Consider the following 55,237-nt stretch of genomic DNA (forward strand, 5'->3'; position numbering starts at 1 on the left):
TGCCCGTAGCGAGTACGGGCACGCGGGCGGCGGCACCGGGACCAGACCGTGGGCCGGCTTCCGGGCGCCGGGGGCCTGGCCGCGGGGCGCCGCTCACCGGACGTCCCGCCTTCCCCACCCCCATAGAGTCCACCGGCACCCGAAAACGATTACCGCCCTCCTCTAATGTGACGGTACGCACACCGACCACCGTCCCTGGGACGTCCTGCTGATCGGCGGCGCCTCCGGCCTCGGCAAGAGTCGCGCCGCCGAGCGCCTGGCCGCCGAGCACGGCGCGTTCACGGTCGAGTTCGACGACGTCGTCGCCGCCCTGCAGGCCGCCACCACCCCCGCCACCCACCCCGCCCTGCACCACTTCGCCCCCTACCGCGACCCGGAGCGGGAACTGGGCGCCGACCGCGTCCTGGAACTGCAGATCGCCACCGCCCACGCCCTGGACGAGGCCCTGCTCGGCGTCGTGCGCAACCGCCTGAGCGTGGACGTGCCGGCCGTCGTCGAGGGCGACTACCTCACCCCCGCGGCCGCCGTACGGGCTGCCGCCGAGGCCGCCGCCCTCGGCCGGCGCCTGCGCGCCGTCTTCCTCCACGAGGGCGACCCGCGGCGCATCACCGCCAACTACGCCCACCGCGAACCCGACGCCGGGCCCCAGGACGCCCGCGCCGACGTCAGCGCCCGCTACTCCCACTGGCTCGCCGAACGGGCCCGCGCCGCCGGGCTGCCGGTGGTCGAGTGCCGCCCCTACGACACCCTGCCCGCGCGACTGGCCGCCGCCTTGGCCTGAACCCGCGGCAGCCTCCCCTTACTACCCTCCGGCGGGGGCGTCCTCGATGTCCGAGATCAGCTTGGTGCTCAGGTCGCTCTGCACCGCCAGCCGGGTGTGCCCGGCGTCGGGGCCGGTGCCCCAGGTGAGCGTGACCGTGGTGAACAGGTGCCCGGCACCCGAGTCGTGGTAGCGCACCTCCCAGGCCGTGGGCACGTCCTGGGCGCGCAGCACGCCGTCGGCGTGGTTGGCCTCCTCCCACGCCGCCAGGCGCTGGCGGAAGTCCTCGGTGAGGTAGTGGGCGCGCAGCCCGTCCGACAGGTCGTCGGTGCCGTCGGAGACGGCGTCGATGTAGGCGCCGTAGAAGTCGGCCACCCGGTCGACCGCCGAGTCCGGGCTGCCGCCGCGCACCGCGTCCCCTGGCTGGGTCATGATGGTCCCCTCCGTTTCGTACAGGCCCGCGCGCCGTCGAGACGCCGCCCGGGCCGGTCGGTCCGTCCACCGGTCCCAACGACCGCCGGGCGCCGGAGGTTTCGGGTACGAAGTCCCAACGGGCTTGACGGGCGCACGGGTTGGACGGGAGGCAGGCGTTGCTGATCGTGGTGGGCGGCGGGCCGGGCAGCGGCAAGACGACGCTGGCACACGCCCTGGCCCGGGCCGTCGGCTGCCCGGCGGTCGTCCGCGACGAACTCAAGGAGGGCCTGCTGCACGCGGGCACCCGTACGCCCGAACCCGACCTGGCGGTGCGCGACGCGTTCTTCGACGTACTGGGCGTGCTGGTGGACGCCGGCATCAGCGTGGTCGCCGAGGCCGCCTACCAGGACCGCCTCTGGCGTACCGGCCTGGCCCCGCTCGCCACCCGCACCGACCTGCGCATCGTGCACTGCCGGGTCGCCCCCGCCCTGGCCCGCCGCCGCATCGCCGAACGCCTGGCCACCGGCGGCCACCGCGCCGCCCACGCCGACCACGCCCTGCTCGCCGCCCCGGCCGGCCCGGGCAACCTGATCGACGACTTCACCCCACTGTCCCTGCCCGTACCCCACCTGCACGTGGACACCACCCACGGCTACCACCCACCACTCCCGGACATCACCGCCTTCGCCCGCCCCTGAACCCCAGCGCCTGAGCGCCAGGCGGCGGGTGGGAGCGTCCACGGGGTGTGCTCGGAGGCCGCGCTGCGGCCGACGGCCAGGTGGGCGGCACCGGTGGGGCCCGGTCGAAGCGCACGCCGTGGCCGGCCCGGGGGAGGCGGTCGCGCATGGCGGGCGATCCTGCTACGGACAAACCGTCCTAACGATCAGTCAGTTACGGCGCCAGGGCATGGTGAGCGCGGCGGTACGGTCGCTCCACCGCTCGGCCGTCCAGCCCTCGACGCCGTAGCGCGCGCCCCAGTTCGTGCCGTCCCAGTCGTGCCCGGGCGTCCACGGCGGGCGTGGTGGCTGCCATCCCCCGGGGGTGGGGGTGACCAGCAGTTCGTCCTGGTGGGCGTAGCCGCCGGTGTGGACGGTGGTGACGAACTGGGCGAAGCCGCCTTCGTGGACGTCCAGTGCGCCGTCGAGGCCGCCGCAGTCGAAGACCGCCACCGGCCACCGGTCCGGGTCGGGGCCGGTGGTCAGCCAGCAGCAGTGGGCGTGGTTGCTGTTGACGGCCCAGGAGAGCAGGCCGCCCGGGTCAGGGAAGACCGGGGTGTGGTCCTGGTCCCAGAACTCGTCCTCGCCGTGGACGAGTTCGCGCAGCTCCCCGTCGCTCCGGGTGCGCCAGTCGGCGAAGCCGTCGGGTGCGCCGTCGGGGCGGGTGCGGACCGGGGTGGTGAGGCCCCACTCGCCGTTGAGGTTCACCGCCCCGTAGAGATCGATGAACGCCCGCTAGTCGGAGGGCAGTTGGACGCCGAGTTCGGCGGGGGCGAGTTCCCAGGGGACCTGCGCGGGGGTGTAGGCGGGCTCGCCCATGATCGCCCGCAGCCGCTCGAACGCCGCTCCTGCCATGTGTCCCGCCCCGTCATCCCGCATCCGCTGCCCCGACTACCCGGCCTGCCCGGACGGCTCGTACTGTAGGCGAACCGTCCGACGGCCGGGCGAGCGGGGCGGGCGTCAGCGGGCTGTGGCGTCCTGGCGCAGGCGCTTCTTGTCGGGCTTGCCGACGGAGGTGAGCGGGATGGCGTCGACCAGGTGGAGGGCTTCGGGGGCGTAGAGGCGGCCCTTGTTGGCGGTGACGAAGGCGCGGATGTCGTCCAGATCGGGCTGTTGTCCGGGGGTGGGGACGACGGCAGCGTGGACGTGTTCGGCCTGCTGGTCGTCGCGGACGCCGTAGACGGCGCACTGGGCGATGGCCGGGTGGGTGAGGAGGAGTTCCTCGACCTCGGTGGGGTAGACGTGGCCGCCGACGACGATGATCAGGTCCTTGAGGCGGTCGGCGAGGTAGAGGTAGCCGTCGGCATCGAGGTAGCCGATGTCGCCGGTGTCCAGCCAACCCTCCCGCAGGACCTGGGCGGTGAGCTCGGGCCGTTTCCAGTAGCCGGCCATCAGGGTGGCGGATCGGACGTGGATCTCGCCCTGCTCGCCGGCGGGCAGCACGGTGCCGTCGGCGGCACGGATCTGCACCTGGACGCCCGGCAGGGGGCGGCCCACCGACAACTGGCCGCCGAGGCCGGTGCGGTCGTGCTCGTGCGGGCCCAGGACGGCGATGTTCTGCGCCTCGGACATGCCGTAGCCGCTGACCAGGACGGGCCCGAACGCCTTGAGGGCCTCGCGGACGCGGGCCGGGGAGGCCGCGCAGCCACCGTAGGAGAGGCGGCGCAGGCCGGACAGGTCGGTGCGGGCCAGGGCCGGGTGGTCGAGCAGCCGGTACAGCAGCGGGGGCAGGACGAACAGGTCGGTGATGCGTTCGCGCTCGATCGCGGCGAGGACCTCGCCGGGCTCGAAGCCGCGCTGCAGGACGACGGAGCCGCCGTGGTGCAGGGTCAGGTCGGCGAGGACGCCCGCGAGGTGGGCGAGGGGGGTGGCGGCGAGCAGCCGGGGCCTCTCGTCGGTGGGGCGGGCGTCGGAGAAGGCGGGGAAGTCGAAGGCACTGCGGTAGGGGCCGTGGAGGCTGAGGATGCCCTTGGGGATGCCGGTGGTGCCGCCGGTGTGGCGGATGCCGAGGTCGTCGCCGGGGCCGAGGGCCACGGCCGGGTCGGTGGCGGGGTGGACGGCGGAGGCGGCGATGGCGTCCTCCCCGATGCTCCCGGTGGTGTCGGGACCGGGGCCGAGGGTGAGGACCGTCGGGACGTCGATCAGCGGCAGCAACTCCGCAGCGCCCGCGTACCGTTCGGCGTCGACGAGGAGAACGGTCGTGTCCACGCTGGCCACGATCTCGGCCAGCACGGGGGCGCTCATCCCGTCGTACAGGTTGACCACCCGGGCCCCGGCCAGGCCGGCCGCGTAGCGGGCGGCGAGGGCCTCGGGGGTGTTGCCGGTGAGCAGGGTGACGGTGCTGCCGCGACCGGCACCGCGGGCGAGGAGCTCGTGGGCGAGGCGGTAGGCGGTGGCGGCGAAGTCGCCGGCGGTGATCGCGTCGCCGTCGGCGGAGGTGATGGCGAGCCGTTCGGGGTGCGAGGCGAGGGAGCGCAGGATCAGGGCGGGCGCGCTGACGAACTCCCGGGCGCTGTCAGCCGCTTGTGCTGCGGAAGGGGCAACCATGGTCCCCACCCTAGCCCCGGCACCGCCGTGCTCCGGCGCGGGCGCGAAAACCGGGGTGCGGGCGGCACTGGCCCCCGGCACACTGGGCCGATGATCACCGACCACTGGCCGTTGAAGGGCCTGCGCGTCACCACGCCGCGTCTGGAGCTGCGCCTTCCCGGCGAGGACGAGCTGTCCGAGGTCGCCGACCTCGCCGCGCGCGGGGTCCACGCGCCCGGCCAGCGCCCGTTCCTCACCCCGTGGGGCGAGCTGGCGCCCGCCGAACGGGCCCGGCACGTCCTGCAGATGCACTGGCGGCGGATGGGGCGCTGGACGGCGCAGCACTGGGCGCTGGACCTGGTGGCCTTCCACGAGGGGCGGCCGGTGGGCGTGCAGGACGTGCGGGCCCAGGAGTTCACGGTGCGGCGCGAGATCACCTCCGGTTCGTGGGTGGGCCTGGAGCACCAGGGCCGTGGACTGGGCACCGAGATGCGCGCGGCGATGCTCCACCTGGCGTTCGCCGAGCTGGGCGCCCGCTCGGCGACGTCGGTGTCCTTCACCGACAACCACTCCTCCCTCGCGGTCTCCCGCAAGCTCGGCTACCGCGACGACGGCATCACCCTCGACGTCCTCGACGGCCGGGTGGTGGAGTCCCAGCGCCTGCGCCTGTCCCGCGACCACTGGCAGGGCCCGCCCGTCCCCGTCACCGTCACCGGCCTCACCCCCACCTGCCGCACCCTCTTCGGCGCCGACACCCCGCCCTCCTGACCCCCTGCCCCATCCCCCGGGGCCGGAAAGCCCCGTGCACCAGAAGTCGGCCCGGCCGACTTCCCACGCGCTCCGGCCCCACGGGGAAACACCCGTCCCCGAGCCAGCCGACGACAACGGCAATCCCCCGCACAGGAAGTCGACGCCACCGACCTTGGCGCAGGGGCCACTGCCGAGAAGCCCCACAACGCGATGGGGCGCGGCCCTTGTCAACGCTCTCTGAACTTGATCCCCGGTGTGGATTGTCAGCGAGCGCCCTGGCTGTCGGCAGGGCTGCCAGCCGAGACACGTGCGTCGAAGCCACCAACCTTCCCTGCAAGGGCTACCGCCGAGGCCCCCTGCACGAGAAGTCGGCTCGGCCGACTTCCTGTGCGCAGGTGCGCAGGTGCGCAGGTGCGCAGGTGCGCCGGGTCGTGCGGGCCCGTGCGGGCTGAGGGGTGCCCGGGGTCAGGGGGTGGGGAGGGCGGTGAGGGCGGGGGCGAGGGGGTGGAGGGTGTGGAGCACGTGGATGCCTTCGGCGACCGGGGTGGTGGTGGCGGCGCGGTCGAGCCAGAAGGCGTGGAGGCCGGCGGCGTGGGCACCTTCGGCGTCGACGGTGTAGTTGTCGCCGACGTAGGCGACTTCGTGCGGGGGTAGGCCCAGGGCGGTGCAGGCGGCGTGGAAGATGCTGGGGGCGGGTTTGGCCTCGCCGTGCTGGTCGGAGCAGACGATGACGTCGCCGACGTGCTCCAGCAGGCCGATGGCGCGCAGTTTGCGGCGCTGGTGGTCGGTGTCGGAGTTGGAGACGATGCCCAGGCGGTAGCGGGGGGCGAGGCGGCGCAGGGTGGGTTCGGCGTCGGGGAAGGCGCGCCAGGCGGCGTCGCGGTGGGCGGCGTAGCCGGCGAACCAGGCGGCGGCCTGGTCGTCGGTGAGGTGTTCGGCGCCGTCCTGGCCGAGGTGGGCGAGGAAGCGGCGGGTGCGTTCGCACTGCTGGCCGCGCAGGGTGAGTTCCCGGGCGAGGTAGCGGGCGTAGCTGTGCTCCATGACGGCGCGCCACAGGTCCAGGGCGGCCCGGGGGCTGGGGAACCGCTCCAGCAGGCCGACGTCGCGCAGGTGGGCGAGGATGCCCACCTCCTCCGAGTGGGTGTAGTCGAACAAGGTGTCGTCGATGTCGAAGAGCACGCCCCTGATCGGCATGGACCGTCCCCCTTTTCCGTGTGTCCGCGGTGCGTCCTGCACCCTACGCGGCTGGTGGGGGTGTTGAGGCGCCGAGGGTGCTGTCGGGCCGGTGCGGTGCGGGCGTGATCGGCTCCACTCCCGCGGGGCGGCTACGTCGCGGCGTCCGATCGCCGTCGTCACCACGGACGGGATTGGGGCCGGACCCTGGGCAGGCCCCAGGGTTGGATGGCTTCGCTGATCAGGTCTGCCAGGAACTGCACCAGCCCGCCGTTGTAGTGCCACCAGGCGCCGCTGCGCGAGGCGACCGTGACCGTCCACTCCTGCGGGCCCGCCGGGCTGGTGCTCCACAGGAACACGTCGCCCTGGTTCGAACCGCCCCACGGGAGGAAGCCGCCCGGGCTCGGGTACGGGCGCAGCGGGATGACGGGGTCGCTGTCCTCGCACCACTCCGCCGCGGTCTCCAGATCGTCCTGGAGCCACTGCGGCCACTCCCGCTCGCGGCCGGCCGTCGGGTGGTGGACGGAGAGGAATTCGCCGAGTACGAACGGGGGGTAGAGCTCGCAGAGGCGCTGGTAGTCGGCGGGTACCGGGGAGCCCAGCGCGGCCTCGAGGACCGGCCAGTCGAAGGTCGCGGGCACCGCGAGGCGCAGTGCGTCGAAGCCGGGTACCGCGCGTTCGAGTTCCGCGATCGCCTCGTCAGGGTCGAGCAGGCGACGGTGCGGTGTCTGGGTAGCGATGAGATCCTCCACCGGACCAGGCTGTCACGACGGCGGCGTCGGCCTGTTCCCGGCTGGCCCGGCGGCCGCGGGGACGGGGCGCCCCTCAGGCGCCGGCAGCCGCCACCGCCGCCGGCCGCGGGGCGGAGGCGAGGAGGGCGTCGAGCAGCCCGGGGAAGCGGGCGTCGAGGTCGGTGCGGCGCAGGCTGACGAAGCGGTTGCGGCCGGCGACGCGGGTGCTGGTGACGCCGGCTTCGCGCAGGACGCGCATGTGGTGGGAGACGGTCGACTTGTGGAGGTGGTCCAGGCCCAGGTCGCGGGGGCCGCAGGAGTGTTCGGCGCCGTCGGCGTAGCTGAGCAGCAGGCGCATGCGCACGGGGTCGCCGAGGGCGTGCAGGACCGTGACGAGGTCGATGTCGGCGGTGGGGGGCTGGGGCAGCCGCTCGTCGTCGGTCATGGATAGGGCTCCGGTCCTCGGGGTCCCGCGCGAGGCGCGGGCGACAGCAGGAATGGTTTGACAATTATCCACCAATCCCCGATTGTTTGGCGAGCGTCAAACCGTTGCATGTTCGTCCAACAATTGACCCGGGGGGCTCTCCGTGCCCGTACGCCTGCTCCTGCTCGCCCTCGGCACCTTCGCCATGGGCACCGACTCGATGGTGGTCGCCGGCATCCTCGGACCCATCGCCACCGACCTGCACGTGTCGGTGGGCGCCGCCGGCCAGCTCGTCACCGTCTTCGCACTCGGCTACGCCGTGCTGGCCCCGCCACTGGCCGCCGCCACCGCCCGCTGGCCGCGCCGGCGCCTGCTGCTGGCCGCGCTCGCCCTGTTCAGCGCCGCCAACGCCCTCAGCGCCCTCGCCCCCACCTACCCCCTGCTGCTGGCCACCCGGGTGCTCGCCGCCGCCGGCGCCGCCCTCTACACCCCCACCGCCAACGCCGTGGCCACCACCCTGGTCGCCCCCGAGCGGCGCGGCCGGGCCCTGGCCACCGTGCTGGGCGGCATGACGGTGGCCACCGCGCTGGGCGTGCCGCTGGGCACCTGGGTGGGACGCACCGACTGGCGCCTGACCATGTGGCTGGTCACCGCGCTCGGCCTGGCCGCACTCGCCGGACTCGCGCTGCTGCTGCGCGACCTGCCCGCGCCCACCGCCGCCCCCACCCTCACCGCCCGCCTGGCCCCCCTCGCCTCACGCCGCGTCCTCGGCGCCGCCGCCACCACCCTCACCTTCTTCCTCGCCTTCCAGAGCGTCTACATCTACCTCGCCACCGCCGTGCACGGCGCCACCGGCGGCGACGCCGACAAGCTCAGCCTCGTCCTGCTCACCGCCGGCGTGCTCTCGGTCGCCGGCAGCTGGCTGGGCGGACGCCTGGTCGACCGCGCCGGGGTGCGGGCCGTCCTGCTGACCGGCTCCGCCGTCGCCGCCTGCGCCTTCACCGCCCTGCCCTGGCTGGGGCGCAGCATGCCCGGAGCACTCGCCTACGCGGCCGTCGTCCCCCTGGCCGGATGGGCCGTCTCCGTCGCCCTGCCCCACCGGCTGGCCTCGATCGACCCCGCGAACGCGCCCCTGCTGATCTCCCTCAACAGCAGCGCCCTCTACCTCGGCACGGCCGCCGGAGGCCTCGCCGGATCGGCCGCCATCACGGTCCTGGGCACCCGCTGGTTCCCGCTGGCCGCGGCCGCACTCGCCCTCGTGGCCTGCGCCACCGCCGCGGCCACCACCCGCGACCAACGCTCCCCCGCCAAGGCCACCGCCACGGCACCCACCCCCGCCCGCAGCTGAACCACCGCACCGGCCCCCGAACCACTCGCGGGCCCGGACTGGCGGACGGCCGGGCGGGCGGGCGCCCGGGCGCGCCGTCAGGGAAGCAGGCGGGCGCGGACGGCGTCGTCGCAAAGCGCGCCGGCCAGACCGGCGGCGTAGGCGGCGGAGGCGTCGACCCCGAGGCCGGCCGCCACTTCGTGTTCACGGTTGAGGTCGGTGCCGAACATGGCCGGGTCGTCGGTGTTGATCGAGCACAGCGCGCCCGCTTCGCGCAGCCGCGGCAGCGGGTGCTCGGAGAGGTCGCGGACGACACCGGTCCGTACGTTGGAGGTCGGGCACACGTCGAGCACCACGCTCCGGTCGACGATCTCGGCCAGCAGCTGCGGGTCCTCCACGGCCCGGATGCCGTGCCGCAGTCTGACCGCACCGAGGTCGAGGGCCTCCCGGACCGACTCCGGGCCGGCGGTCTCCCCCGCGTGCGGCACGAACGCGAGCCCGCCGTCCTGGGCGATCCGCACGGCCTTGCCGTAGGGCGCGAGCGGACCTCGCCGCTCGTCGCCGCCGATGCCCAGGCCGACCACGCCGCGGTCCCGGTAGCGGACCGCGACCCGTGCGCACTCCTCGGCCAGTTCCACGGGGCACCCGCGGTAGAGGTCCGGGGTCAGCCGCACGGTCACGCCGAAGCGCTCCTCGGCCTCGACGGCGCCTTCGCAGTAGCCCGTGAAGATCTCGTCCCAGCCGATCCCGTCCGCCTCCACGCGTTCCGCGGGGGAGAAGATGCCCTCCAGGTAGACCGCGCCCTGGCCGGCTGCCTGCCTGCCGTACGTAGTCGACGACCACCTGGCGGAAGTCGTCGGCGGTGCGCAGGCAGTTGGTCGTCATCACCCACACCTCGATGAAGTGACGGAAATCGGTGAACCGGTAGAGCTCGGCCAGGCCTTCGACCGTGTCGACGGGAAGTGACTCGTGGTTGCGCCGGGCGATCTCCAGCAGCGTCCGCGGCTGGATCGACCCCTCCAGGTGCACATGCAGTTCGATCTTCTTCGTCGTCATGTGCGGGAGCATTCCACAGATCGGACAGGCAGCCGCCCGGCGGCTGGCCGCGTACGGAGGCGGCCGCCGGACGCGGTCCCGGCTCTGAGCGCCGGGACCGCGTACGGGACCGTGTCCGGGACCGCCGCCGGAACCGACGGCCGAAGCCGGGCGGCTCAGCCGCCGAGGACCTCGCCGACCAGGGCGCGGGCCTCCTCCTGCACCCGGCCCAGGTGCTCGGTGCCCAGGAACGACTCGGCGTAGATCTTGTACACGTCCTCCGTGCCCGACGGGCGGGCCGCGAACCAGGCGTTGTCCGTGCACACCTTGAGACCGCCGATGGCCGCCCCGTTGCCCGGCGCGTGGGAGAGCACCGCGGTGATCTTCTCCCCCGCCAGCTCACCCGCCGTGACCTGCTCCGGCGCCAGGCGCGCCAGACGCGCCTTCTGCTCGCGATCCGCCGGGGCGTCGACGCGGGCGTAGGCCGGAGCACCGTGACGCTCCGTCAGTTCGCGGTAGTACGCGCTGGGGGTGGCGCCGGTGACCGCGGTGATCTCGGCGGCGAGCAGGGCCAGCAGGATGCCGTCCTTGTCGGTGGTCCACACCCCGCCGTCACGGCGCAGGAACGAGGCGCCCGCGCTCTCCTCGCCGCCGAAGGCGATCGAACCCTCCAGCAGGCCGTCGACGAACCACTTGAAGCCGACCGGGACCTCCGTCAGCGCACGGCCCAGATCGGCGGCGACCCGGTCCAGCATCGAGGAGGACACCAGGGTCTTGCCGACCGCCGCGTCCCGGGGCCAGTCGGCCCGGTGGCGGTACAGGTAGTCGACCGCCACCGCCAGGTAGTGGTTGGGGTTCATCAGCCCCCCGTCGGGCGTGACGATCCCGTGCCGGTCGGCGTCGGCGTCGTTGCCGGTGGCGATCGCGTACTCGTCCTTGCGGCCGATCAGGGACGCCATCGCCGCCGGCGAGGAGCAGTCCATGCGGATCTTCCCGTCCCAGTCCAGCGTCATGAAGCGCCAGGTGGGATCCGTCACCGGGTTGACGACGGTCAGGTCCAGACGGTGCACCTCCGCGATGCGCCCCCAGTAGGCCACCGACGCCCCGCCCAGCGGGTCCGCGCCGATCCGCAGCCCCGACGCCCGCACCGCGTCCAGGTCCAGCACCGACGGAAGGTCCTCCACGTAGGAGCCCAGGAAGTCGTACCGCTCCGTGGTGGCCGCGGCCAGCGCCCGCGCGTACGGGACCCTCTTCACCCCTCGCAGACCCTCGCGGATCAGCTCGTTCGCCCGGTCCTGGATCAACCCGGTGGCCTGCGACCCCGCCGGCCCCCCACTGGGCGGGTTGTACTTGAAGCCGCCGTCGCGCGGCGGATTGTGCGACGGCGTCACCACGATCCCGTCCGCCAACGCCCGCGGACTGCGCCGGTTGTGCGCCAGGATCGCGTGCGAGACCGCCGGCGTGGGCGTGTACCCGTCGGCGTCGTCGATGAGCACCCGCACACCGTTGGCCGCCAACACCTCCAACGCCGTCGCCTTGGCCGGCTCGGACAGCGCGTGGGTGTCCGCGCCGAGGAACAGCGGGCCCGCGACGCCCTGTTCGGCCCGGTACTCGCAGATCGCCTGCGTGGTCGCGGCGATGTGGTCCTCGTTGAACGCCACGTCCAACGAGGAGCCGCGGTGCCCCGACGTCCCGAACGCGACCCGCTGCGCCACCTCCTGCGGATCGGGGCGCAGCGCGTAGTACGCCGTCACCAACCGCGCCACATCCACCAGGTCCTCGGGCTGCGCCGGCTGCCCGGCCCGTGCGTGTCCCATCCGTCCACTCCCGCCGATTCCACGAACACTCGCGTTACGTCCTCGCCCCGCGCTCACCGATCGTAGCCACAAGACGACCGTGCCCCGAACCGTACGGGCGGGTCCGGGGCACGGGGGGCGGGATTCCGCGCAGGGCGCGGGTGGGCTACGGAGGAGCGCGGAGGAGTCCGGAGGAACGAGGAGGGAGTCCGGGAGCGGTTCGGGAGGGATTCGGGAGCGGTTCGGAAGGGGGCCAGGAGGGGTTCAGGAGGCGGGCAGTTGCTGGCGGTACGCCTCCAGCGCCGGGGCGGTGACGGTGGCCAGGAACTCCGTCACCCGGTACTCGGTCAGGCCCAGCCGGACGAACGGGTCGGTGGCCACCAGCGCCTCGATCGCGGCCCGGTCCTCGCCCACCGCGAGGATCACCCCGCCGTCGCGCGGCACCTTGCGGCCCGAGGCCAGGAAGGTGCCGGCCGCGTAGTGGCCGTTCAGCCACGCCACGTGCGCGGGCAGGGCTTCGTCGATCCGCTCCAGCTCGGCGGTGGTGTACGTCAGCTCCAGTACGAACATGCCGTCAGGCTAGCGGCGCGGGCCGACCGGCGGTGCGGCGGGGCGGAGAGCCGGGGTTCTGGGACACCGGGGCACTGGAGCACCGGGGTTCAGCGGGAGGCCCACCAGGTCGAGGGCGCGGCGACGGTGTAGCCCAGCGACTCGTACAGCGGGCGGCCCAGCCTCGAGGCGGTGAGGGTGGCCGGCACCTGGGCGAGGTCGGCGAGCGAGGCGGTCATGACGGCCCGGCCCACACCGCGCGAGCGGAAGGCGGGCGCGGTGGCGACCCAGTAGTGGCTGGCGAGGCCCTCGTCCACGACCCGGACGCAGGCGCCCGCGGCGGCCCCCTGGTGCGAGGCGAGGAAGACGTCCACGCCCGGGCGGCCGATCAGCGCCGCCGGGAACAGCTCACCGGGGCGGTAGGGCTCGAAGGCGGCCAGCTCGAACCCCTCGATCACGACCCGCTCGGCCGCCCGGAGGTCCTCGCCACCGCTCACCCGCACCACGTCCAGCCCCGATCCGCCCGCAGGGGCAGGGGCAGCGGCGGGCAGGCGCAGCATCACGGGCATCTGCCAGTTGCGCAGGCCCAGGTGGCTCAGGTCGGTGGCGCTGAACGGGTCCTCGGCGTTGACCGGTCCGGGGGCCCGGCGCACCAGTTCGGCCAGCTCGGCCAGTTCGCCCTGGTCGAGGTCGTTCTCCTGAACGAGGATCCGCAGGCCGGCGCGCTCGTCACCGTCGACGGCGAGGAAGCCGCGGCGCCGGATCACCTCGTGGCCGCGGGAGTCGCCGGTCGCGGCCCAGAAGGCAGCCGAATTACGGGCCTGACGCAGCGGCGCCTCGGCGAGGGTGAGGGATACGGGCTGGTCGGTCGCGGCGGTTCCGGTTGTCATGCTGCCTACCGTAGTACCGAATTGACCGGCCACACAGGGCCAATCAGGCATCGACCCACTGGGCCACCTCGGGATTCGGGGATGGTGCGCGGGAATGGGGTGGGCGAGGGCGGATTCGAACCGCCACAGCCGAAGCGGGGGCTTTACAGGCCCTTGGGCTCTCCAGTGCCCAGCTCGCCCGGGGTCGCGTCCGCACCCGACCCGCAGCGCGGGCAGCGGGGGGCGCCCGTGAGAGGGGACGCCCGTGGGGAGGGGACGCTCAGCGCGCCGGGCGATAGCCGAACGCGCGTGGGCGGGGGCGATATCGAGCGCCACTGCTGGCCATGGCCCGTTCCCCTTTCCCTGCGCTGCGTCGGTGTGTTCCGCGATCAGCGTGCCGCATGCGCTCCTGCGGGCGCAACAGGTTTTCCGGGCCCGGCCCCGGGAGGGTGCCGACCTCAATCCTGCCAGCTCAGGCCAGGGATCGGTAGGACTCAGCACACCCTTCTTGTGCCTTGCCGCCGCCCCCGCGCACCCCGCACACTCGTGCAACACCCCACTCCCCCGACGGCCTTCGCGCCGCCGCCCGCACTCTCCCGGGCGGCCGGCGCGCACGCCGCCGTACCCGGACACGGCCGGGCACGGCCGGAAACGGGCCGGAAACGGTCGCGGCGGCCCGAGGGGGCGGGGTGCGAACGAGAGCAACGACGAAGGGGGACAAGCAACATGAACGTCCACGCGGACCTGGTACTGAAAGCCCGAATCACACTGCTGAGCCACAACGAGCGGATCCTGGAGGGCGAGGAAGGCCTGCGGGTCTACCGGCCCCTGTTCGCCGTCAACCCCCACGTGTACGCCTACAAGCTCGCCTACGTCCTGCGCACACTCGCCGAGACCAGCCCCCGCGCGGCAGCCCGGCCCGGCGCCCGGGAGGCGCTGCTGGAGGAAGCACACGCCGCGAGCGCGCACATCCCCGCCGACGCCCCCGCCCACCAGCGCCGCATGTGGGAGCACACCGTGCCGCAGCTCCAGGAGTTCGAGCGCCGGCTCGGGCAGGCGAACGCCCGATGAAGGGCGCGGACGAGAACCGGACGCCGCACCCGACGCCGCATCCGGACCTGGTACTGCGGGCGCGGATACAGCTCCTGCTCCACGACCAGTGGCTGGAGGGTGAGAAGGGCCTGCGGGTCTACCGGACGCTCTTCGCCGTCAACCCCCGCGCCTACGCCTACCACCTCACCCGGGTCCTGCTCGACCTCAGCAGCAACCGCCGCCTGGCCAACCTGCCCCAGGCGCGACGCGCACTCCTCAACGAAGCCGTCGACGCCGCCTCGCACATCCCCACCGACGCGCCCTGGTACCAAACCAGGTACGAGCAGTTCGCGCACGGTGCACTCACGCGCCTCGACCAGGAAGGATGAACGCCGTAGCCGGAAGACCGCACCGGACCACCCAGGGGTGCCCGTCCCGGCTCAGGTGTAGAGAGCGGCCGCCCGACGGGCCGCCTCGGCCACGCGGGCGCGCAGTTCGGGAGGGCCGAGGACCTCGGCCTCCGGGCCCAGGCGCAGGAGTTCGAGGTAGCCGATCTCCTGGTCCTCCACCGGCAGGGTCACGGTGACCCAGCCCTCAGCGTCCGGCGGGCCGGCGGTGGCGAGGGCGTCGGCGGCGGCGGTGGCCTCCAGCAGGGCGGCCAGGTTGGCCACGGCCCACGGGCTGAGCCGCACCAGCGCCCGTTCGCGCAGCATGGTCCGGGTGAACGCGCGGGCGGCCTCGTCCCAGTAGGCAGCCAGGTCGAAGTCCGGGTCGCGGTCGAAGCGTTCCTGGCCGGCCTCGGCGGTTTCGAAACGGTCGACCCGGTAGGAGCCGATGCGCCCCGAGGGGCTGCGGGCCGCGACGTACCACTGCCCGGCCTTGAGGACCAGGCCGTACGGTTCCAGCCGCCGCTGCCGGGTGCCGCCGCGCGCGGCGTAGCGGGCGTGCAGCACCCGGTCCTCCCATACCGCGCGGGAGACCTCGGCGAGTAGCGGCGGGGTCCCGGCCTCGCGGAACCAGGCCGGGGCGTCCAGGTGGAAGCGCTGGGCGGCGGCCGCGGGGGCGTCGCCCAGGGCGGCGGCGACCTTGAGCCGGGCCGCCAGGGCCTGCCCGGCCAGGCCCATGTCGCGCAGCGGGCCGGGCAGACCGGCCAGGTGCAGGACGGCGGCTTCGGTACGCTCCAGACCGGTCAGGCGGGTGCGGTAGCCGTCGACCAGCCGGTAGCCGCCGCCCCGCCCCCGCTCGGCGTACACCGGCACCCCGGCCTCGGCCAGGGCGGCGACGTCGCGCTGCACGGTGCGTTCGGAGACCTCCAGCTCGGCCGCGAGGTCGGCGGCGGTCATGGTGCGCCGGTGCTGCAGGAGCAGCAGCAGCGCGATCGCCCGGCTCGCCCGCACCCCGGTCCTCCCCGTCCGTCCGCCCCTGGTGTCCGTCACCCCATTGTCACCGCCCGCGCTGCACCCAACGCATCCCGACGTACGAGCCGGCGGCGCTGGGCACGGTCAGGCGCGCTCGGCCCGCTCGGCCCGCTCCACCGTCGCGAGGAGTTCGGCCGGATCGGAGGCGAAGGCGGCCATCCAGTGCGGACGCAGCCGGTAGTAGACGACGTCGTGCTCCCAGTCGAAGACGTCACGGCCGTAGAAGTCCTGGAAGTAGGCGAGGAGTTCGGGCCAGTCGGCGGCCGGCTCGCCATCCTGGGGGTTGAGGGTCTCCACGGTGCCGTGGGTGAACACGCCCAGCTCCTCCCCGCGCAGATGGGCCGCGCTGACGGCGGGCCGGGCAGCCAGGTGACGGGCCTTGGCGGCGGTGCGCGCGGTGCCGAAGTACCACCTGCCGCGCAGGAAGTGGCCGTCCACCCCGCTGATCCGCGGCTCGCCCTTCGCGGTGACGGTGGACAGCGCGAGCGTGCACATCCCGGTGAGCACCCGGGTCAGCTGGACGGCGGTGAGGGTGCGCTCGCTGCTGATGATCGAGCGCAGATGGGCGGTGGAGCGGGCGAGCGAGGCGTCCAGGACGTCCTGGAGGCGGGCGAGGTCGTCGGGCGTCTCGAGCATGGGATCCCTTGTCCGTGGTACGTGGCCCCGGCCGACGCCGTCACCGCGCCGACCGGTCCCCCACTCTCGCGGCGAAACCCGACACCTCCTGTCGTCTTTCCCCGCTGTCTCCGGACAGTACGCCGGCGTCGCCCTTACCGCCCCGCGTTCCGCTCCCGCGTCCTGCGCTGCATGTCGTCCAGAATGGCCAAGGTCTCGGGGTGAATCGGGGCCTTGCTCTCACCCTCATCGACGTCCTGCGGATTCTGCCGCGCCTGCGGAAGAATCTCGTCGTACCGAGGGTGACCGGGCTCGAACTTGTGCCACCCGTCGTAGAAGTACCCCTCCACGGTCCTTCCGCCGTACTTCAACCAGATGGTGACGCCGTCGGCGTCGAGCATCGGTCGGTCGGTGACCTCGTAGGGCTCGGAATGCTCGCTCAAAGTACTCCTCGGAGAAGGGAAGGGAGAGGAACTCGTGCGCCGGGGCGGGCGCCTCAGCGGGCCAGGCGGGCCAGGAGGGTGGAGGCGGCGGCGATGCCGGCTGCGGTGGCGGCGGCCAGGACGGCGAAGTCCAGGGGGAGGTGGGAGGGGGTGCCGATGAGGAGGCCGCGGAGGGCGTCGACCTGGTAGCTGAGCGGGTTGGCCTTGCTGACGGCCTGCAGCCAGCCGGGCATCAGGTCGACCGGGTAGAGGGCGTTGGAGCCGAAGAACAGCGGCATGGTGATGGCCTGGCCGATGCCCATCAAGCGGTCGCGGGTGAGGACGATCCCGGCGATGGCCATCGAGAGGCAGGAGAAGAACGCCGAGCCGAGCAGCACCGCGACGACCACGCCGAGCAGGCGCAGCGGGTTCCAGGTCATGGCGACGCCGAGGGCGGCGGCGATCAGGACCACGACGACGGCTTGCAGGACGGCTTTGACGCCGGCGGCGAAGGCCTTGCCGGTGACCAGGGCGGCGCGCGGGGTGGGGGTGACCAGGAGTTTGGTGAGGACGCCGGAGTCCCGCTCCCAGATGATCATGATGCCGTAGAAGATCGCGATGAACATCGCGGACTGGGCGATGATGCCCGGGGCCAGGTAATCGAGGTAGGGGATGCCGCCGGTGGGGATGGCCTTGAGGCGGGTGAAGGTCTCGCCGAAGATCAGCAGCCAGAGTGCCGGCTGGACGGCGCGGGTGTAGAGCTCGGTGCGGTCGTGGCGCAGCTTCTGGAGTTCCACCGCGCACATCGCGCCGACCCGGGCGGGCACCAGGCGCCAGCCGGTGCGGGCGCGCGGGGGCACCAGCAGCAGGCTCAGGTCCGGGACACCGGCGGGGGTGGGGGGCTCAGCCGACGCGGCTGGCGGTGCGGCGGGTGCGGCGGACATCGCCGAAGTCTCCTTCCGTGGCGTCGGCCAGGTCACGGCCGGCGAAGTGGCGGAACACGTCGTCGAGGGTGGGTTCGTCGCCGCCGGGGAGGGCGTCGCGGATGCTCTCCTTGAGCTCGGCGGGGGTGCCCAGGGCCCGGATGCGGCCGCGGTCCATCAGGGCGATGCGGTCGCAGTGGCGCTCGGCCTCGTCCATGTAGTGGGTGGTGACCAGGACGGTCATGCCGGTGGCCCGGCGCACCGCGTCCACGCGCTCCCACACGCCGGTGCGGGCGATCGGGTCCAGGCCGATGGTGGGCTCGTCCAGGACGAGCAGGCGCGGGGCGCTGACCAGGGCCTGGGCGAGTTCGAGGCGGCGCACCATGCCACCGGAGTAGGTACCGGCCATCCGGTCGGCGGCGTCGGTGAGGTCGACGGCGGCCAGCGCCTGGGCGACGCGGCGGGCCCGCTCCGTCCGGGGGACGTCGAAGACCCGGGCGAACAGGGCGACGTTCTCCCGCCCGGTCAGCCCCGCGTCGGCGGACAACTGCTGCGGCACGTAGCCGAGCAGGCGCCGTACCTCCATGGGGCGGCGGGCGGCATCGTGGCCGAAGACGCGCACCATGCCGGGGCCCGCGGGCAGCAGGGTGGTGATCGCGCGGGTGGTGGTGGTCTTGCCCGCACCGTTGGGGCCGAGGAGGCCGAAGACCTCACCGGTCCGTACGGTCAGGTCGATGCCGTCCACCGCGCGGGTGGTCTTGCCACGGCCGTGGGTGAAGCTGTACTCCAGGCCACGGCACACCACGGCCTCCGCCGCTCCTGGCGTTCCCGGTACTCCCGGTGTTTCTGGTGTTTCTGGTGTTTCTGGCGTTTCTGGCGTTTCTGGGGTTCCTGCTGGTTCCGGTTCGGTCATCGCGGGTCCTCCTCGGGCAGGTCGCGCAGCCCCTGGGTGAGGGAGCGCAGCGCGGGCAGGGCAGCGGCCAGCGCGGCCCGTTCGGGGCCGGGCAGGCCCGCGACCAGCTCGCCGGTCAGTGCCCGGCGCCGCTCGCGCCAGGCCTCGATGCGCTGGTGGGCGGCCTCGGTGGCGTACAGCAGGGCGGCCCGGCGGTCGGCGGGGTCCACCTCGCGGCGCAGCATGCCCTGGGCGACGAGCTGGTTGACGAGGGTGGAGACCGAGTTGCCGGCCAGGCACAGTTCCTCGGCGGCGGCGGAGACCCGCAGGCCTGGGGTGTCCATCACCAGGTGCAGCAGTTCGACCTGGGCTCCGCGCAGGCGGGGCTGGTCCAGACCCTGGCGCAGGCGGCGGCGCAGCATCCGCTGGATGCCGGTGAGGAGGGCGGAGAACTCGTCGGCGAGGGCGCCGTCGGGCGGGTGGGCGGGTCCTGTCTCCATACTCCGATTTTAGCTCTCAGTGAGAGGTATCTGTCGAGAGGGCGGACGGGGGCGGACGGAGGCGGACGCAGGGGCGCGGTGAGGTGCGGGCGGCGGGCGGCGGGCGACAGGCGACAGGCGACAGGCGCAGCAAAAGGCCCCGCACCGGCGCTTGCTCGCCGGTACGGGGCCTGCGTGCGGGGCCTACGTGGGCCCGCCTGGTCAGATCGCGCGGACCTGCTCGGCCTGCGGGCCCTTCTGGCCCTGCGTGACCTCGAACTCGACCGGCTGGTTCTCCTCCAGGTTGCGGTAGCCGCTGCCCTGAATCGCGGAGAAGTGGACGAACACGTCCGGGCCGCCGTCGTCCTGGGCGATGAACCCGTAGCCCTTCTCCCCGTTGAACCACTTCACAGTACCCGTGGCCATGCCGATCTCCCTTCGGGACGAAGGGGTGCGCGCTGCTGCGCACCCCTCACGGTGGTCGCGTCCAGGAACAGTGCGTTCAGCAGTACCGCGGACAGCGAATTTCAATGATCATGCTACCGACCGGTCGCCGTCCACATCCGGCTTTCGCCCAGATCCGGCCACTTCCAACCCGCCCACCCCGGCCAGGCGTTCGCGCATCGGCACCGCAGCACCGGGCGCCGGGCCGGCCCGCCCCCGCCTCCACCTGCCTGCACCCGCCCGCTCCTTGCTCAGGATTCGCTCAGATACCGGACCATCCCGGACGTTCCGTGCAAGGATCTTCACAGTTCCCGGAAGGGGCCGCCGCCATCGGCCGGGCCCGACCCGGGACCGGAACAAGGGGGAACGAGAACATGGGCACCGTCGTCCTGCTCCTCGCCGCACTGGTCGCCACCATCATCGGCACCACCGTCTTCCTGATCCGCCGGGAGAGGGCCCGCGGCACACACTCCGACGACGCGGGGCTGCTGGTCGAGTTGGAACGCACCCGCCAGGCCACCCACCTGCGCAGCACCTACTCCAGCCGCGCCGTCCACCACGGCACAGGCATGGCCTCGGACGACCTCCACAAGTACTACTCCTAGCCCGGTCCCGACCGGCCGGCCCCAGGCACGCCCGGGCGGAACGTGCGCATCCGGTGCTCGACCTGTGGTGCGGAGGTGTTGCAGCGGGCGTGGCGGGGTCCCGTCCCGTAGTAGCGTCTGCCATGAAGTCGCGCACGGTGCGCGGTGGTTGACGGGGGTTCGAATCGGGACGGGGGCCAGGCGTGGGAAGAGGTGGTGGGTGTGGGACGGGCACGCGTGACGGCGCGAGTGATCGTGCACCCCGGCGTGGAGGACGTCAACGTCCAGCAGGTGTTGGAGGCCCTCGCCGACCCGGCGAGGCGCAAAGTGGTGCACACCCTCGCCCACTCGGGCGCTGATCTGAGCTGCGGCTCCTTCGACCTACCCGTCGGACGCTCCACCTCCAGCCACCACTTCTCCGTCCTGCGCGCGGCCGGAGTGGTACGGCAGTACTACGTCGGCACCACCAAGATGAACACCCTCCGCACCGAGGAACTCGAACAACGCTTCCCCGGCCTCCTCACCGCAGTCATCGCGGCCGCCGACACCGAAGCCCACGACATTCCCTGACATCCCCTGACCTCCGGCCTCCGGCCCCGGCACACTCGGGCCGGGGGCCGGAGGTCAGCGCGGGCCGAGCTCAGCCGGACGCCTCCGGGTCGAACAACTTCCAGTGCCCCTCGGAGACGACCTCGATACCGCCGTCCGCCACCTTGACGGCGGTCTGCGGATCGATGGCGTACGCCCGGCCGTCGATCCCGGCGGCCCACCGCTCCGCCTCGGCCATGCTGAACTCCGGACCGCTGTCGAGGTGCGGAAAGATCGAGAAATCCACGACCCCCAACGCACTGTCCCCACCGGTGGGCGGCGTCCAGCCGACGAAGTACTCCCCGACACGCGGAGTCAGGGCCATGCTCCCTGCACTGAGCCCCACATACACCGTGTCGCGCAGCGAGGGGAGGAGATCTGCCAGTCCGGACTCCCGCATCCAGTGGCACAGGTACAGCGCGTCGCCGCCGTTGACGAGGAGGGCGTCCGCCTCGCGAACCCAGGAAACCCAGCGTTCCGGGTCGATGCCGGGCAGGGCGGTGAGCTCCAGTACGCCCACCGACTTCCACCCCAACTCGGTCATGGGATTGGGGGACTGCCCGCTGATGAAACGCCATGGCCCGTGCGGATCCCCGTACGGGCCCCCGTATCCGGCGGTGGGGATGCAGAGGGCGTCCGCCTCGGCGATCGGTTTGCCCAGGAGGTCGACCAGGGCCGCGCGAATGCTCGCGTTCCTGACCCCGGAGTCGGTGAGGAGAAGCTTCATCATGCCACTCTAGAAAAGTAGTTCGGCCGAGGAGGAGCCGGGGTCGGGAGCGTGGCGGCGCCCCCGGCGGTGAGCTCGCTGATGCCGAGGACTCCCCGAATTCCCCTTTTCCAGGTGCGTAATTGGCGATTGACAAAGTGATGGAATTCAGTCACAGGGACATGTCTGCGCCGTACAAGTCAAGACTTACCTTCGAGGAAATCCGACCGTATGGTATGGCTCGAATCGAAGGAGCTCCCTGTTGCCGAAGTTGTCGAAGACGATGAATGACCCCACCACGCTCGCAGTTGACGCGGAGCGGGATTATGTGTCCTCCCTGTACGAGTTCCTCGCCGGGCGCCTTTCCGAGGCGCGGGCGCAGCGGGCGCGTGTGCTGAATGCCCCGGCGGACAGCGCCGGTGAGGCGTACGAGCGGGACATCGCCGCCGAGCGGCTGGCCAAGGAGATCGGCCGGCTGGAGGGCGCCGAAAGGGGGCTGGTCTTCGGGCGGATCGACTGGGCGGACGGCACGGCCCTGCGCATCGGGCGGATCGGGCTGCACACGGAGGAGGACGAGCTGCCCCTGCTCGTGGACTGGCGCGCGAACGCGGCGCGGCCCTTCTACGAGGCGACGCCGGTCCACCCGATGGGCCTGCGGCGACGCCGGCACCTGCGTCTGGAGGAGCGCACGGTCGTCTCGGTGAACGACGAACTGCTGGACGGGAGCACCCCGACCGACGAGGACGTCGTGGGCGACGGCCCGTTGACGGAGGCCCTGTCGGCACGGCGTACGGGCCGGATGCACGCGGCCGTCGCGACGCTGCAGGCCGAGCAGGACGAGATCGTCCGTTCCGCCCACCGCGGGGTGACCGTGGTGCAGGGCGGGCCCGGCACCGGCAAGACGGTGGTCGCCCTGCACCGGGCGGCCTATGTCCTGTACGCGTTCCCGCGGGCCGCGGAGGAGGGTGTCCTGGTGCTGGGCCCGAACGCCCGGTTCCTCGACTACATCTCCCAGGTCCTTCCCTCCCTCGGCGAGAACGACGTCGTCCTGGCGACCTGCCGGGAGCTGGCCGGGGTGCCCACGGACGCGGTGGACCGGTTCGACACCGCGCGCATCAAGGGCGGCACCGACCTCGCCGACGCCCTGGCCGGCCTGCTGCGCGCCCGCCAGGCCCCCGCCGGCGACTTCACGGTGCGGGTCGGACGGGAGGTGGTCCACCTGTCCGCCGAGGAGGTCGCCACGGCGCGCGACGCCGCCGTCGCGGCCGTACCGGGGCACAACCCCGCGCGCCGGGTGTTCACGGAGCTCCTGGTCGACGCCGTCACCGACGCGATGCAACGGGACATGGGTGACCTCCTGGAGCAGATCGACGCCGATGCCGCCGCGATGACGGGCCTGGACCTCGACAAGTTCACGGGGGCGGGCCGGAACCGTGCCGAGGGTGCGGCCGAGCCCGGTCCGGCCCACGAACTGGACCTGGACGCCGTCCGGGCCGATCTCCTCGACGACGCCGGTGTGGACCGGGCGGTCGAGGTGCTGTGGCCGCGGCTGGTCCCCGGTGACCTCGTGAACGCGCTCCTGACGGACGCCGACGCGCTCGCCGAGCACCTGCCCCACCTCACCGCGCCCGAGCGGTCCCTCCTGCTGCGCGACCCGGACGGCCCGTGGACCGACGCCGATGTGCCGTTGCTGGACGAGGCCGCGAGCCTGGTCGACGGCCCGCCCGAGCGGACGTACGGGCACGTCGTCGTCGACGAGGCGCAGGAACTGACCGCCATGCAGTGGCGGATGATCGTCCGCCGCTGCCCGGCACGGGCGATGACGCTGGTGGGCGACTTCGCCCAGGCGGGCCCGGTCGCGACGGCGCGCGACTGGAAGGAGGCGCTGAGCCCCCACGTCGGACCGCGGTTCAAGCTGCACGATCTGACCGTCAGTTACCGCACCACCCAGGAGATCCTGGAGAGCGTCCGGGACCTGCTGGCCCGGATCGCCCCGGACCAGCGGCCCACCCGCTCACTGCGCAGCGGTGCGCTCCCCCGCACCGTGACCGCGCCGCCGGACGAGCTGGTCACCGCCGTCGTCCAGGAGCTCCGCGCCCAGGGCGCCGCGCACCCGGGCGAGCTCCTGGGAGTGGTCTGCGCGGACGCCAGGGTGGGCGAGCTGACGGCCCGGGGAGTCGCCGACCACGCGCGGATCGTGCCGGCGTCCGAGGCACGCGGCCTGGAGTTCGACGGGGTCGTCGTGCTGCACCCCGAGGAGATCGTCACGGCCCGCCCCGGCGGGGAGCGGGACTTGTACGTGGCCCTGACCCGGGCCACCAAGCGCCTCTGCACGGTCACCGTCCGGCCCGCCTGACGGCTACGCCCCCGTTGCCGCCGCGGGCTCGGCGGCCGCCCTAACCCTGGCGGGCCGGGGTGGGCAGGTCGCGGAGTCGGCGGATCGGGGAGGGCAGGAGCCAGAGGACGGAGGTGAGGGCTCCGATGGCGGCCACCCACAGGGTGGGGCGCAGGCCGATGGTGGCGGCGAGGGCACCGCCGACGAGGGAGCCGAGGGGCCGGGTACCGAAGTTGACGCAGCGGTAGGCGCCGAAGACGCGGGAGCGCAGGTTGTCCGGGATGATCGCGGCGAAGATGGAGGCCCCGGCGACGTCCAGCCACATCACTCCGAGACCGGCGCCGAACTCGGCCGCGAAGAGAAGCGCGAGGACGACGGGGGTGGTCCCGTGCGCGGCGGGGATCAGCAGCAGGGAGGCGGGGTAGAGGGCGGTGCCGAGGATGAAGGTCGGCCCGACGCCTATGCGCCTGGTGACGGCGGTGGCGCAGAGGGCCCCCAGGAGTCCGCCGACGGCCCCGGCACCCAGCACCGCGCCGAGCAGGCCGGGGTCGAGGCGCAGCACGGTGGTGGCGTACAGCACGAGCAGGGCGGTCAGCATGAAGGTGAAGAAGTTGGCGGTGGCGGTGGCGGCGAGCGAGGCGCGCATCATCGGCGAACCGAGCATGAACCGTGCGCCTTCGGCGAGTTGGCCCCGGGCCTTGCGTTCCGCCGGGGGTTCGACGGGGGCGATGCGGGACAGGGCGAAGGCCGAGGCGGCGTAGGAGAGCGCGTCGGCCAGCAGGGCGAGCGGGGCGGAGAGGACCTGCACCAGCACTCCGCCGATGCTCGGCCCGGCCACCTGGGCCATGGCGCGGCTGCCGCTGACCAGCGAGTGCCCCTCGACGTACCGGTCGGGCGGGACGAGGGCGTTGAACAGCGGTGCGTCGCAGACGTCGAAGAGGACCGAGAGGGTCCCGGCCGTCAGGGCCACCGCGTACAGCTGGGCGAGCGTGAGCGCGTCGAAGGCGTAGGCCAATGGGATGGTGGCGACCAGGGCGAACCGGCCGAGGTCGGCGGCGATCATGACCCGGCGGCGGTGGCTGCGGCGGTCGGCCCAGACGCCCGCGTGGAGCGCGAAGAGCAGGTTGGGCAGCCAGGTCGCGGCGGCGAGGTAGCCCATCTGGAGGGCGTCGGCGTGCACGGCGAGGACCGCGACGAGCGGTATCGCGAGGGAGGAGATCTGGTCGCCGAGGCCGGAGATCGTCTGACCGGTCCAGTAGCGGCGGAAGGCCGGTTCCCGGAGCAGGCCCGGCAACCAGCGCATCCGCGTCCCGGCCGGAGTCCGGTCCGGCGCCGACCGGTCGGGGGCGGGCCGGTCAGGGGCGGGCCGGTCGGGGGCGGGTGTGTCGGGGGCGGGCGCGGTCACGGGGTCGGCTCCTGGTCGCTCCGGCCGTCGGCGCGGGTGGGGAAGGCCAGTTGCAGCACGGTGACCGGCCGGGAGCCCTCGGGGCGCTTGCCCGCGTCGTCGAGCCGTTCCAGGTAGGGCCGCATCACGTCCTGGATCCGCCCGCCCAACTCCTCCAGCTCGGCTGCCGTCAGGTAGAGGAGGGTGTCGCCGAACTGCGCGGCCTGCCGCCACTCGGCCGGTTCCTGGGACTGCCCCTGGACCCAGTGTGTGGTGAGCTCGAAGTAGCGCTCGGCGATGGCCAGTTGGAGCGCCTCCGTGGCGGCGGCCGCCGCCGGGTCCGCGATGGCGCCGGAGTCCCAGCTGGTGAACATGGCGGTGGCCTGCCACGGCTTCTCCCGCCCCCGCCCGCCTCCGGCCTCCTCCACCAGGCCGTACTTCGCCAGCTGGCGCAGGTGGAAGGAGCAGCTCGCGACGCTCTCGCCGGTGGCTTCGGCGGCCTGGGTGGCCGTCATCGGGCCGTCCCGGCGCAGCAGGCCGACCAGCACCAGCCGGGTCGGGTGGGCGTAGGCGCGCAGGGCGCGGGGGTCGGTGAGGCGGATGGAACGCGGTGAGCTCTCCTCGGGCATGCATGTAAAGCTATCTTTAGAAAGAACTCTTTACAAGGGCCGGGGCCGGAGGCTGCACGCCCCCGGCCCCAGGCCCTGACCCTCGTCCCCGCCCCCCGACGGCTGCTACGGCTGCTACGGTTACGGCCGCCAGATCACCGCCGCGCGCGTCGAACCGGTCGACGCCGAGGAGCCGATCCGGACCCCGACGGCCAGGCCGGCGTTGTTGACGGCCACGGGGTAGGAGTAGCCCTCCGGCGCCACGTTCAGTTCCGTCAGGGCCCCGTCGGCGCCCCAGCGGAGGGCGTGGCGCTCCTGCGCCTGCGGCACCTTCGTCCCGGTGTACCCGACGGAGACGCCGGCGTCGTTGACGGCGACGGCCGTCGTGTACTCGTACTCGGCGCCGATCGTCGTGGCGGTGCCGGCCGGGCTCCAGCTCGTGGCGGTGTAGTCGATGCCGTCCGCCCCGCCCTGCTTGCCGACGACGGTGCCGCCGGCGTTGAGGGCCGTCGCCGTGGAGTGCCAACCCAGGTCCGTGACGGTGCCGTCGGTGTTCCAGGTCATGGAGCGCCACTGGTCGTTCGCGGCGCCGGTCGGCGTGCCCTTCCCGAGCACGGTGCCGGCGTCGTTGATCTGGACGACCCAGACACCGCGGTAGGCCGAGGCCGGGTCGAGCGCGGTGGGGGCGCCGTCCGGGCTCCACTTCACGGGGTGGGCGACGCCGGAGGCCGAGTAGGACAGACCGGCCACCGCGCCCGAGGCGTTGACCGAGACGGCGGTGCTGTTGACGTCACCGCTCAGCGGGGCGAGCGGGACGGCCCGGCCGTCCGGGCCCCACTTCACCGCGTGGGAGGCCGCGCCGGCCGCGGAGTGCCCGACCGCCGTACCGGTGCGGCTCATCGCGTAGATGTAGCCCCAACCGCCGGCGTCCGCGGGCAGCAGCGGCAGTGCGGAGACCGTGCCGTCGGGGGCCCAGCGCACCGTGCGGTTCCCCGAGTAGCCGACGGCGGCACCGTCGGCGGCGACGGCCACGGCGCGGCCGCTCGGGTCCCCGGGCAGCAGGGGGAGTGTCGTGGCACTGAGGTCCGCGTTCCAACGGACCGGAAGGTCCTGGTTCTGCGGATCGGTGACGTAGCCGACGATCACCCCGTTGTCGTTGACAGCGGCGGGATCGCTCCCGACGGCGCCGGGCGGCAGGGGCAGGTCGACGGCCACGCCGGCCGCCGGATCGGTGTCGGCCGTCGCGCTGCCGGCCGTACCCAGCGCGAGGGCGCCGACGGTGGCCAGGGCGACGGTGGTGGCGGCTGCGGACCGCAGGGCTCGGATGCCGATGCTCATGACGTGCGTTCCTCGTCTCGTGGACTTCCGCGGAATGGCACTGTGCTGATGCTGTGTCATGTTTCGCATGGAGAGTTCCCGTGCGCCACACCGTTCGGCGCACGGGAACTTCACCCAGTCTTCACGATTCGCGGCACGGGCGCAGCGGAATCCGGAGCCCGGGGTCCGGGGTCCTGAGCCCGGCCCCCGGGGTCCGGGGTCCCGAGGGCGGCGCCCGGCTACTGCGGGGTCACGTAGGCGCCGGAGATGCCGCCGTCGACGAGGAAGGTGTTGGCGGTCATGAACGAGGAGTCGTCGGAGGCGAGGAAGGCCACCGCGGCGGCGATCTCCTCGGGCTCGGCGAAGCGGCCCAACGGGATGTGCACCAGGCGGCGGGCCGCGCGCTCCGGGTCCTTGGCGAAGAGCTCCTGGAGCAGCGGGGTGTTCACCGGGCCGGGGCACAGGGCGTTGACCCGGATGCCCTCGCGGGCGAACTGCACGCCCAGCTCGCGCGACATCGCCAGCACGCCGCCCTTGGAGGCGCTGTAGGAGATCTGCGAGGTGGCCGCGCCCATCACGGCGACGAACGACGCCGTGTTGATGATCGAGCCCTTGCCCTGGCGCTGCATGTGCGGGATCGCGTACTTGCAGCACAGGTAGACGCTGGTGAGGTTGACCTCCTGGACGCGCTTCCAGGCCTCCAGGCCGGTGGTGAGGATGGAGTCGTCGTCCGGCGGGGAGATGCCCGCGTTGTTGAAGGTGATGTCGAGGCGGCCGTACTCGTCGACGGTCCGCTGGAAGAGGTCGCGCACCGCGGCCTCGTCGGTGACGTCGGCCTGGATGAACAGGCCACCGACCTCGTTCGCGGCCTTGGCGCCGGTCTCGGCGTCGAGGTCGACGCAGACCACCTTCGCGCCCTCGGCGGCGAAGCGGCGGGCGGTCGCCAGGCCGATGCCGCTGCCGGCGCCGGTGATCACGGCCACGCGGCCGTCGAGTCGCTGGGTCATGGTGATCATTCCTCCGTGGAGATGAAGACGTTCTTGGTCTGGGTGAAGGCGTCGAGGGCGTCCGGGCCGAGCTCGCGGCCGAGGCCGGACTGCTTGAAGCCGCCGAACGGCGTGGTGTAGCGCACCGAGGAGTGCGAGTTGACGGAGAGGTTGCCGGCCTCGACGCCGCGCGAGACGCGCAGCGCGCGGCCGAGGTCCCTGGTCCAGATGGAGCCGGACAGGCCGTACTCGGTGGCGTTGGCGATCCGCAGCGCGTCCTCCTCGTCGCGGAACGGGACGACGGCGACGACCGGGCCGAAGATCTCCTCGGTGAAGGCACGGTCGTCGTGCCGCACGGGCGCGAGGACGGTCGGCGGGTACCAGAAGCCGGGCCCGTCGGGGGCGCTGCCGCGGAAGGCGACGGCCGAGGCGTCCGGGACGTACGAGGCGACCCGCTCGCGGTGGGCGGCCGAGATCAGCGGACCCATCTCGGTCTTCTCGTCGGCCGGGTCGCCGACCCGCACACCGCGCACGGCCGGCTCCAGGAGCGCCATGAAGTCGTCGAAGGCGGAGGCCTCGACGAGGATCCGGGAGCGGGCGCAGCAGTCCTGGCCGGCGTTGTCGAAGACGGCGTAGGGCGCGGTCGCGGCGGCCTTGGCGAGGTCGGCGTCGGCGAAGACGATGTTGGCGCTCTTGCCGCCGAGTTCGAGGGTGACGGGCTTCACCTGGGCGGCGCAGCCCGCCATGATCTCCTTGCCGACCCCGGTCGAGCCGGTGAAGACGACCTTGCGCACGTCGGGGTGGGTGACGAAGCGCCCGCCGACGACCGGTCCGCGGCCGGGCAGGACCTGGAGCACGCCCTCGGGGATCCCGGCCGCCAGGGCGAGTTCGGCCAGGCGCAGCGCGGTGAGCGGGGTGAGCTCGGCCGGTTTGACGATGACGGTGTTGCCGGCGGCGAGCGCCGGGGCGAGGGCCCAGGCGGCGATCGGCATCGGGAAGTTCCAGGGCACGATGACCCCGACGACGCCGATCGGTTCCTGGAAGGTGACGTCGATGCCGCCGGCGACGGGGATCTGCCGGCCGAACAGCCGCTCGGGGGCGGCGGCGTAGTACTCGATGACGTCCCGCGCGTTGCCCGCCTCCCAGCGGGCGTTGCCGATGGTGTGGCCGGCGTTGGCGACCTCCAGGGCGGCGAGGTGCTCGCGGTCGGCGTCGACGGCGGCGGCGAAGGCGCGCAGCAGCCGGGCGCGGTCGGCGGGGGCCACCCGGCGCCAGGTGTCGAAGGCGGCGCGGGCGCGGGCGACGGCGGCGTCGGTCTCGGCGAGGCCGGCCAGTTCGACGGTGGTGATCACCTCCTCGGTGGCGGGGTTGACGACCTCGAAGAGGTCCGGTTCGGTCATCGGGCGGTCTCCCTCTGGCTGGTGCCTCGGCCGGCGGGCGGGCTGCCGGTCCGGCCGGCGGTCCGACCGGTGGTCCGGTCGGCTGTCCGGCTGGCGTTGATGAAGGTGTGGAACAGGCGCAGGTCGTCGGGGTCGGTCTCCGGGTGCCACTGGACGCCCAGGGCGAAGCGGTGGCCGGTCAGTTCGAGCGCCTCGACCGTTCCATCGGCACTGTGCGCGGTGACCTGGAGCCCGCTGCCGATCCGGTCGACGGCCTGGTGGTGGTAGCAGGAGACCTCGGTGGCGGGCCCCAGCACGGCGGCGAGCCGACTGCCGTCGACGACGTCGACCCGGTGGCGGACGAAGCGGGCGGGGACGCGCTGGTGGCTGTCGTCGGGCAGGTGCTGGACGAGGGTGCCGCCGAGTTCGACGTTGAGCAGCTGCATGCCGCGGCAGACCCCGAGCACCGGCAGGTCCCGGGCGAGGGCGGCGCGCAGCAGCCGGGTCTCCCAGTCGTCGCGGGCGTGGTGGGGCGCGCCGGTGCGCGGATCGGGGGCCGCCGCGTAGCGGGCCGGGTCGACGTCCGGTCCACCGGCGAGGACGAGTCCGTCGAGGGCGTCGAGCAGGTGGCCGGCCCCGCCGGGCTGGGGCGGCAGCAGCACCGGGATGCCGCCCGCGCGGACGACGCTGTCGACGTACGTCTGGGGAACGAGCGAGGCGCGCTGGTTCCAGACCGACCAGGCGGCGGCGTCCTGGTAGCTGCTGATGCCGATGAGGGGCGGTCGGCGGTCCTCGTGGGTCACAGCCGCTCGAATCCGCGGCGCCGCTCCCAGTCGGTCACCGCCCTTTGGTAGGAGGCGAGTTCGGTCCGCCCGGCGTGGGTGTAGTGCCGGACGACGTCCTTCCCGAAGGCCTCGGTGGCGACGGCGCTGCGCTCGAAGGCGTCGACCGCGTCGCGCAGGGTGGCGGGCACCCGGGGCGCGTCGGAGGCGTAGGCGTTGCCGGTGAACTCCGGCTGGAGTTCGAGCTGTTGCTCGACGCCGTGCAGTCCGGCGGCGATCAGGGCCGCGACCGCGAGGTAGGGGTTGACGTCCCCGCCGGGGACGCGGTTCTCGAAGCGCAGCGACTGCCCGTGCCCGACCACGCGCAGGGCGCAGGTGCGGTTGTCGCGGCCCCAGGCGATGGCGGTGGGCGCGAAGCTGCCGGGAACGTAGCGCTTGTAGGAGTTGACGGTGGGGGCGAACAGCAGGGCGAAGTCGGCGAGACAGGCGAGCTGGCCGGCGAGGAAGTGCTCCATGGTGCGGGAGAAGCCGTACGGGCGGTCGCCGGCGAACACCGGGGCGCCCTGCTCGTCGCGCAGGCTCAGGTGGATGTGGCAGGAGTTGCCCTCGCGTTCGTCGTACTTCGCCATGAACGTGAGGCTGCAGCCCTCCTGGGCGGCGATCTCCTTGGCGCCGGTCTTGTAGACGGCGTGGTTGTCGCAGGTGGTGAGGGCGTCGGCGTACTTGAAGGCGATCTCGTGCTGGCCGAGGTTGCACTCGCCCTTGGCGGACTCGACGGTGAGGCCGGCGCCGGCCATGCCGTTGCGCAGGCGGCGCAGGAGCGGCTCGATGCGCCCGGTGCCGAGGATCGAGTAGTCGACGTTGTACTGGTTGGCCGGGGTGAGCCGGGTGTAGTCCTTGTCCCAGGCCTGTTCGTAGCTGTCCCGGAAGACGATGAACTCCAGCTCGGTGGCGGCCTGGGCCTGCCAGCCGTAGCCGGCCAGGCGGTCGAGCTGGCGCTGGAGGACCTGGCGCGGGGAGACGGCGACCGGGGTACCGTCGTGCTGGACGACGTCGCACTGGACCATGACGGTGGCCGGGTGCCAGGGGACGGACCGCAGGGTGGCGAGGTCGGGGCGCAGCGTCAGGTCGCCGTAGCCGTTCTCCCAGGAGGAGACCTCGTAGCCGTCGACGGTGTTCATGTCGACGTCGACGGCCAGCAGGTAGCCGCAGCCCTCCGCGGCGCCGGTCACGACGTCGTCGAGGAAGTACTGGGCGGCGACGCGCTTGCCCTGGAGGCGGCCCTGCATGTCGGTCATGGCGAGCACGACGGTGTCGACGGACCCGTCGGCGACGAGGGTGCGCAGCTCGTCGAGGGTGAGCCGGGGGGTGGTCATCGGGTCTCCTGTTCGGTGTCCCGGGTGTCGGGGGCGGACGGGGTGCCGTGGACGTGCGGTGTGTCGAGGACGTGCTTGGTGCCGAGGCCGGACAGCGCGGACGATGTGCCGAGATCGGACATCGCGGACGGCGCAGCGCCGACGTGCGGCCCGGTGAACCAGTTCCGGGCGGAGGCGAGCCACCAGATGCCCGCGAAGCCGACCACGACGGCCACGGCGACCGGGGTGTAGTTGAAGCTGTCGACGGTGATCGGGCTGGCGGTGGGCAGCATGAACAGGACGGTGATCACCGCCGTCCAGACGACGGCGACGACGCCGATCGGCCGGCTCCAGCGGCCCAGGTGCCAGGGGCCGCGCGGGAAGTCCTCGCCCTGGCGCAGCCGCAGGTACACCGGGATGACGTAGGAGATGTAGAGGCCGATCACGGAGATCGAGGTCACGGCCGTGTAGGCGGTGTTGTTCCAGAGCGCGGGCAGTCCGAGCAGCAGGGCGCCGCCGGTGGCCAGCCAGACCGCGTTGGTCGGGGTCTGGGTGCGCGGGGAGATGCGGTGCCAGAGCCGGGAGCCGGGCAGCGCGCCGTCGCGGGAGAAGGCGTAGATCATGCGGGAGTTGGCGGTGACGGAGGCCATGCCGCAGAAGAACTGGGCGCCGATGACGATGAGCAGCAGGAACTGGGCGCCGCCGGAGCCGATCGCGTCGATGAAGATCTGCGCGGGCGGGACCTGGGTGTCGCTGTTGAGCGCGCCGTCGTAGTCGCGGATCGCGAAGGTGATGCCGAGCAGCAGGATCCAGCCCGCCACCAGGGAGACGGTGATCGCGTTGACGATGCCGCGCGGCCCGGAGCGGGCGGCGTCCTGGGTCTCCTCGGTCATGTGCGCGGAGGCGTCGTAGCCGGTGAGGGTGTACTGGGCCATCAGCAGGCCGAGCATCGCGACGTAGAACTGGTTGTGGAAGCCGGTCCGGTTGACGAACTCGGTGAGCACGAAGGAGGCGGAGGCGTGCCGCTCGGGGAGCAGCGCGAGCGCGCCGACGATGATCGCGACGCCGACCAGGTGCCACCACACGGAGACGCTGTTGAGGACGGCGACCAGGCGCACCCCGAAGGTGTTGAGCAGGCCGTGCGCCAGCAGGATGACCGCGAAGATCTCCATGGTGTGCGCGGGGGTGGCCGCGACGCCGAAGCGCAGTTCGAGGAACGCGTTGGTGAAGAAGGCGGCGCCGTAGTCGACGCTGGCGGTCACCGCGACCTGGCCGAGGAAGTTGAACCAGCCGGTGAACCAGCTCCAGGCCGGGCCGCTGCCACGGCTGCGGGTCAGCTTCGCGGACCAGTAGTAGAGCCCGCCGGCCGTCGGGTAGCTGGAGCAGATCTCGGCCATCGCGAGTCCGACGCAGAGCGTCAGCAGGCCGACCACCGGCCAGCCCCAGATGATCAGGGCCGGGCCGCCGGTCTTCATCCCCGTCCCGTAGAGGGTCAGGCAGCCGGACAGCACCGAGACGATGGAGAAGGAGACGGCGAAGTTGGAGAAGCCCGACATCGAGCGGGCCAGCTCCTGGGTGTAGCCCAGCTCGCGGAGGCGTTGTTCGTCGGCGGAGACCGGGGATCCCTCGGCGGAAGCGAGGGATTCGCCAGCGGAAACGGGGGAGGAATCCACCGGAAACACGGCGGGGCCAGGGTGGTCGGGTGAGCGTGCGTCGGTCATGGGCACCCCTGGGGGTTGAGGGTGTGCCGGGGTGCGCGCGGCCACGGCGGCGTGGCGCACCCGCCCCGGCGGGTTCGACGGTCGGACGGCTCTTCAATGGTCTAAAGTCAGACCATTGGGTGGGTGAGCAGCATCGTTCCGGCTGGACGGTGGCCGCGTCAAGGGCGGGACGGGAACGAGTGCGGGAGATCCGATCGCAGGTACGATTCCGGCGTGGACGTGGACGTAACACGTGAGCAGGCACGGCTCGACTGGGAGGCCGGGGCGATCTTCCGCCCGATCCGGACCGGCAACGCCTTCGAGGAGACCGTCGAACGACTGCTCCAGGCGATCAAGCTCGGCGTCTTCCGCCCCGGCGACCGGCTTCCCGCCGAACGCGACCTCGCCGCCCGGCTCGGCGTCAGCCGCGAGACCCTGCGCGAGGCCCTCCGCACGCTCCAGCAGGCCGACTGCGTCGAACCCCGCCGCGGCCGCTACGGCGGCACCTTCGTCACCTACCGGATGCCCGAACCGGACGTCGCCGACCTGCGCCGCGCCGCCCGCGACCTCGGCGGCGCCCTGGAGGACGCCCTGACCTACCGGCAGGTCCTGGAGGTCGGCGCCGCCGAGGCCGCCGCCCGGCGCCCCCTCTCCCCCGAACAGCGCGCCCACCTGGAGGACCGGCTCACCGAGCTGGACGCGGCCCCCGCCGAGCAGTACCGCCAGCTGGACTCCCGCTTCCACCTCGCCATCGGCGAACTCACCGGCTCCCCCGCCCTCGCCGCGGCCATCGCCGAGGCCAGGATGCGCCTCAACGACCTGCTCAACGCCATCCCCATGCTGGACCGCAACATCGAGCACGCCGCCGAACAGCACCGGGCCATGGTCCACGCCATCCTCACCGGCGACGGCCCCGCCGCCCGCCGCGCCACCGAGGAACACCTCGCCGCAACGGCCTCCCTCCTCCGCGCCTTCCTGGCCTGACACCACCCCCGGACCGATCGGCCGCCCGGACCGGTCCCTATCATGTGATCATGATGCTTGGGGTGGGTGTGCGCGGCGTGAAGGCCGCGTCGGTGGTCGGGACTTCGGTGCTGCTGGTGGGGGCGCTGGCAGGCTGCGGAGACGGATCCCGCTCCCCCGCAGGCGCTTCGGCGGCGAGCAGCAGTTCTGCCAGTGCGGCGCCCGGCTCGCTGCGGCTGACCGCCCCCGATTCCCTCCCCGGCGGCTACCGGGCGAAGGGCCCCGCCGACGTCCGGGAGAGCGATCCGGCGAGCCCGCAACCGCAGCCGACCGGCTACAAGAGCTTCGACGGAGCCCTGGTCGCCAGGTACACGACCGACACCGGTGGAGTCATGATGATCGGCGGCGCCTGGGGCACCGTCTCGGACCCGGGTGCCGTGGTGGCGTCGGCGGTCGCCGCGACCCAGGGCCCGCGGGGCAACTGGTCGGTCCCGCAGTCCGACGTCGACGCCCTGGACCCGCACGACCCGCACGGCCGACTCACCTGCGGAGCGTGGACGGAGTCGCTGCTGACCACACCCATGTGCTTCTGGGCCGACCACAGCACCGCCGGCTCCGTGAGCTTCACACCCTCGCCCCAGGGCAGCCCGGCCACCCTCGACCAGACCACCGCCGCCGAACACACCCGCCGCATCCGCGACGCGATGACGGCCCCGACGGGTGTCGGTGCTGATCATTAGGCTTCCGCCATGACCAGCGATCCCGGATTCACCTGCTCGTACTGCGACGCGCACCACGCAGAGCTGCCGATGAACTACTCGGCAACGGCTCCCTACGTCTGGGACCCGAGCTTCGACGGGGCCCCGGACTGCCTGCTCTCGTCGGACCAGTGCGTCATCAAGGCACAGCACTACTTCGTCAAGGGCCTGATCGAGATACCGGTCATCGGCGGCAACGACGTGTTCTCCTGGGGCGTCTGGGTCTCCCTGAGCCGCGAGAACTTCTCCCGCGCCGCAGACCTCTGGGACTCACCGGGGCGTGAGTCCGAGAAGCCGTACTTCGGCTGGCTGACCACCGAGCTTCCCGTCTACGCGTCCAGCACCGTCAACCTCAAGACCCACCTCCACACGAGGCCGATCGGTCAGCGCCCCCTCATCGAGCTCGAACCCACCGACCACCCCCTTGCCGTCGAGCAGCGGACCGGAATCACCCTGGCCCGCGTCCGCGAGATCGCCGAGGCCGTTCTGCACCCGGCCGACGACAACTCGTGACTCCACCAGGCAGCGGAGAGCCCGTGAAGCGGCTCTCGGCAGTGCCCGAGCGCGAGTACTTCGCACGCATCGGCCACAATGGCTCGTCGACGAGAACGGGACGGTCCGAAGCGGCCGGTCATTCGGTCAGTCGGTCGGCGAGGTTGGAATGGGCGGGGCTCCACGGTTGGGGCTTGCGCCGGGAGGGGGCTGGTAATGGGCATCATGAACAAGGCGGCCAGGACCGCGTGGTGGGAGGGCCTGCCGGCCGGTATCCGGGAGGAGATCGACGGGTACGTCCTCCAGGACTCCCTGCTCGGGGCGGTGCGTGTGATCACCAGCGTCGGCCTCGTGTCCCACGACATCGGGCTCGGTACCGCCCAACTGATCGCCGACGACCGGGCCCTCCACTACGGGGACCGGATCGCCCGCACCCCCGAGAGCCCGCTGGACCTGGAGTCGCTGGCGTACCGGGCGGCCGGGTGCGTCGGCCGTGTCGTGGTGGTCGAGGCGGTCTGGGACGGTGACACCGTCCACGACTGGTTCGTGCGGTTGCTGGCCGTCACCGCTGATCCCGCAGAGGATGTGCACCTGGCCACCGTCTACTGGTCGACGGCCGAGCGGTACCTGGGTGGGGAGGAGGGCCACCACCCGCGTCACCTGGCGGCGGTGGCCGCCGAGCGGGCCGGCCGCGCCCTTGCCGCCCACCTGTCGGTGCCCTTCCACTTCGCCAGTCCGGACACGCCTGATGACGAGGCGCCGCGCTGGCGGCCCTGAACCACGGTGAGGGTGGACACGTACCGACCCCGGGGTCGGTACGGCCCGGAGCGGCCTCAGCCGGCGGCGCCCGCCCGGCCGTCGCGCGCGAGCTCGACCCCGTAGCGCGAGGCGGCCTCCGCGAGGAGGTGGGTCATCCGGCGCGGCGGGATTCCGACGTGGTCGGCGACGGCTCGGTCGGCAGCGGTGAGGTCGCCGCCGAGGAGTTCGCAGGTGATCACCAGGGTGTTGTCCGGGAGCATGTGGCGGCGGGCCATCCGTTGCTGGACCTCCTCCATGCCCTCGCTCGCCAGTACGTCCCGCAGTTCCTCGATCAGCGGGGCCAGCCACCGGGCGCGCAGTGCGTACTCGCCGCGGTCGGCGAAGGTCGGGTGGAGCGCGGCGAGCAGGTGGGCCGGGTACTCCTCGACGGGTTCGGTGAACTGCGGGTGGTCCTTGGCGAATTCGCCCCAGTCGACCTCCAGTCCGCTGATCTGCTCCGGGAGGACCGGCCAGCGCGACCAGGACTCGTCGGACTGGGTGAAGACCTGCCGCAGCAGCGCGTAAGGAACCTCGGCGGTGCGGGAGAGCAGGATCGCGTCGTAGAGGTCCTTGCCCTGGGGGTGGCTGTCGGACACCAGCCACAGGAGCTTCCAGGCCAGGGAGAGCTCCGGCGTCGCGCCGAGCAGCGGTCCGGTGACGCCCGGGAGCCGGTAGGACTGCGGCGCGACGGGCAGGTGCTCGGTGAAGACGAAGTCGAGCTGGACGCTCCCGCCCGGGACGCCCGGCGCCGACCACGGCAGGACGAGCCTGCGCCCGGGGATCCGGCTGTACGTCCAGATCTCGTCGCTGAGCGCCTGGTCCGCGTGCAGCCGCACCTCGCCCGAGAGGCGTTCGGCGGCGGTGGCGAGTTCGCCGAGCATGCGCTCGGTGCGCTCGTCCTCCAGTTGCCACTCCACCGGGCGGACCACGAAGTCCAGGTGCCCGGCTCACGGGCCTGTTCGCCGTACCAGGCCCGCAGCAGGACGCTTCCGCGCAGCACCAGATGTTCGGCCCACGGCGAGCCGGCGACGGCGGACAGCACGGTGTCGAGCGCCTCGCGCCGCGCGGTGAGCCAGCGTTCGGCGAGCCCGGGGTCGGTGAACGCGGGCTCGCTGGGCCGGAGGGCGCGGGCGTACCCGGCGAGCGCGGGGTCGAAGACCGGCTGCTGGGTCACCGTCTCGTCGTCGATCGGGCGGAGGCTCCTGGGCAGGTCCCGGTCCTCCCGGACGTCCTCCGACGGCGGCTGCTTGGGCAGCAGGACGCCCTGCCAGGGGCCGTACCGCAGGTCCTCCCATGCCACGGGCGAATCGGGTCGGGGCTGGGACTGGGGCTGGTCCTCGGTCATATCGGCTCTCCTGCTCCGTACGGCCGGGCGCTGTGCCCGGGCTCGGTGATCCATCCCGCGTCCAGGCTCTCGTCACTGTCGACGACGACGAACTCGCGCTCCACCGAGGCCACTTCGCGGCCGTCGGCGGCCAGGTCCCGCAGCAGCGCGTCCAGCCGACGGCCCGCGGTGTCCAGGCCGACCAGGCGGCACCGCTGGGTCACGAACCACTCGCGCCGGCCGTCCTCGCGCGTCCGGCGCGGGTTGCGCGACAGGTGCGCGCCGTGCCGGACGGCCAGTGCGGTGAGCTCGGCGAACCGGGCCGGGTCCGCGGCAGCGGGCTGAGCCTGGGCCTCGGCCGGGAGCAACAGCTTGACGTGGTGCTCGAAGTAGCGGCCGGCCCCGTGCGACGCGGCATCCTCGTCCGAGGCCGGGACGCCCTCCGCCCACGGCGTGGCCTCGATCTTCGCCCGCAGCACGGCGAATCCGGCCCGCTCGACCCGGCCCCGGGCCCGGGCGGTCAGGACGGCGACCTCCTCCAGCGTGCCGTCGGCGCGCAGGGTGAGCATCGGCTGCGAGGGCGACGTACCGCGCTCCAGCAGGATGTGGGTGAACTTCAGTCCGTGACCGTCGGCCCACGCGGCCAGTGCGTCGGCCGCACCGGGCCCGACGGTCAGGTGCACCTCGAAGCCTCCCCGGACGGTGGGGGGAGCGGGCCGGGCGGGCCGGTCGTCAAGGCGCTGGTCAGGGTGGATGGCGAGCATGGGGATCATCCTGCCAAGCGCCTCTGACAACGGCCCGCGCTGGTCACGGGCGGCGAGTCCGGGGACGGCCTCCGTGGCCGTCGTCGGCGTCGGCCGGGCGGGTCACGCCCAGGGTGGGCCGCCCGTGCCCTCCGCCCAGCGGGCGAGGGAGCGGCGGTCGACGGCGCGGATGCCGACCTGTGCGCAGAACGCGGCGGCGGCCTTGGTGAACGAGCTGGTCGTCACCACGGCGGCCAGGTCGCAGCGGTGCACGTCGCGGTAGGTGCCGTTGACGCGCTGGACGTCCTGCGAGCCGACGAACGTCCGCGGCCCGTAGCGCTTGGCCTGGATCAGGATCCGCTGTCCGGTCGGGGTGGTGGCCAGCACGTCCGCCGCGAGGTCCCCGGCTCCGCCGACCACCGAGACCTTGGTGCAGCCGTCCCGTCGGCACAGGTCCGCCAGCGCGTGCTCGAACGCCTTCGGGCTCATCGCCAGGAACGGTCCGATGTGCCGCAGTTGCGCCGCACGCGTGTCCAGCTCCCGCTGCCGCGCCCGGACGCGCGTGCGCAGCACGGCGACGCCCGCCCCCGCGCCCGCGAGGACCAGCACGGCCACCAGCAGCAGGTGCTGGGCCAGCCAGTGCACCGCCACCGAGAGCAGCACGAGGACGATCACGGCCGCCACGCCCAGCAGCACCGCGTTGTCCCGCGCCTGCCGCAGCCGACGGGCCCGGCGCGCAGCGGTCGACCGGCGTCGCCGGACAGGTCCACGGGCCACGGCACTCCCCCTTTGCGCCACAGTGTTCGTGCGAGCGTAGGGTCCACCGGCACCCGGCCGCCTGCGATCTCGGTGAATTCCACCGGCCGCGGTGCCGAGTTGACCGGATCCGGGCGGCCGCCGACCGGAGAGCTGTGCGTTCCGGGCCATGTGGCAGAGCGGCAGCGGCAGCGACAGCGGGTAGTCACGGATCGGCAACTGCCGACGCCCGAACGCGCCCGGAGGGCTATGCTCCGCGTTGCTGACGATGCATCACAAAGCCCGAGGGGGCCGCAATGACGTCGGATCAGGACTCACCAGCCGGCCCCGGGGGGCCGACCCGCTTCGTCACCTTCTTCACCACACTGCCGGGGATCATCACCGCGGCCGCGGCTCTGGTGACGGCGATCGGCGGGGCCTTCTACGGTGGCACCCAAGCCGCCACGCCGAGCCCGACGGTGACGGTGACGCAGACCGAGTGGAGGTCACCTTCTCCCGCTCCCCCGACGGCCCCGGTGCCTCCGGTGCCCTCGGTCTCCGACACCGCCACCGTGTCACCCGTGTCCCCCGGGCCGACCGGCGCCGCCGGGGCACTGCGCGGGTCGTACAGCTTCCAGCTCCCCGCGCTCTACTACGCACCGCTGGGGCCCCAGAAGCCCACGCAGCCCGACATCGTCGGCGCCACCAACTCCAGCGGGGACATCTCGTGGAAGGCGGACCAGGGAGGGCAGCAGATCGAAGCCGGCACGTCGGAGAGGATGCTCGCCCTGCCGAACGGGAGCACGCCGACCTACCAGGCCTGCTCCACGGGGACCCAGTTCATCACCGGTGCGCCCAGCACGCCCGGGTCCGTCTTCTGCATCCTCGAGCGGCCGGGACTGATCGCGGGCGTACAGGTGACGTCTGTCAACGAGAATTCGCCGACCTACGTCACCCTCCAGGTGAGCGTGTGGCAGGGGCCCTGATCCGGCGCGTCGTGTCCGCGTTGGAGCCCCGGCGCCGGGGCCTGCGCGTCCACCGCATCGGGACCGCCGACCAGTAGCCGTGGCGGTAGCGGTCGCGGTAGCGGTGGACGCGCAGGCGGGTGGGGGTTGCTACTTCTGCCAGCCGATGGTCTCGGGCAGCGGGCTGTAGAAGATGGTGGCGCCGACGTTGGCGAGGCCCTTCTTGATGCCGTAGGTGGAGGGGCCGCTGTAGAGCGGCAGGAAGGCGTACTGCTGGAGGGCCTTCTGCTCCACCTTGTTGACGGCCTCGATCTGCTGCCCGAGGTCGGCGATCTGGCCGGTGGCGCGGATCTCCTGGTCGAGCTCGGGGGTGCCGGCGCCGGTGATGTTGGAGTCGCGGTCGGAGCAGTAGAAGTCGCACAGGTTGCGGGCGCCGAAGGGGTCGGTCGAGCGGTTGCCGGAGATGAACAGGTCGAAGCGGCGCTCGCTGAGCACCTTGGAGAAGTCGTTCGAGGAGACCTTGTTGATGTCCAGCTTCACGCCGACGGACTTGAGCATCGCGGTGAGCGCGGAGGCGGTGGCCTTCTCGATCGGGTCGTCGCCGAGCAGGGTGTAGCCGAGTGCGAGCTGCTTGCCGTCCTTGGTGCGGATGCCGTCGGGACCGGGCGTCCAGCCGGCCGCGTCCAGAGTCTTCCGGGCCTCGTCCGGGGCGTACTTCAACACGGCGGCGACGTTGTCCTGGTAGCCCTGCTGGAAGCTGTAGAGCACGGCGGAGCCGGGCAGCGGCTCGGTGTAGTCCAGGCCCTGGAACTGGATCTTCGCTATCTGCGGGCGGTCGATGCTCTCCTGCACCGCCTTGCGGACCTGGAGGTCGCCGAGGAGCGGGGACTTGGTGTTGAGGTACAGCGAGTACTCGAAGGGGCTGCCGCCGCTGCGGATCTCGGCGTCCTTGACGGCCTTCACCTGCTTGAGGTTCTCCGCGTCCACGGCGGAGGTGTAGTCGAGTTCGCCGTTCTTGAAGGCGTTGATCGAGGCGCCGCTCTCCAGGTTGACGTAGACCCGCTTGTCCAGCTTGCCCTTCCTGCCCCACCAGTTGGGGTTGCGCACGAAGGTGATGTTGCCGGAGTGGGCGTCCCAGGTGCCGACGGTGTACGGTCCGGTGCCCCACTCGGGGTGGGCCGTCTTGACGTACGCCTTGTTGAAGTTGTCGACGGTGGCGGCCTCGGGGTGCAGGAAGGTGGTGAACAGCGCCGACCAGGAGGGGTTGACGCCCTTGAAGGCGATGACCGCCTGCTTGTCGTCCGCGCCCCGGGTGACGGAGGTGATGCGGTCGTAGCCGTCGGTGGAGTTGGCCGCGTAGTCCTTGTTCGAGCCGTTGTTGGCCTTCCAGGTGGCCTCGATGGCCCGCCAGTCGATGGGGGTCCCGTCGTTGAACACGGCCTTGGGGTTGAGGGTGATGACGACCTTCTGGTCGCCGCCCTCGACGGAGACCTTCACGTCGCTGTAGTAGTCCGGGTTGTACTGGACCTCGCCGGTGGGCGAGTAGGTGATGGCGTCGGCGTTGTACCAGGACCAGATCCGCACGGAGTTCAGGGTCCCGTTGACGTTGAAGGGGTTGCCCTGCTCGTCGAAGGTGCCCGCGGTGGTGTAGGTGCCGCCGTCCTTGACGTTGTCGTACGGCTGCGGGTTGTAGTCGGTGACCGAGGACGCGACCTTGGCGGCGTTCTTGGCGTTCTGCCCGGCGCCTCCCGCGGAGGAGGAACCGCCGGAGGAGGACGAGGAGGAGCACGCGGTGGCCGCGACCGTGACGGCCGCGACGAGCGCGAGGGGCAGAGCGAGCTTCCGACGCATGGGATGTCCTTGTGGGAATCGGTGGGATCGGTGGGATCGGCGAACAGGGGAAGGGGCAGGGTGCTGCCGGGGCGGGGTCAGACCGCGTGGCAGGCGTACTGGTGGTCGGAGCCGTCCGGGGCGACGGCGGTCGCCGGCCGCTCGGTGCGGCAGCGGGTCCGTACGGCCTCGTCGGCCTCCCGGTACAGCGGGCAGCGGTCGACGAACACGCAGCCCTCCGGGAGGCGGGTGGCACTGGGCTGCTCGCCCGCGAGGACGATGCGCTCGCGGTGGCGCTCGCGTGCCGGGTCGGGCACCGGGATCGCCGACAGCAGGGCCTTGGTGTACGGGTGCCGGGGCCGGGCGAAGATCTCCTCGGTGGCGCCGGACTCGACGATGTGTCCGAGGTACATCACCGCGATGCGGTCGGAGACGTAGCGCACCACGGCCAGGTCGTGGGCCACCAGCAGGTAGGCCAGGCCCAGTTCGCGCTTGAGCCGGGCGAGCAGGTTGATGATCTCGGCCTGCACGGAGACGTCCAGCGCGGACAGCGGCTCGTCCAGGGCCAGCAGCTTCGGCTCCCGGGCCAGGGCACGGGCGATGCCGACGCGCTGGCGCTGGCCGCCGGACAGGGCGGCGGGGAAGCGGTCGCCCATGGCGCGGTCCAGGCCCACCACGTCCAGCAGCCGGGTGACCCGGGAGCGGACGGCCGCCCGGTCGGCGCCGGCGGCCTGGAGCGGTTCGGCCAGCAGGTCGAAGACGGTCAGGCGGGGGTCGAGGGCGTCCGTCGGGTCCTGGAGGACGATCTGGACGTCGCGCCGCAGCTCGCGTACCTGGGCCGCAGAGTGGAGGGTGGCGACGTCGGTGCCGGCCACCTCGATACGGCCGCCCTCGGGGGCGCGCAGCCGCAGCACCTCGCGCAGGGTGGTGGTCTTGCCGCTGCCGGACTCCCCCACCAGGCCCAGGGTCTCGCCCGCGCGCACCTCGAAGCTGACGTGGTTGATGGCGTGCAGGGTGCCCACCCGGCGCTTGAGGAGGGCGCCCTTGGTGACGGGGAACGTCTTGACCAGGTCCTCCACGCGCAGGACCACCTCGCCGACGGTCCGCTCCCCGGCGCCGGCCCGCGGTACGGGGGCGGCCTCCCCGGCCGGGTCGAGGGTTCCGTCGGCGATCTCCTGCGCGCGGTGGCAGGCGACGCGGCTGTGCTGCGGCCCGCTCAGAGCGGTCGGGCTCGCGGTGGTCGGGCCAGGGGCGGTCGAGTCAGGGCCCGGGGCCGTCAAGTCCACTGCGGTCAGGACCGGTTCGGTGGTCCGGCACACGTCCTGGGCCACCGCGCAGCGGGGCGCGAAGGGACAGCCGCCGGGCAGGCCGACCAGGGACGGCGGCTCCCCGCCGACCGGGATCAGGGGCCGTTCGACGCCGCTGTCCACGGTGGGGACGCTGGCCAGCAGGCGGGCGGTGTACGGCATCGTGGGGCGGCGGAAGAGCTCGTCGACGCTCGCGTGCTCGACGATCCGCCCCGCGTACATGACGGCGACCTCGTCGGCGTGGCCCGCCACCACGCCCAGGTCGTGGGTGATCAGGACGAGGCCGGCGCCGGTCTCGCGCTGGGCCAGGCGCAGCACGTCCAGGATCTGGGCCTGGACGGTGACGTCGAGGGCCGTGGTGGGTTCGTCGGCGACGAGGACCGAGGGCTTGTTGGCGATGGCCAGGGCGATGACGACGCGTTGGCGCATGCCGCCGGAGAACTCGTGCGGGAAGGACTTGGCGCGTTCGCGCGGGTCGGGGATGCCGACCAGGTCGAGCAGTTCCACCGCCTGCTCCCACGCGTCCTGCTTCGAGAGGTCCCGGTGCACGCGCAGGGCCTGGGAGAGCAGTCGGCCGACGCTGTAGATGGGCGTGAGCGCGGACATCGGGTCCTGGAAGACCATGCCGATGTCCTTGCCGCGCACCCGGGAGAGGGCCTTGTCGTCCATCGCCGCGAGGTCGCGGCCGCCCAGCAGGATCCGGCCGCCGAGGCGCGCGGTGGGCGGCAGCAGGCCCATGACGGCGAGGGCGGTGGCGGACTTGCCCGAGCCGGACTCGCCGACGATGCCCAGGGTGCGCCCGGGCAGCAGGTCGAAGTCGATGCCGCGCACGGCCTCCACCGGGCCGGCCTCGGAGGGGAAGGAGACCCGCAGGTCGCGTACGGAGAGGACGGGGGCGGGCACGGGGGCGGTACGGCGGTCGGGTACGGGGCCGGGTGTTGGATCGGCCGTCGGGGCGGCCGCGGGAGCCGCTGCGGGCCCGGTACGGCGGGCGGGTGCGAAGGTCATCGTCGGGCTCCTGCCGCGCCGGTGGTGGACGTGGGGTCGAGGGCGTCGCGCAGGCCGTCGCCGACGAAGGTCATCGAGACGGTGAGCAGGACGGTCAGCCCGGCGGGGAAGGCGAAGAGCCAGGGGGCGCTGGTGATGGTGCCCGCGCCGTCGGCGAGCATCGTGCCCAGCGACACGTCCGGGGTCTGCACGCCGAAGCCGAGGAACGACAGGGCGGTCTCGCTGAGCACGGTGGAGACCACGCCCAGGGTGAGGTTGACGATGAGCAGGGAGCCCAGGTTCGGGATGATGTGGCGCAGCACGATGCGCAGGGGGCGCACGCCCATGTACTCGGCGGCGCGCACGTAGTCGCGCTCGCGCAGGGACGTCGACACCGACCAGACCACGCGCGCGGTGGACATCCAGCCGAACACCGTCAGGACCAGGATGAGGACCCGCCAGTCGCCCGCCAGCCGGTGCGAGACCAGGGCGAGGACGAGGAAGGAGGGCACGATCAGCAGGAAGTGGATGACGGCGAGGGTGGCCTTCTCCACCCGGCCCCCGAGGTAGGCCGCGCCCGCGCCGACCACCGCGGCGATGGCGACGGTCAGCGCGGACACGCTCACCGCGATCACCAGCGAGCGCTGGAGGCCGTGCACGACGGCGGCGTAGACGTCGTTGCCGCCCTGGTTGGTGCCGAACCAGTGCTCGGCGCCGGGGGCCTGGGTCAGTGCCGAGAAGTCGGCGTCGGCGTAGCCGTACGGGGTGAGGAGGTCGCCGAGCGCGCTGAACAGCACGAGCAGCAGGAAGATCACCACGCCGGCGACGGCGGTCCGGTTGCGCAGGAAGCGCCGCAGGTAGAGGCGGCGACGGCCCAGGTAGCGCCCGTCGTGCCCGTCGTGCACGTCGGGCCTGCCGGTGGCGGGTGCGGCTGCCGTGGCGAGCGCGCCCTCGGAGGTCGCGTCGGGGCTCATGGAGGAGCTCACGGAGGTGCCCATCTCAGTTCACCCGCACTCTCGGGTCGAGGAGGACGGTGGCGATGTCCGCGAGGATCGCGCCGACCGCCGTCAGGGCGGCGGCGAAGGCGGCGGTCGCCACCGTGCCGTGGACGTCGTTCTTGCTGATGGTCTGGATGAAGTACTGGCCCATGCCGTTCCAGCCGAAGATCGTCTCCGTGAGGACCGCGCCGGTGAAGACCGCCGGGATGCTGAACGCCACGGACTGGGCGGTGGGGATCAGCGCGGTGCGCAGGGCGTGCCGGCGGATCGCCTGGGCGCGGGTGAGCCCGGTGGCCCGGGCGGTGCGCACGAAGTCGGAGCCGATGACGTCCAGCAGCAGGGAGCGCTGGGTGAGGTGGTAGCCCACGTACCCCGTCAGGGTGAGCGTCAGCGTCGGCAGGATCAGGTGCAGCAGCCGGTCACCGAGCGTCGCCCAGAACCCTTCCACGTCGGGCGAGTTCTCCCCCGCGACGTACAGGAAGTGCCAGCCGGCCTGCTCGTTCAACCGGATGGCCAGCAGCACCAGCGCGAGGGCGGCGATGGACACCGGGACGTTGAACAGCGCCATGGACACGGCCTGGGCCGCCCGGTCCCGCCAGCCGTACTGGCGCGAGGCGGTGTGGACCGCGAGCGCGACACCGACGACGACCGACAGCACGGTCGCGCCGATCACCAACTCGGCGCTGACCAGGGAGCGGTAGCCGATCTCCCCGTTCACCTCGACCCCGACCGGGGAACGGCCCCAATCGAAGTGCACGACCACGCCGGTCAGCCAGTCCCACCAGCGGTGGAGCAGCGGTTCGTGCGGGTCGAGGTTGTACGGGGCCAGGGCCCGGGACAGCTGCTCCTCGGTGCGGACCGGGCGCAGCTCCTTGAAGTTCGAGCGCGGGTCGAGGAACCAACTGGCCAGGAAGTAGGTGGCGTTGGTGGCCACGGCGATCACCAGGAGCCAGCCCGCCGCCCTGCGGGTCACGTACCGGAGCACGGAGCGCACCTCCCCACCAGGTGCGGCGGAAGCGCCTGGGGGACGTCGGGTCTGAGGGAGGTGCGCATGGCGGCAGAACTTCCTGGAGCTGGGAGTCGGACGGAGTCGGACGGCACGGTCGTGCGGATCCGAGTCTGTGTACGACTGGTGTCGTAGCGCCAGTGACCAGGGGACATGGACATGAGAACGAAACACCCCCGCAGCAGAGGGGCATCGAGCCCCATCGTCCGTTCACATTCGCGGGGGTCGGGGGGCTGGGGGGGCTGGGGGGCTGGGGGGCTCGGGTGCCCACCCGGATCAGGCGGTGGCGACGATGGCCCGGGTGACGGCCGTGACGGTCGGGGTCGGGCGGCCGGGGAGTCGGGCCACCAGGATCCGGCGGATCTCGGGCGGGGCGCCTTCGACGCGCAGCAGGCTCACCCCGGACGGCAGCAGCGGCGCGAGCCGGGCGGGCACCGTCGTCACCCCGAAGCCGCCGGCGACCAGGTGGAGCTTCGTCAGCCAGTCGCGCGCGGAGTGGACGATGCGCGGCCGGCCGGGCAGGCCGGGCCAGACGCCGAGCAGCGGCTCGGAGCCGGACGCGGGGGTGGCGATCCACCGGACGTCGAGCAGTTCGTCGACGTGCACCGCGGTGCGGCCGGCGAACCCTCCGGTCGAAGGCGCCGCCAAGAGCAGTTCGGTGTCCGCGACGGTCTCCACGTGCAGGCGCGGCGACTCGCCGTCCACAGGGCGGTGGGGCGGGCGGGAGGTCAGCACGGCGAGGTCGATCGAACCCGCGCGCAGAGCCCGGACCAGGGTGGGCGTGGCGCCCTCGGTGGTCGTGACCGTGATCTGCGGGTCGGTTGCCGCGAGGCGGGCGAGCGCAGGGGGCAGGAGGCCCGCGCCCGCGCTCAGGAACAGTCCGAGCCGCAGCACTTCGGCCTGCGGGGCGGTGCCGGTGAGGTCGCGCTCGGCCGCGGTCAGGCTGTCCAGGATCGTACGGGCGTGGCGCAGCAGGGTCAGGCCGGCAGGAGTGAGCCGCACTCCGTCGGGGCGGCGTTCGAACAGGGCGGTGCCCGCGCTCCGTTCGAGGGAGGCGGCCTGGCGTGAGACCGCCGACTGGGTGTAGCCGAGCCGGGCGGCGGCTGCGGTGAAGCTGCCGGACTCCGCGATCTGTCGCAGGACCCGCAGGCCGGTACTGGAGACGTCCATGCCGCATACGCATACCACACATGCCCGATCGTCGCTTCCCGCATGCCCCTCGGGCTCCTAGGGTCGATCACGACGAGCACGGACGGAGACGTCCGGAGACGTCCGGAGACGTCCGGAGACGGATGAACACGACCATGGACGAACACGGAGGCTCACACGTGCGAGCAGCAGTCCTGACGCGGTTCGGTGCCCCGCTCACGGTGCGGGAGGTGCCCGACCCCGAGGCCCGCGGCGGCGAGGTGGTGGTCCGGGTGCTCGCCGCCTCCGTGGCCCCGTACGCGGCCGAGGTGTTCGGCGGCGAGCGGAAGTACCCCCTCGTGCCGCCCGTCGTGCCCGGCATCGGCGGCGTGGCACGGGTCGTCCAGGTGGGCCCGGACGCCACCCGGCTGCGGGTCGGCGACCTGGTGTGGTGCGACTGCACGGTGCGCTCCCGGGACGACGCCCTGACGCCCGACATCACGCTCCAGGGCTGGAGCTCGCGCGGCGAGGGCGGCGCCCGGCTCGCCCGGTACCTGCACGACGGGTCCTTCGCCGAGCTCATGCGGGTCCCGACGGAGAACGTCTACCCGTTGCCCCCGGCGGCCGGGGACGACCCGGCCCGGTGGGCCGCGCTCGGCGTGCACGTCATCCCGTACGGCGGGCTGCTGGCCGGCGGGCTCGCGGCCGGTGAGACGCTGCTCGTCAGCGGGGCGACCGGCAACCTCGGCAGCAGCGCGGTCGCACTCGCGCTGGCGATGGGGGCGGGCCGGGTGGTCGCCCCCGGCCGCAACCGGGCCGCGCTCGACCTCCTCGCCGACCGGTTCGGCCCCCGGGTGCGCCCCGTCCCGCTCACCGGGGACGAGGCCGACGACCGCACGGCGATGGTCGCGGCGGGCGACGGCCCGATCGACATGGTGCTCGACCTGCTACCGCCGAGCGCCCCCAGCTCGGTCGCGCGCACGGCGGCCATGACCGTGCGCGAGTACGGGCGCGTGGTCCTCATGGGCGGCGTCGGCATGCTCGGTGGCGACGACCTCGCACTCCCCTACCCGTGGCTCATGCGCAACTCGGTCACCGTACGCGGCCAGTGGATGTACCCGCGCACGGCGAACGTCGGCATCATCCGGCTGCTCGCCTCGGGCGCCCTGGACCTCGCCCCCGAACGGGTCCGGCCGTTCGGCCTCGACGCGGTCAACGAGGCCGTCGCGTACGCCGCCTCGCACGGCGGCCCGTTCGACCGCACCGTCCTCATCCCGTCGCCCCGCTGAGGGGTGTCGTGGGCCGGTGGCGACGGCGCGGGGGGCGGTCCGAAGTCGGCGGGACCGCCCCCGCGCCGTCAGCGTCCGTCCGCCCTCCGCCCTCCGCCCGCTCAGGCGGCGCCGAGCAGGGACGCCAGGGCGCCGGCCGTCTCGGGGTGCCGGCCGAGGAGCGCCGAGCCCGCCGGGGTCGGCGGCGCCGTCCAGGACCCGTCGCAGCCCAGGAGGGCGGCGAGCGCGTCGCAACCGGCGGGGTGCGCTGCGAGCAGGGCGGAGCCCCGGCCGGCGGTGCCGCCGCCGGGCTGGACCGGCTGGGGCGCCGGTGCCAGCCACGGCGGCACCCAGGTGTCCAGTTCGGTGAGCCGGCCGGGGAAGATGCGTCCGGCCTCCTTGGTGAGCTTCGGGGCGAGCTCGGCGCCGCCGCTGCGCAGGGTGGTGATCAGGGTCGGCAGCCACGGCAGCAGGACCGGGTCGGGCAGGCGGGCGAAGGCATGCGAGACGGCCTCGACGACGAGGTCGACCAGGCTGGGCACCGGCTCCAGCGCGTGGAGCAGCCCGCTGAGGTAGCGCGGGTAGGCGGGCAGCAGGAGCGGGTTGCCGAGCAGTTCGTCGCAGCGCTCGCGCAGGTCCTGGCGGGTGAGGTGGCCGAGGTGGACCCGCGCGGCCCACAGCAGGGCGCGCTTGGACTGGTCCTGCGGGTCGGACCGGGCGACGGCGAGTTCGAGTTGGGCGCGGTCGCCGCCCAGGGACAGGGCCAGGCCCTCCATGCTGAACAGGAAGCTCAGCATGGCCGCGACCTGGCGCACCGTCGCCGTCTCGTCGGTGAACGCGGTGGGCAGCAGGGCGCAGTAGTGGGCGTACCCGGCCTCGGCGAACCGCTCGATCCACCGGGGCAGGACCGGCTCGCCGGTCCGGTAGAACGCCAGCAGCCTCCGGACCCGGCGCAGCACCTCGGGGGCGCCGTCGACGCTGCGCTCGGTGGTCAGCACCTGGAGGGCGCGGGCGCCGAGTTCGTCGGCGAGCCGCCGGCTGCCGAGGTACAGGGTGGCGTCCTCCACGGTCCGCAGGACGACGGCGGCGTTGGCCTGCGGGGCGTTGGCCTCCCGGCGAAGCCGCTGCTCGAGGACCTGTTCGAGCGTGACGCCTTCGTAGCCGAGCTCGATCAGGGCGCGCTGGTGGGTGCCGAGCGAGAGGTCCCAGGACTCCTGCTTGGGTTCGTCGCCGAGGGTGCGCTCGCCCATGATCGGGCGGGCGGCGTCGGGGATCAGGTGGCGCAGCATCCAGAGCACGTCGGAGCAGGGGCGCAGGTCGGGCTGGGACTTGATGTCCAGCAGCGCGCGCTTGACGCCGCGGGCCTGGAGGTTGAGGCCGAGCGGGGCGAGGCGGTCGTGGACGTCGCGGGCCAGCGGGGGCAGCGACTCGTAGCCGACCTGGCCGATCCGGTCGCCGCCCATCATGATCTCGACCAGGCGGCGGACGTCGCGCCGGCCGGGCACGGTCTCCTTCTCGATGCAGGTGACGGCCGCGTCCTGGAAGTCGTACGGGGTCGGGCGGGCGCGGTCGCGCATGCCCGCGAGGAGGATGGACGTCTCGTACACGGCGATGGCGTCGGCGGTGGAGGCGAGGTAGCCGTTGCGGCGGGCCGCGCGCACGATCTCCACGGACCAGCCGAGCAGTTCCTCCTGGTCCAACTGGTCCAGAGCGGGCGGTCGTTGCAGGAATCCGGCCAGCTTGTCGGTGCTGTCGCCGTCCGCGACGGGGACGAGGACGGCCGCCTTGCGGGCGCGGGTGGCCTTCGCCCCGGCACCGGCCTGGCCCTTGAGCCGGTAGGGCTGGACCCGGGTGCGCTTGAGGTTCTTCCCCCACTGGGCGGCGGCGATCGACACCGACCCGCCTTCGAGGCCGAACTGCCTCTCGATGGCGGTGTGGCTGGAGGGGATCAGGCCGTACTGCCACTCGGTGGCGGTGCGCGGGGGCACGGCGAAGGTGTCGGTGCCGTGGAGGCCGAACTCCTCGACCCGGCTGGCGGCGTGGAAGGCGCCGCAGACGTAGACGCTCTGCGCCGGGTCGGCGCCGGTGGCGGCCAGGTGCTCGCGGATGCGGGTCCACATGTACCGCTCGCGGTCCTCGTCCACCCGCACCCGGTCCGGGTCGCCGGGCGCCAGGCGGCGGAAGAGGCTGCCGATCAGGAACATGACCTGCCGGTAGGTGTCGTGGTCGGCGTCGCCGAGCGGCCCCTCGACGTACTGGTGCCACCACTCCGACCAGTGCCGCACCTTGCCGTGGCGCAGCAGGTGCCGTTCGAGGTCGGCGAAGCGGGGCCGCAGGTCGCCCAGTTCGACGCCGACCGCGCCGCCGTGCAGTGCGGCCTCCTCGGAGGCAGCCGCGCCCACGTCGGCCTGGCCGGCGGCGGCCTCCGCAGCGTCCGAGCCGTCCGAGCCGTCCACGGTGTCCGGGGCGTCCGGGCGGGGCTGCCACTGGAAGACGTGGTCCGAGGACCGGTCGACGAGGACCAGGTCCACGCCGGGCGTCTCCAGCGCGTACGCGATGGCCTGGTACTCGGCGGAGGCCTCGGTGATCGGCGCGACGACGGACAGCGGCGCCCAGTCGGCGGGGAACCCGTCGATCCGGGTGGCGAAGGCCTGGACGGCCACCGGCAGGCGGCAGTTGCGCAGCTCGGTGAGCAACGGGGCCATGTCCTCGCACAGTTCGAGGAAGACCGTCCTCGGCTGCCGGGCACGCAGGTGGCGGGCCATCGCGGTGGCGGAGGCCGGCGAGTGGTGGCAGACGGGGAAGATCTCCAGCGGCTCGCGCAGGGCGCGCTCGACGTCGCTCACGAGGCCGAGGAGGATGCCGTCCAGGGCGCCGGGGCCGTCGGCGAACTCGGCGGCAGCCGCGTCGAGTTGGCTCCGCAGCGCGCTGAACGTGTCGGGGCCCGGGTGCCCGCCGGCGGCGGGCACCCGGGTGGAGGCGCGGCTCATGCGAGCGCCTTGAGGGTCTCCAGGCCGGCGGCGAGGAACTGCGGCCACTCGCCGCCCTCCTGCTCGCTGCGCTGGTGGACGGTGTTGGCCAGGTACTTGGTGAGGATGCTGGTGTCCTCGGGCGCGCGGCGGCTGAGCGAGGCGACCAGGGAGGAGCCGAGGGCGTGGGCGGTGAGCGCGCGCTCGCCGAAGAAGTTGCTGTGCAGGATGGCGTCCTCCAGTACGCCGATCTGCTCCGCGGTGGACAAGGCCGACTCCAGCCGCTCGTCGTCGCTGCCCGCCGCCGTCGCGACGGCGCGCAGGTCCTCGAAGGAGCGCAGCAGTACGTCCAGCAGGGTGGGCGGCACGTCCAGTTCGATCTGGTGGCGGCGCAGCAGTTCCTCGGTGCGGAAGCGGACGATCTCCGCCTCGCTCCGCTTGTCCGTCACCACCGGGATCTGGACGAAGTTGAAGCGCCGCTTGAGCGCCGACGACAGGTCGTTGACGCCGCGGTCGCGGCTGTTGGCGGTGGCGATCACCGCGAAGCCGGGCTTGGCGAACACCGTGCCGTCCTCGCCCTTCAACTCGGGCACCGACACGTACTTCTCGGAGAGGATGGAGATCAGCGCGTCCTGGACGTCACTGGTGGAGCGGGTGAGCTCCTCGAAGCGTCCGATCGTGCCGGTCTCCATCGCGGTCATGATCGGCGAGGGGATCATGGACGCGCGCGACTGGCCCTTGGCGATCACCATGGACACGTTCCACGAGTACTTGATGTGGTCCTCGGTGGTGCCGGCCGTACCCTGCACGACCTGGGTGGAGTTGCGGCACACGGCGGCGGCCAGCAGCTCGGCGAGCCAGCTCTTGCCGGTGCCGGGGTCGCCGAGCAGCAGCAGGCCGCGGTCGGAGGCGAGCGTGACGATCGCCCGTTCGACCACGCTGCGCTCGCCGAACCACTTCTGGGCGGTCTCGCGCTCCAGGCCGTCGGAGGGCTCGGAGCCGAGGACGAAGGTGCGGATCATCTTCGGGGACAGCCGCCACGTGGACGGCTTCGGGCCGGAGTCGACCGACTCCAGGTAGTCCAGCTCGTCGGCGTACTTGGTCTCGGCGGGGGCGCGGAGCATGTCGGACATCGGGCAGGAGCCTTTCTGCGGCGTGGGATCGGGGGATGAACGGGTGCGGCGCGGTGCGGCGCTCAGGTCAGGAACGTCTTGAGCTCGTGGACCAGCTTGTTGATGTGGCCGGAGAGCACCGGGGTGCCCTGGTCCTTGAACCGCTGGCGGAACCACGGGTTGACGCTGCCCCGGCCCGCACTCGTGACCGAGCCGACCGGGATGAACTTCACACCGGAGCGGTGCACGGCGGCCATCTGCGCGAACAGCTCCTCGCCGCGCCACTCGTAGAAGTCGGAGATCCACACGACGGCGGTGTTGACCGGCTCGGCGATCTTCGGCTGGGCGAGGGCCATGGCCACCGTACCGTCGGTGCCGCCGCCGAGCTGGGTGCGCAGCAGCGTCTCGAACGGGTCGTGGACCCACGGGGTGAGGTCGACGGCGCGGGTGTCGTACGCCACCAGGTGGACGTCGACCTTGGGCAGGCCGGCGAAGATCGAGGCGAGGATGGTGCAGTTGACCATCGAGTCGACCATCGAGCCGGACTGGTCCACGACCACGATCAGGCGCTGCGGCGTCGTCTTGCGGGTGGTGTGCCGGTAGTAGAGCCGGTCGACGTAGAGCCGCTCGTCGTCGGGGCTCCAGTTGACGAGGTTCTTCTCGACCGTGCGCTTGAGGTCCAGGTTGCGCCACACCCGCTTCGGCGGCACCGAGCGGTCCAGCTCCCCCGCCGTGGCCTTCTCGACCTGGGTGCGCAGCACCTCGGCGACCTCGTCGACGAACCGGCGGATCAGGGCCTTGGCGTTGGCGAGCGCGGTGCCGTCGAGGTTGCCCTTGTCGTGCAGCAGCTGCTCGATCAGCGACATGCTCGGGGTGAGGCGGGAGGCGAGCTTGCTGTCCGCGAGGACTTCGCGCAGGCGCATCCGCTTGACCAGATCGGCCTCGATGGCGGCGAGTTCGGGTCCGATCACGGGGATCAGCGTGGACAGGTCCGGGGTCCCGGGGGTGCCGGGGGTCCCAGGGGTGCCGATCCCGGTACCGGCGTGACGGCCGAGGCCGGCGTGGCGGCCGGCGCGCAGCTCCCCGGGCTTGCAGCCGAGGGCGCGCTCCAGCCATCCCGCGTCGGACTGCCAGCGGGAGAGCTGGCCCGCGGTCACCGTGCCGGAGCCGGTGGCGAGGGCGTTGAGGAGGATCTTGGAGTACAGGGCCGCGCGCCGGACCTCGGCGGCCCGGTCGCGGGCCCCGACCGGGCCTGCGGCGTCGGTTTCGGTGTCGGTGTCGGCGTTGGCGTCGGCGTCGGTTTCGGTGTCGGTGCCCGGCGCCAGGAGGCCGTCGAACTCCGCTGCCAGGCCGGGGTGGCGCTGGACGAGCGAGTCGATGGACGTACGAGGGTCCAGCAGGCCCGCGGGCAGGCCCAGGTCCTCGACGACGGCCAGGCTCGCCGTCTCCAGCGCGGGCTGCTCCGCCGGGTCGAACAGGCGCGCCAGCAGCTGCCAGTACAGCACCTGTCGGCGGTTCCCCTCGCGGTCCGCGAGAGCACCGCCGTTCCCATCGGTGGTGGTGGTGATGGAGGAGGAGGTCATGGGTCCGTTCACTTCCGCAGCAGCTTGCCGGCGCGCTCGCGCAGCACGGTCACCGTCTCGGTCGCTGCCGCCTCGGCCTTGCCGCCGTTCTTGTCGGTGGTGCCGCCCGCCCACGCACCGGCGTGCAGGCCCACCGTCCGGCGCTTGACGGTGGATTCGACGGCCAGTGGCTGGAGGACGAAGGCCCCGGCGTCCCAGCGCAGCAGGCCGATGCACGCGGTGGACGCGGCCACCGCCTGCGGCGTGAGCGGGCCCGCCACCGGGATGCGGTCGGTGTCGACGGCGAGCGGGTGGCCGGCCAGGTCGAGGGTCAGCACCCCGTCCTGCTCCCGGGCGGTGTAGCCCTCCAGGAAGACCGGCTCGGCCAGGCGGACCGGGTGGCGCTCCAGCGGCGCGACCGGCGCGCCCACGGCCGTGGGCAGCACGACCCGGGCGGTGGCGAACGGGTCGGCCTCGGCCGCGGTGCGGGCGAGGTCGTCGCTCCACAGCAGGTCGCCCTCGGCGGTGAGCGGCATGTCCGTGACCGTCACGGCGCGGCCCTCGCCCGCCGCCGCCAGGAGCGACATCCGGGGGCGCAGCAGCTGCCAGACCCCGGCGCCCAAGACGCTGTCCGGCTTCGGGACCGACACCGACGCCCGGACCAGGCGGGGCGCGGAACCGTCCGCCGGCTCGAACACGGCGTGGACCTGGGCCTGTGCGGCCGTCGCGTGCTCGTGCAGGTCGACGCCGAACGGCAGCAGCCGTCCGGTGACCGTCTGCGGGTCAGGGAGAGTGCCCGCACCGGGAGTCGTCAGCAGCACTGCCCGCGACCACAGGTCGGCCCAGCGGCGGACCGGGACGCGTTCCAGACTCGCTCCCGGGCAGGACGCGGCGAGTTCGCCCGCGAACCCGTCCAGCAGGACGGCGAGGCGGCGCAGCTGCGGGTCCGGGAGCATCGCGGAGACGAGCTGCGCCGAGGCCGACACGAGGTCGTGGTCCATGCCGAGCCAGCCGGTACGGGCCAGGTCCGCGAGCCAGGCGCGGACCGCGGTGAGCACGTTCGACGCGCCGCCCGGGCCCTCGGCGGGCACCGTCCACGGGGCGGTGGTACGACCGGTCGCCTCGCCCACGACGCCGTGCAGCGCGTCGTGGGCCGCACCGAGCAGGGCCGTACGGGCGGCCGCCAGGGCCAGCAGGTGGCCCTCGTCCGCGGTGCCGGCGGCCGCCTTCTCGGCGGCCTCGGCGACGAGGGCGGCCAGCGGCGAGTCCGCGA

General features: G+C 73.1%; 53 protein-coding genes, 1 tRNA gene and 1 pseudogene (1 of these 55 cut by a window edge). 15 read left to right on the forward strand and 40 right to left on the reverse strand.

The window, feature by feature from the left end; genetic code table 11:
* The first annotated feature begins 256 nt into the window (after nucleotides 1–256).
* On the forward strand, nucleotides 257–781 hold the full coding sequence (locus tag ACFV8H_RS26480; RefSeq protein ID WP_380404634.1) for a hypothetical protein: 525 nt from the start codon (nucleotides 257–259) through the stop codon (nucleotides 779–781).
* A gap of 21 nt (nucleotides 782–802) precedes the next feature.
* Here the strand turns inward: ACFV8H_RS26480 and ACFV8H_RS26485 are convergent, their stop codons facing one another.
* Complete coding sequence (locus ACFV8H_RS26485) at nucleotides 803–1,192, reverse strand: hypothetical protein (RefSeq protein WP_380404477.1); 390 nt, start codon at nucleotides 1,190–1,192, stop codon at nucleotides 803–805.
* Nucleotides 1,193–1,350: 158 nt separating this feature from the next.
* Between ACFV8H_RS26485 and ACFV8H_RS26490 the strand changes: the two genes are divergently transcribed.
* Nucleotides 1,351–1,872: an AAA family ATPase gene (locus ACFV8H_RS26490; protein WP_380404480.1), complete on the forward strand. Its 522-nt coding sequence runs from the start codon at nucleotides 1,351–1,353 to the stop codon at nucleotides 1,870–1,872.
* Nucleotides 1,873–2,061: 189 nt separating this feature from the next.
* Here the strand turns inward: ACFV8H_RS26490 and ACFV8H_RS26495 are convergent, their stop codons facing one another.
* Entirely contained in the window at nucleotides 2,062–2,598 is a 537-nt protein-coding gene (locus tag ACFV8H_RS26495) for a hypothetical protein (protein WP_380404482.1), read from the reverse strand.
* Nucleotides 2,599–2,850: 252 nt separating this feature from the next.
* Entirely contained in the window at nucleotides 2,851–4,437 is a 1,587-nt protein-coding gene (locus ACFV8H_RS26500) for an AMP-binding protein (RefSeq protein WP_380404484.1), read from the reverse strand.
* A gap of 90 nt (nucleotides 4,438–4,527) precedes the next feature.
* Here ACFV8H_RS26500 and ACFV8H_RS26505 point away from each other — a divergent pair, with 90 nt between their 5' ends.
* Nucleotides 4,528–5,184: a GNAT family N-acetyltransferase gene (locus ACFV8H_RS26505; RefSeq protein ID WP_380404487.1), complete on the forward strand. Its 657-nt coding sequence runs from the start codon at nucleotides 4,528–4,530 to the stop codon at nucleotides 5,182–5,184.
* A gap of 447 nt (nucleotides 5,185–5,631) precedes the next feature.
* On the opposite strand, the gene ACFV8H_RS26510 is transcribed toward ACFV8H_RS26505, so the two are convergent.
* The 3 genes from ACFV8H_RS26510 to ACFV8H_RS26520 form a co-directional block, all read right to left on the reverse strand.
* Nucleotides 5,632–6,360 (reverse strand): HAD family hydrolase, encoded by a 729-nt coding sequence (locus ACFV8H_RS26510; protein WP_380404490.1) that lies wholly within the window; start codon nucleotides 6,358–6,360, stop codon nucleotides 5,632–5,634.
* A gap of 158 nt (nucleotides 6,361–6,518) precedes the next feature.
* The gene (locus tag ACFV8H_RS26515; protein ID WP_380404493.1) at nucleotides 6,519–7,091 is read right to left on the reverse strand and encodes an SMI1/KNR4 family protein; all 573 of its coding nucleotides are present in this window, start codon (nucleotides 7,089–7,091) and stop codon (nucleotides 6,519–6,521) included.
* Nucleotides 7,092–7,164: 73 nt separating this feature from the next.
* Nucleotides 7,165–7,515, reverse strand: a complete 351-nt coding sequence (locus ACFV8H_RS26520) for an ArsR/SmtB family transcription factor (RefSeq protein WP_380404496.1) — start codon at nucleotides 7,513–7,515, stop codon at nucleotides 7,165–7,167.
* 142 nt (nucleotides 7,516–7,657) lie between these two features.
* Between ACFV8H_RS26520 and ACFV8H_RS26525 the strand changes: the two genes are divergently transcribed.
* Nucleotides 7,658–8,842, forward strand: coding sequence for an MFS transporter (locus ACFV8H_RS26525; RefSeq protein WP_380404499.1), 1,185 nt, complete (start codon nucleotides 7,658–7,660; stop codon nucleotides 8,840–8,842).
* Between the two features lie 77 nt (nucleotides 8,843–8,919).
* On the opposite strand, the gene ACFV8H_RS26530 is transcribed toward ACFV8H_RS26525, so the two are convergent.
* From ACFV8H_RS26530 to ACFV8H_RS26555, 6 genes and pseudogenes are all read right to left on the reverse strand, one after another.
* Nucleotides 8,920–9,582, reverse strand: coding sequence for an adenosine deaminase family protein (locus ACFV8H_RS26530; RefSeq protein WP_380404502.1), 663 nt, complete (start codon nucleotides 9,580–9,582; stop codon nucleotides 8,920–8,922).
* Nucleotides 9,583–9,697: 115 nt separating this feature from the next.
* Nucleotides 9,698–9,889, reverse strand: a pseudogene (locus ACFV8H_RS26535) (adenosine deaminase); the annotation flags it as partial.
* 143 nt (nucleotides 9,890–10,032) lie between these two features.
* Entirely contained in the window at nucleotides 10,033–11,673 is a 1,641-nt protein-coding gene (pgm, locus tag ACFV8H_RS26540) for a phosphoglucomutase (alpha-D-glucose-1,6-bisphosphate-dependent) (RefSeq protein ID WP_380404505.1), read from the reverse strand.
* 243 nt (nucleotides 11,674–11,916) lie between these two features.
* Complete coding sequence (locus ACFV8H_RS26545; protein ID WP_380404508.1) at nucleotides 11,917–12,222, reverse strand: YciI family protein; 306 nt, start codon at nucleotides 12,220–12,222, stop codon at nucleotides 11,917–11,919.
* Nucleotides 12,223–12,311: 89 nt separating this feature from the next.
* Complete coding sequence (locus ACFV8H_RS26550; RefSeq protein ID WP_380404511.1) at nucleotides 12,312–13,091, reverse strand: GNAT family N-acetyltransferase; 780 nt, start codon at nucleotides 13,089–13,091, stop codon at nucleotides 12,312–12,314.
* A gap of 100 nt (nucleotides 13,092–13,191) precedes the next feature.
* A tRNA-Tyr gene (locus ACFV8H_RS26555) sits at nucleotides 13,192–13,271 on the reverse strand.
* 525 nt (nucleotides 13,272–13,796) lie between these two features.
* Here ACFV8H_RS26555 and ACFV8H_RS26560 point away from each other — a divergent pair.
* Together ACFV8H_RS26560 and ACFV8H_RS26565 are read left to right on the forward strand one after the other, a co-directional pair.
* Complete coding sequence (locus tag ACFV8H_RS26560) at nucleotides 13,797–14,141, forward strand: hypothetical protein (RefSeq protein ID WP_380404514.1); 345 nt, start codon at nucleotides 13,797–13,799, stop codon at nucleotides 14,139–14,141.
* Nucleotides 14,138–14,491 carry a hypothetical protein gene (locus ACFV8H_RS26565; RefSeq protein ID WP_380404517.1) on the forward strand — a complete coding sequence of 118 codons (354 nt, stop codon included), beginning with the start codon at nucleotides 14,138–14,140 and terminating at the stop codon, nucleotides 14,489–14,491. Before ACFV8H_RS26560 ends, ACFV8H_RS26565 begins: the two co-directional genes overlap by 4 nt.
* A gap of 51 nt (nucleotides 14,492–14,542) precedes the next feature.
* Here the strand turns inward: ACFV8H_RS26565 and ACFV8H_RS26570 are convergent, their stop codons facing one another.
* From ACFV8H_RS26570 to ACFV8H_RS26600, 7 genes are all read right to left on the reverse strand, one after another.
* On the reverse strand, nucleotides 14,543–15,499 hold the full coding sequence (locus ACFV8H_RS26570; protein ID WP_380404519.1) for a helix-turn-helix transcriptional regulator: 957 nt from the start codon (nucleotides 15,497–15,499) through the stop codon (nucleotides 14,543–14,545).
* Between the two features lie 105 nt (nucleotides 15,500–15,604).
* A complete protein-coding gene (locus ACFV8H_RS26575) occupies nucleotides 15,605–16,156 on the reverse strand; it encodes a pyridoxamine 5'-phosphate oxidase family protein (RefSeq protein WP_380404522.1) in 552 nt (183 codons plus the stop codon).
* 134 nt (nucleotides 16,157–16,290) lie between these two features.
* Nucleotides 16,291–16,578 carry a hypothetical protein gene (locus tag ACFV8H_RS26580; RefSeq protein WP_380404525.1) on the reverse strand — a complete coding sequence of 96 codons (288 nt, stop codon included), beginning with the start codon at nucleotides 16,576–16,578 and terminating at the stop codon, nucleotides 16,291–16,293.
* Between the two features lie 53 nt (nucleotides 16,579–16,631).
* Nucleotides 16,632–17,501 carry an ABC transporter permease gene (locus tag ACFV8H_RS26585; protein ID WP_380404527.1) on the reverse strand — a complete coding sequence of 290 codons (870 nt, stop codon included), beginning with the start codon at nucleotides 17,499–17,501 and terminating at the stop codon, nucleotides 16,632–16,634.
* On the reverse strand, nucleotides 17,461–18,393 hold the full coding sequence (locus tag ACFV8H_RS26590) for an ATP-binding cassette domain-containing protein (RefSeq protein ID WP_380404530.1): 933 nt from the start codon (nucleotides 18,391–18,393) through the stop codon (nucleotides 17,461–17,463). Before ACFV8H_RS26590 ends, ACFV8H_RS26585 begins: the two co-directional genes overlap by 41 nt.
* The gene (locus ACFV8H_RS26595) at nucleotides 18,390–18,872 is read right to left on the reverse strand and encodes a MarR family winged helix-turn-helix transcriptional regulator (protein WP_380404533.1); all 483 of its coding nucleotides are present in this window, start codon (nucleotides 18,870–18,872) and stop codon (nucleotides 18,390–18,392) included. Before ACFV8H_RS26595 ends, ACFV8H_RS26590 begins: the two co-directional genes overlap by 4 nt.
* A 201-nt stretch (nucleotides 18,873–19,073) precedes the next feature.
* Nucleotides 19,074–19,277 carry a cold-shock protein gene (locus ACFV8H_RS26600; RefSeq protein WP_375893810.1) on the reverse strand — a complete coding sequence of 68 codons (204 nt, stop codon included), beginning with the start codon at nucleotides 19,275–19,277 and terminating at the stop codon, nucleotides 19,074–19,076.
* A 392-nt stretch (nucleotides 19,278–19,669) separates the two neighbouring features.
* On the opposite strand from ACFV8H_RS26600, the gene ACFV8H_RS26605 reads away from it, so the two are divergent.
* Together ACFV8H_RS26605 and ACFV8H_RS26610 are read left to right on the forward strand one after the other, a co-directional pair.
* A complete protein-coding gene (locus tag ACFV8H_RS26605; RefSeq protein ID WP_380404536.1) occupies nucleotides 19,670–19,900 on the forward strand; it encodes a hypothetical protein in 231 nt (76 codons plus the stop codon).
* 216 nt (nucleotides 19,901–20,116) lie between these two features.
* The gene (locus tag ACFV8H_RS26610) at nucleotides 20,117–20,449 is read left to right on the forward strand and encodes an ArsR/SmtB family transcription factor (protein ID WP_375893805.1); all 333 of its coding nucleotides are present in this window, start codon (nucleotides 20,117–20,119) and stop codon (nucleotides 20,447–20,449) included.
* A 70-nt stretch (nucleotides 20,450–20,519) separates the two neighbouring features.
* On the opposite strand, the gene ACFV8H_RS26615 is transcribed toward ACFV8H_RS26610, so the two are convergent.
* The gene (locus tag ACFV8H_RS26615; RefSeq protein ID WP_380404539.1) at nucleotides 20,520–21,194 is read right to left on the reverse strand and encodes a Type 1 glutamine amidotransferase-like domain-containing protein; all 675 of its coding nucleotides are present in this window, start codon (nucleotides 21,192–21,194) and stop codon (nucleotides 20,520–20,522) included.
* Nucleotides 21,195–21,456: 262 nt separating this feature from the next.
* On the opposite strand from ACFV8H_RS26615, the gene ACFV8H_RS26620 reads away from it, so the two are divergent.
* A complete protein-coding gene (locus ACFV8H_RS26620; protein WP_380404637.1) occupies nucleotides 21,457–23,529 on the forward strand; it encodes a HelD family protein in 2,073 nt (690 codons plus the stop codon).
* A gap of 40 nt (nucleotides 23,530–23,569) precedes the next feature.
* Here ACFV8H_RS26620 and ACFV8H_RS26625 read toward each other — a convergent pair whose 3' ends face one another.
* The 8 genes from ACFV8H_RS26625 to ACFV8H_RS26660 form a co-directional block, all read right to left on the reverse strand.
* Nucleotides 23,570–24,913: an MFS transporter gene (locus ACFV8H_RS26625; RefSeq protein ID WP_380404542.1), complete on the reverse strand. Its 1,344-nt coding sequence runs from the start codon at nucleotides 24,911–24,913 to the stop codon at nucleotides 23,570–23,572.
* Nucleotides 24,910–25,521, reverse strand: coding sequence for a winged helix-turn-helix domain-containing protein (locus ACFV8H_RS26630; RefSeq protein WP_380404544.1), 612 nt, complete (start codon nucleotides 25,519–25,521; stop codon nucleotides 24,910–24,912). The genes ACFV8H_RS26625 and ACFV8H_RS26630 overlap by 4 nt, the downstream gene beginning before the upstream one ends.
* Before the next feature lie 120 nt (nucleotides 25,522–25,641).
* Entirely contained in the window at nucleotides 25,642–26,838 is a 1,197-nt protein-coding gene (locus ACFV8H_RS26635) for a hypothetical protein (protein WP_380404546.1), read from the reverse strand.
* 218 nt (nucleotides 26,839–27,056) lie between these two features.
* The gene (locus ACFV8H_RS26640; RefSeq protein WP_375893790.1) at nucleotides 27,057–27,824 is read right to left on the reverse strand and encodes a 3-oxoacyl-ACP reductase; all 768 of its coding nucleotides are present in this window, start codon (nucleotides 27,822–27,824) and stop codon (nucleotides 27,057–27,059) included.
* 5 nt (nucleotides 27,825–27,829) lie between these two features.
* Complete coding sequence (locus ACFV8H_RS26645) at nucleotides 27,830–29,203, reverse strand: aldehyde dehydrogenase family protein (protein ID WP_380404549.1); 1,374 nt, start codon at nucleotides 29,201–29,203, stop codon at nucleotides 27,830–27,832.
* Complete coding sequence (locus tag ACFV8H_RS26650) at nucleotides 29,200–29,985, reverse strand: gamma-glutamyl-gamma-aminobutyrate hydrolase family protein (protein WP_380404552.1); 786 nt, start codon at nucleotides 29,983–29,985, stop codon at nucleotides 29,200–29,202. Before ACFV8H_RS26650 ends, ACFV8H_RS26645 begins: the two co-directional genes overlap by 4 nt.
* A complete protein-coding gene (locus tag ACFV8H_RS26655) occupies nucleotides 29,982–31,340 on the reverse strand; it encodes a glutamine synthetase family protein (protein WP_375893782.1) in 1,359 nt (452 codons plus the stop codon). Before ACFV8H_RS26655 ends, ACFV8H_RS26650 begins: the two co-directional genes overlap by 4 nt.
* Nucleotides 31,337–32,992 (reverse strand): amino acid permease, encoded by a 1,656-nt coding sequence (locus ACFV8H_RS26660; protein ID WP_380404555.1) that lies wholly within the window; start codon nucleotides 32,990–32,992, stop codon nucleotides 31,337–31,339. Before ACFV8H_RS26660 ends, ACFV8H_RS26655 begins: the two co-directional genes overlap by 4 nt.
* Nucleotides 32,993–33,253: 261 nt before the next feature.
* Between ACFV8H_RS26660 and ACFV8H_RS26665 the strand changes: the two genes are divergently transcribed.
* The 4 genes from ACFV8H_RS26665 (at nucleotide 33,254) to ACFV8H_RS26680 (ending at nucleotide 36,009) form a co-directional block, all read left to right on the forward strand.
* A complete protein-coding gene (locus ACFV8H_RS26665; protein WP_380404557.1) occupies nucleotides 33,254–34,003 on the forward strand; it encodes a FadR/GntR family transcriptional regulator in 750 nt (249 codons plus the stop codon).
* 50 nt (nucleotides 34,004–34,053) lie between these two features.
* Nucleotides 34,054–34,722: a hypothetical protein gene (locus tag ACFV8H_RS26670; protein ID WP_380404560.1), complete on the forward strand. Its 669-nt coding sequence runs from the start codon at nucleotides 34,054–34,056 to the stop codon at nucleotides 34,720–34,722.
* A gap of 69 nt (nucleotides 34,723–34,791) precedes the next feature.
* Complete coding sequence (locus ACFV8H_RS26675; RefSeq protein ID WP_380404640.1) at nucleotides 34,792–35,253, forward strand: DUF2199 domain-containing protein; 462 nt, start codon at nucleotides 34,792–34,794, stop codon at nucleotides 35,251–35,253.
* A gap of 195 nt (nucleotides 35,254–35,448) precedes the next feature.
* Complete coding sequence (locus ACFV8H_RS26680; RefSeq protein WP_380404563.1) at nucleotides 35,449–36,009, forward strand: hypothetical protein; 561 nt, start codon at nucleotides 35,449–35,451, stop codon at nucleotides 36,007–36,009.
* A 56-nt stretch (nucleotides 36,010–36,065) separates the two neighbouring features.
* Here the strand turns inward: ACFV8H_RS26680 and ACFV8H_RS26685 are convergent, their stop codons facing one another.
* From ACFV8H_RS26685 to ACFV8H_RS26695, 3 genes are all read right to left on the reverse strand, one after another.
* Nucleotides 36,066–36,947: a nucleotidyl transferase AbiEii/AbiGii toxin family protein gene (locus ACFV8H_RS26685; protein WP_380404565.1), complete on the reverse strand. Its 882-nt coding sequence runs from the start codon at nucleotides 36,945–36,947 to the stop codon at nucleotides 36,066–36,068.
* Between the two features lie 424 nt (nucleotides 36,948–37,371).
* Entirely contained in the window at nucleotides 37,372–38,118 is a 747-nt protein-coding gene (locus tag ACFV8H_RS26690; protein WP_380404568.1) for a hypothetical protein, read from the reverse strand.
* A gap of 102 nt (nucleotides 38,119–38,220) precedes the next feature.
* Complete coding sequence (locus tag ACFV8H_RS26695) at nucleotides 38,221–38,874, reverse strand: restriction endonuclease (protein WP_380404571.1); 654 nt, start codon at nucleotides 38,872–38,874, stop codon at nucleotides 38,221–38,223.
* 275 nt (nucleotides 38,875–39,149) lie between these two features.
* Between ACFV8H_RS26695 and ACFV8H_RS26700 the strand changes: the two genes are divergently transcribed.
* Nucleotides 39,150–39,818: a hypothetical protein gene (locus ACFV8H_RS26700; protein WP_380404574.1), complete on the forward strand. Its 669-nt coding sequence runs from the start codon at nucleotides 39,150–39,152 to the stop codon at nucleotides 39,816–39,818.
* 129 nt (nucleotides 39,819–39,947) lie between these two features.
* On the opposite strand, the gene ACFV8H_RS26705 is transcribed toward ACFV8H_RS26700, so the two are convergent.
* From ACFV8H_RS26705 to ACFV8H_RS26725, 5 genes are all read right to left on the reverse strand, one after another.
* Nucleotides 39,948–41,648, reverse strand: a complete 1,701-nt coding sequence (locus tag ACFV8H_RS26705; protein ID WP_380404577.1) for an ABC transporter family substrate-binding protein — start codon at nucleotides 41,646–41,648, stop codon at nucleotides 39,948–39,950.
* A 77-nt stretch (nucleotides 41,649–41,725) separates the two neighbouring features.
* Entirely contained in the window at nucleotides 41,726–43,942 is a 2,217-nt protein-coding gene (locus ACFV8H_RS26710) for a dipeptide ABC transporter ATP-binding protein (RefSeq protein ID WP_380404580.1), read from the reverse strand.
* Complete coding sequence (locus tag ACFV8H_RS26715) at nucleotides 43,939–44,895, reverse strand: ABC transporter permease (protein WP_380404643.1); 957 nt, start codon at nucleotides 44,893–44,895, stop codon at nucleotides 43,939–43,941. The genes ACFV8H_RS26710 and ACFV8H_RS26715 overlap by 4 nt, the downstream gene beginning before the upstream one ends.
* Nucleotides 44,896–44,920: 25 nt before the next feature.
* Nucleotides 44,921–45,904 (reverse strand): ABC transporter permease, encoded by a 984-nt coding sequence (locus tag ACFV8H_RS26720; protein WP_380404583.1) that lies wholly within the window; start codon nucleotides 45,902–45,904, stop codon nucleotides 44,921–44,923.
* A 297-nt stretch (nucleotides 45,905–46,201) separates the two neighbouring features.
* A complete protein-coding gene (locus ACFV8H_RS26725; RefSeq protein WP_380404586.1) occupies nucleotides 46,202–47,095 on the reverse strand; it encodes a LysR family transcriptional regulator in 894 nt (297 codons plus the stop codon).
* Between the two features lie 158 nt (nucleotides 47,096–47,253).
* On the opposite strand from ACFV8H_RS26725, the gene ACFV8H_RS26730 reads away from it, so the two are divergent.
* Nucleotides 47,254–48,342 (forward strand): alcohol dehydrogenase catalytic domain-containing protein, encoded by a 1,089-nt coding sequence (locus ACFV8H_RS26730; RefSeq protein ID WP_380404589.1) that lies wholly within the window; start codon nucleotides 47,254–47,256, stop codon nucleotides 48,340–48,342.
* Between the two features lie 101 nt (nucleotides 48,343–48,443).
* Here the strand turns inward: ACFV8H_RS26730 and ACFV8H_RS26735 are convergent, their stop codons facing one another.
* The 4 genes from ACFV8H_RS26735 to ACFV8H_RS26750 form a co-directional block, all read right to left on the reverse strand.
* Nucleotides 48,444–51,311, reverse strand: coding sequence for a hypothetical protein (locus tag ACFV8H_RS26735; RefSeq protein WP_380404592.1), 2,868 nt, complete (start codon nucleotides 51,309–51,311; stop codon nucleotides 48,444–48,446).
* Nucleotides 51,308–52,423: an AAA family ATPase gene (locus ACFV8H_RS26740; protein WP_380404595.1), complete on the reverse strand. Its 1,116-nt coding sequence runs from the start codon at nucleotides 52,421–52,423 to the stop codon at nucleotides 51,308–51,310. Before ACFV8H_RS26740 ends, ACFV8H_RS26735 begins: the two co-directional genes overlap by 4 nt.
* Before the next feature lie 62 nt (nucleotides 52,424–52,485).
* A complete protein-coding gene (locus tag ACFV8H_RS26745; RefSeq protein ID WP_380404598.1) occupies nucleotides 52,486–53,985 on the reverse strand; it encodes a VWA domain-containing protein in 1,500 nt (499 codons plus the stop codon).
* Nucleotides 53,986–53,993: 8 nt separating this feature from the next.
* Nucleotides 53,994–55,237: the 3' portion of a hypothetical protein gene (locus ACFV8H_RS26750; protein ID WP_380404646.1), read on the reverse strand. Its footprint extends 175 nt past the window's final position; 1,244 of the gene's 1,419 nt are visible here — the last part of the coding sequence; the start codon falls outside the window, past its right edge — the gene reads right to left on this strand; it ends in the stop codon at nucleotides 53,994–53,996.

Source organism: Kitasatospora sp. NPDC059827, assembly GCF_042731675.1.
In the GTDB taxonomy this organism is placed as follows: domain Bacteria; phylum Actinomycetota; class Actinomycetes; order Streptomycetales; family Streptomycetaceae; genus Kitasatospora.

Bases quoted from the DNA above. Each gene is read 5' to 3' on its own strand.
- ACFV8H_RS26485 (WP_380404477.1), bottom strand. From the start codon at position 1,192: ATGACCCAGCCAGGGGACGCGGTGCGCGGCGGCAGCCCGGACTCGGCG.
- ACFV8H_RS26500 (WP_380404484.1), bottom strand. From the start codon at position 4,437: ATGGTTGCCCCTTCCGCAGCACAAGCGGCTGACAGCGCCCGGGAGTTC.
- ACFV8H_RS26505 (WP_380404487.1), top strand. From the start codon at position 4,528: ATGATCACCGACCACTGGCCGTTGAAGGGCCTGCGCGTCACCACGCCG.
- ACFV8H_RS26510 (WP_380404490.1), bottom strand. From the start codon at position 6,360: ATGCCGATCAGGGGCGTGCTCTTCGACATCGACGACACCTTGTTCGAC.
- ACFV8H_RS26520 (WP_380404496.1), bottom strand. From the start codon at position 7,515: ATGACCGACGACGAGCGGCTGCCCCAGCCCCCCACCGCCGACATCGAC.
- pgm (WP_380404505.1), bottom strand. From the start codon at position 11,673: ATGGGACACGCACGGGCCGGGCAGCCGGCGCAGCCCGAGGACCTGGTG.
- ACFV8H_RS26545 (WP_380404508.1), bottom strand. From the start codon at position 12,222: ATGTTCGTACTGGAGCTGACGTACACCACCGCCGAGCTGGAGCGGATC.
- ACFV8H_RS26550 (WP_380404511.1), bottom strand. From the start codon at position 13,091: ATGACAACCGGAACCGCCGCGACCGACCAGCCCGTATCCCTCACCCTC.
- ACFV8H_RS26560 (WP_380404514.1), top strand. From the start codon at position 13,797: ATGAACGTCCACGCGGACCTGGTACTGAAAGCCCGAATCACACTGCTG.
- ACFV8H_RS26565 (WP_380404517.1), top strand. From the start codon at position 14,138: ATGAAGGGCGCGGACGAGAACCGGACGCCGCACCCGACGCCGCATCCG.
- ACFV8H_RS26575 (WP_380404522.1), bottom strand. From the start codon at position 16,156: ATGCTCGAGACGCCCGACGACCTCGCCCGCCTCCAGGACGTCCTGGAC.
- ACFV8H_RS26585 (WP_380404527.1), bottom strand. From the start codon at position 17,501: ATGTCCGCCGCACCCGCCGCACCGCCAGCCGCGTCGGCTGAGCCCCCC.
- ACFV8H_RS26590 (WP_380404530.1), bottom strand. From the start codon at position 18,393: ATGACCGAACCGGAACCAGCAGGAACCCCAGAAACGCCAGAAACGCCA.
- ACFV8H_RS26595 (WP_380404533.1), bottom strand. From the start codon at position 18,872: ATGGAGACAGGACCCGCCCACCCGCCCGACGGCGCCCTCGCCGACGAG.
- ACFV8H_RS26600 (WP_375893810.1), bottom strand. From the start codon at position 19,277: ATGGCCACGGGTACTGTGAAGTGGTTCAACGGGGAGAAGGGCTACGGG.
- ACFV8H_RS26605 (WP_380404536.1), top strand. From the start codon at position 19,670: ATGGGCACCGTCGTCCTGCTCCTCGCCGCACTGGTCGCCACCATCATC.
- ACFV8H_RS26615 (WP_380404539.1), bottom strand. From the start codon at position 21,194: ATGAAGCTTCTCCTCACCGACTCCGGGGTCAGGAACGCGAGCATTCGC.
- ACFV8H_RS26620 (WP_380404637.1), top strand. From the start codon at position 21,457: ATGAATGACCCCACCACGCTCGCAGTTGACGCGGAGCGGGATTATGTG.
- ACFV8H_RS26630 (WP_380404544.1), bottom strand. From the start codon at position 25,521: ATGCCCGAGGAGAGCTCACCGCGTTCCATCCGCCTCACCGACCCCCGC.
- ACFV8H_RS26635 (WP_380404546.1), bottom strand. From the start codon at position 26,838: ATGAGCATCGGCATCCGAGCCCTGCGGTCCGCAGCCGCCACCACCGTC.
- ACFV8H_RS26640 (WP_375893790.1), bottom strand. From the start codon at position 27,824: ATGACCCAGCGACTCGACGGCCGCGTGGCCGTGATCACCGGCGCCGGC.
- ACFV8H_RS26645 (WP_380404549.1), bottom strand. From the start codon at position 29,203: ATGACCGAACCGGACCTCTTCGAGGTCGTCAACCCCGCCACCGAGGAG.
- ACFV8H_RS26655 (WP_375893782.1), bottom strand. From the start codon at position 31,340: ATGACCACCCCCCGGCTCACCCTCGACGAGCTGCGCACCCTCGTCGCC.
- ACFV8H_RS26670 (WP_380404560.1), top strand. From the start codon at position 34,054: ATGATGCTTGGGGTGGGTGTGCGCGGCGTGAAGGCCGCGTCGGTGGTC.
- ACFV8H_RS26675 (WP_380404640.1), top strand. From the start codon at position 34,792: ATGAACTACTCGGCAACGGCTCCCTACGTCTGGGACCCGAGCTTCGAC.
- ACFV8H_RS26680 (WP_380404563.1), top strand. From the start codon at position 35,449: ATGGGCATCATGAACAAGGCGGCCAGGACCGCGTGGTGGGAGGGCCTG.
- ACFV8H_RS26690 (WP_380404568.1), bottom strand. From the start codon at position 38,118: ATGCTCGCCATCCACCCTGACCAGCGCCTTGACGACCGGCCCGCCCGG.
- ACFV8H_RS26700 (WP_380404574.1), top strand. From the start codon at position 39,150: ATGACGTCGGATCAGGACTCACCAGCCGGCCCCGGGGGGCCGACCCGC.
- ACFV8H_RS26705 (WP_380404577.1), bottom strand. From the start codon at position 41,648: ATGCGTCGGAAGCTCGCTCTGCCCCTCGCGCTCGTCGCGGCCGTCACG.
- ACFV8H_RS26710 (WP_380404580.1), bottom strand. From the start codon at position 43,942: ATGACCTTCGCACCCGCCCGCCGTACCGGGCCCGCAGCGGCTCCCGCG.
- ACFV8H_RS26715 (WP_380404643.1), bottom strand. From the start codon at position 44,895: ATGAGCCCCGACGCGACCTCCGAGGGCGCGCTCGCCACGGCAGCCGCA.
- ACFV8H_RS26725 (WP_380404586.1), bottom strand. From the start codon at position 47,095: ATGGACGTCTCCAGTACCGGCCTGCGGGTCCTGCGACAGATCGCGGAG.
- ACFV8H_RS26735 (WP_380404592.1), bottom strand. From the start codon at position 51,311: ATGAGCCGCGCCTCCACCCGGGTGCCCGCCGCCGGCGGGCACCCGGGC.
- ACFV8H_RS26740 (WP_380404595.1), bottom strand. From the start codon at position 52,423: ATGTCCGACATGCTCCGCGCCCCCGCCGAGACCAAGTACGCCGACGAG.
- ACFV8H_RS26745 (WP_380404598.1), bottom strand. From the start codon at position 53,985: ATGACCTCCTCCTCCATCACCACCACCACCGATGGGAACGGCGGTGCT.